This window comes from Labilibacter marinus (assembly GCF_001659685.2).
Lineage (GTDB): Bacteria > Bacteroidota > Bacteroidia > Bacteroidales > Marinilabiliaceae > Saccharicrinis > Saccharicrinis marinus.
Map to the genome: position 1 here is coordinate 57,672 of NZ_LXYE02000016.1, position 57,671 is coordinate 115,342.

The 57,671-nt window shown below is 34.8% G+C and carries 52 protein-coding genes and 1 riboswitch (1 of these 53 only partly in view); of the genes, 37 read left to right on the forward strand and 15 right to left on the reverse strand.

Annotation, left to right across the window (positions count from 1 at the left end; translation table 11 throughout):
* The 7 genes from A8L32_RS07000 to dnaN form a co-directional block, all read left to right on the forward strand.
* Nucleotides 1–53, forward strand: partial view of a hypothetical protein gene (locus A8L32_RS07000; RefSeq protein WP_066629470.1) — the end only. Its footprint begins 244 nt before the window's first position; only the last 53 of its 297 coding nucleotides appear in the window; the start codon falls outside the window, past its left edge; its stop codon occupies nt 51–53.
* A gap of 11 nt (nt 54–64) precedes the next feature.
* Nucleotides 65–1,195, forward strand: coding sequence for a lipid-A-disaccharide synthase (lpxB, locus tag A8L32_RS07005; protein WP_066629472.1), 1,131 nt, complete (start codon nt 65–67; stop codon nt 1,193–1,195).
* A 72-nt stretch (nt 1,196–1,267) separates the two neighbouring features.
* Nucleotides 1,268–1,999, forward strand: coding sequence for a gliding motility-associated ABC transporter permease subunit GldF (gene gldF, locus A8L32_RS07010; RefSeq protein WP_066629475.1), 732 nt, complete (start codon nt 1,268–1,270; stop codon nt 1,997–1,999).
* A 93-nt stretch (nt 2,000–2,092) separates the two neighbouring features.
* Nucleotides 2,093–3,790: a gliding motility-associated ABC transporter substrate-binding protein GldG gene (gene gldG / locus A8L32_RS07015; RefSeq protein ID WP_066629478.1), complete on the forward strand. Its 1,698-nt coding sequence runs from the start codon at nt 2,093–2,095 to the stop codon at nt 3,788–3,790.
* A gap of 60 nt (nt 3,791–3,850) precedes the next feature.
* On the forward strand, nt 3,851–4,276 hold the full coding sequence (locus A8L32_RS07020; protein WP_066629481.1) for a hypothetical protein: 426 nt from the start codon (nt 3,851–3,853) through the stop codon (nt 4,274–4,276).
* Nucleotides 4,277–4,334: 58 nt separating this feature from the next.
* Nucleotides 4,335–5,270, forward strand: coding sequence for a hypothetical protein (locus tag A8L32_RS07025; protein WP_066629484.1), 936 nt, complete (start codon nt 4,335–4,337; stop codon nt 5,268–5,270).
* Between the two features lie 251 nt (nt 5,271–5,521).
* Nucleotides 5,522–6,649 (forward strand): DNA polymerase III subunit beta, encoded by a 1,128-nt coding sequence (dnaN, locus tag A8L32_RS07030; RefSeq protein WP_066629487.1) that lies wholly within the window; start codon nt 5,522–5,524, stop codon nt 6,647–6,649.
* A 71-nt stretch (nt 6,650–6,720) separates the two neighbouring features.
* Here dnaN and A8L32_RS07035 read toward each other — a convergent pair whose 3' ends face one another.
* Nucleotides 6,721–7,305, reverse strand: a complete 585-nt coding sequence (locus tag A8L32_RS07035; RefSeq protein WP_066629490.1) for a hypothetical protein — start codon at nt 7,303–7,305, stop codon at nt 6,721–6,723.
* A 249-nt stretch (nt 7,306–7,554) separates the two neighbouring features.
* On the opposite strand from A8L32_RS07035, the gene mnmA reads away from it, so the two are divergent.
* Nucleotides 7,555–8,754, forward strand: a complete 1,200-nt coding sequence (mnmA, locus tag A8L32_RS07040; protein WP_066629493.1) for a tRNA 2-thiouridine(34) synthase MnmA — start codon at nt 7,555–7,557, stop codon at nt 8,752–8,754.
* A gap of 193 nt (nt 8,755–8,947) precedes the next feature.
* On the opposite strand, the gene A8L32_RS07045 is transcribed toward mnmA, so the two are convergent.
* Nucleotides 8,948–9,451, reverse strand: a complete 504-nt coding sequence (locus tag A8L32_RS07045) for a SixA phosphatase family protein (RefSeq protein WP_066629496.1) — start codon at nt 9,449–9,451, stop codon at nt 8,948–8,950.
* Between the two features lie 133 nt (nt 9,452–9,584).
* Between A8L32_RS07045 and A8L32_RS07050 the strand changes: the two genes are divergently transcribed.
* The 8 genes from A8L32_RS07050 (at nt 9,585) to A8L32_RS07075 (ending at nt 16,905) form a co-directional block, all read left to right on the forward strand.
* Nucleotides 9,585–10,097, forward strand: coding sequence for a metallophosphoesterase family protein (locus tag A8L32_RS07050; RefSeq protein ID WP_066629498.1), 513 nt, complete (start codon nt 9,585–9,587; stop codon nt 10,095–10,097).
* Nucleotides 10,098–10,108: 11 nt separating this feature from the next.
* A complete protein-coding gene (locus tag A8L32_RS07055; RefSeq protein ID WP_066629500.1) occupies nt 10,109–10,906 on the forward strand; it encodes a hypothetical protein in 798 nt (265 codons plus the stop codon).
* A gap of 84 nt (nt 10,907–10,990) precedes the next feature.
* Nucleotides 10,991–11,647, forward strand: a complete 657-nt coding sequence (locus A8L32_RS07060; protein ID WP_075590236.1) for a hypothetical protein — start codon at nt 10,991–10,993, stop codon at nt 11,645–11,647.
* Nucleotides 11,631–11,798, forward strand: coding sequence for a hypothetical protein (locus tag A8L32_RS23505; protein WP_158027208.1), 168 nt, complete (start codon nt 11,631–11,633; stop codon nt 11,796–11,798). Before A8L32_RS07060 ends, A8L32_RS23505 begins: the two co-directional genes overlap by 17 nt.
* 729 nt (nt 11,799–12,527) lie before the next feature.
* The gene (locus A8L32_RS07065; RefSeq protein WP_198931736.1) at nt 12,528–13,637 is read left to right on the forward strand and encodes a sulfatase-like hydrolase/transferase; all 1,110 of its coding nucleotides are present in this window, start codon (nt 12,528–12,530) and stop codon (nt 13,635–13,637) included.
* A 53-nt stretch (nt 13,638–13,690) separates the two neighbouring features.
* The gene (locus A8L32_RS23620; protein ID WP_198931737.1) at nt 13,691–14,155 is read left to right on the forward strand and encodes an alkaline phosphatase family protein; all 465 of its coding nucleotides are present in this window, start codon (nt 13,691–13,693) and stop codon (nt 14,153–14,155) included.
* 529 nt (nt 14,156–14,684) lie between these two features.
* On the forward strand, nt 14,685–15,572 hold the full coding sequence (locus A8L32_RS07070; protein ID WP_066629504.1) for a patatin-like phospholipase family protein: 888 nt from the start codon (nt 14,685–14,687) through the stop codon (nt 15,570–15,572).
* Nucleotides 15,573–15,729: 157 nt separating this feature from the next.
* On the forward strand, nt 15,730–16,905 hold the full coding sequence (locus tag A8L32_RS07075; protein ID WP_066629505.1) for an aldo/keto reductase: 1,176 nt from the start codon (nt 15,730–15,732) through the stop codon (nt 16,903–16,905).
* 265 nt (nt 16,906–17,170) lie between these two features.
* Here A8L32_RS07075 and sfsA read toward each other — a convergent pair whose 3' ends face one another.
* The gene (gene sfsA / locus A8L32_RS07080) at nt 17,171–17,863 is read right to left on the reverse strand and encodes a DNA/RNA nuclease SfsA (protein ID WP_066629506.1); all 693 of its coding nucleotides are present in this window, start codon (nt 17,861–17,863) and stop codon (nt 17,171–17,173) included.
* Nucleotides 17,864–17,997: 134 nt separating this feature from the next.
* On the opposite strand from sfsA, the gene A8L32_RS07085 reads away from it, so the two are divergent.
* Nucleotides 17,998–18,243: a YkgJ family cysteine cluster protein gene (locus A8L32_RS07085; RefSeq protein ID WP_066629507.1), complete on the forward strand. Its 246-nt coding sequence runs from the start codon at nt 17,998–18,000 to the stop codon at nt 18,241–18,243.
* Nucleotides 18,244–18,255: 12 nt separating this feature from the next.
* Nucleotides 18,256–18,987, forward strand: coding sequence for a lysophospholipid acyltransferase family protein (locus tag A8L32_RS07090; RefSeq protein ID WP_066629509.1), 732 nt, complete (start codon nt 18,256–18,258; stop codon nt 18,985–18,987).
* Between the two features lie 222 nt (nt 18,988–19,209).
* On the opposite strand, the gene A8L32_RS23710 is transcribed toward A8L32_RS07090, so the two are convergent.
* Nucleotides 19,210–20,898, reverse strand: a complete 1,689-nt coding sequence (locus A8L32_RS23710) for a pseudouridine synthase (protein WP_066629511.1) — start codon at nt 20,896–20,898, stop codon at nt 19,210–19,212.
* 185 nt (nt 20,899–21,083) lie between these two features.
* Here A8L32_RS23710 and A8L32_RS07100 point away from each other — a divergent pair, with 185 nt between their 5' ends.
* On the forward strand, nt 21,084–21,302 hold the full coding sequence (locus A8L32_RS07100) for a putative signal transducing protein (protein ID WP_071797455.1): 219 nt from the start codon (nt 21,084–21,086) through the stop codon (nt 21,300–21,302).
* 5 nt (nt 21,303–21,307) lie between these two features.
* Entirely contained in the window at nt 21,308–21,691 is a 384-nt protein-coding gene (locus tag A8L32_RS07105; RefSeq protein WP_066629515.1) for a DUF423 domain-containing protein, read from the forward strand.
* Here the strand turns inward: A8L32_RS07105 and A8L32_RS07110 are convergent.
* From A8L32_RS07110 to A8L32_RS07125, 4 genes are all read right to left on the reverse strand, one after another.
* On the reverse strand, nt 21,659–22,636 hold the full coding sequence (locus A8L32_RS07110) for a glycosyltransferase family 2 protein (protein WP_066629519.1): 978 nt from the start codon (nt 22,634–22,636) through the stop codon (nt 21,659–21,661). The genes A8L32_RS07105 and A8L32_RS07110 overlap by 33 nt on opposite strands.
* A 15-nt stretch (nt 22,637–22,651) precedes the next feature.
* A complete protein-coding gene (locus tag A8L32_RS07115) occupies nt 22,652–24,139 on the reverse strand; it encodes a hypothetical protein (RefSeq protein ID WP_066629522.1) in 1,488 nt (495 codons plus the stop codon).
* A 155-nt stretch (nt 24,140–24,294) separates the two neighbouring features.
* Complete coding sequence (locus A8L32_RS07120; RefSeq protein WP_066629525.1) at nt 24,295–26,196, reverse strand: M56 family metallopeptidase; 1,902 nt, start codon at nt 26,194–26,196, stop codon at nt 24,295–24,297.
* Between the two features lie 33 nt (nt 26,197–26,229).
* Complete coding sequence (locus A8L32_RS07125; RefSeq protein WP_066629527.1) at nt 26,230–26,610, reverse strand: BlaI/MecI/CopY family transcriptional regulator; 381 nt, start codon at nt 26,608–26,610, stop codon at nt 26,230–26,232.
* 419 nt (nt 26,611–27,029) lie between these two features.
* On the opposite strand from A8L32_RS07125, the gene A8L32_RS07130 reads away from it, so the two are divergent.
* Nucleotides 27,030–28,700: an alpha-amylase family glycosyl hydrolase gene (locus tag A8L32_RS07130; protein WP_198931738.1), complete on the forward strand. Its 1,671-nt coding sequence runs from the start codon at nt 27,030–27,032 to the stop codon at nt 28,698–28,700.
* A 71-nt stretch (nt 28,701–28,771) separates the two neighbouring features.
* Here A8L32_RS07130 and A8L32_RS07135 read toward each other — a convergent pair whose 3' ends face one another.
* Nucleotides 28,772–29,350 (reverse strand): outer membrane beta-barrel protein, encoded by a 579-nt coding sequence (locus tag A8L32_RS07135; RefSeq protein WP_066629531.1) that lies wholly within the window; start codon nt 29,348–29,350, stop codon nt 28,772–28,774.
* 425 nt (nt 29,351–29,775) lie between these two features.
* Between A8L32_RS07135 and A8L32_RS07140 the strand changes: the two genes are divergently transcribed.
* The 3 genes from A8L32_RS07140 (at nt 29,776) to A8L32_RS07150 (ending at nt 32,989) form a co-directional block, all read left to right on the forward strand.
* On the forward strand, nt 29,776–31,326 hold the full coding sequence (locus A8L32_RS07140; RefSeq protein ID WP_075590237.1) for a PD40 domain-containing protein: 1,551 nt from the start codon (nt 29,776–29,778) through the stop codon (nt 31,324–31,326).
* A gap of 281 nt (nt 31,327–31,607) precedes the next feature.
* Nucleotides 31,608–32,375, forward strand: coding sequence for a 3'-5' exonuclease (locus A8L32_RS07145; RefSeq protein ID WP_066629536.1), 768 nt, complete (start codon nt 31,608–31,610; stop codon nt 32,373–32,375).
* Entirely contained in the window at nt 32,375–32,989 is a 615-nt protein-coding gene (locus A8L32_RS07150) for a fumarylacetoacetate hydrolase family protein (RefSeq protein WP_066629543.1), read from the forward strand. Before A8L32_RS07145 ends, A8L32_RS07150 begins: the two co-directional genes overlap by 1 nt.
* Nucleotides 32,990–33,085: 96 nt before the next feature.
* Here A8L32_RS07150 and A8L32_RS07155 read toward each other — a convergent pair whose 3' ends face one another.
* The 3 genes from A8L32_RS07155 to A8L32_RS07165 form a co-directional block, all read right to left on the reverse strand.
* Nucleotides 33,086–33,295, reverse strand: coding sequence for a hypothetical protein (locus tag A8L32_RS07155; RefSeq protein WP_066629552.1), 210 nt, complete (start codon nt 33,293–33,295; stop codon nt 33,086–33,088).
* 151 nt (nt 33,296–33,446) lie between these two features.
* Nucleotides 33,447–34,856 carry an NfeD family protein gene (locus A8L32_RS07160; RefSeq protein WP_066629554.1) on the reverse strand — a complete coding sequence of 470 codons (1,410 nt, stop codon included), beginning with the start codon at nt 34,854–34,856 and terminating at the stop codon, nt 33,447–33,449.
* A 73-nt stretch (nt 34,857–34,929) separates the two neighbouring features.
* Entirely contained in the window at nt 34,930–35,718 is a 789-nt protein-coding gene (locus A8L32_RS07165) for an EI24 domain-containing protein (protein ID WP_066629556.1), read from the reverse strand.
* Nucleotides 35,719–35,894: 176 nt separating this feature from the next.
* Here A8L32_RS07165 and purB point away from each other — a divergent pair, with 176 nt between their 5' ends.
* The 11 genes from purB to A8L32_RS07220 all read left to right on the forward strand — a co-directional run bounded on the left by purB (nt 35,895) and on the right by A8L32_RS07220 (nt 52,364).
* Nucleotides 35,895–37,241, forward strand: coding sequence for an adenylosuccinate lyase (gene purB / locus A8L32_RS07170; protein WP_066629559.1), 1,347 nt, complete (start codon nt 35,895–35,897; stop codon nt 37,239–37,241).
* A 78-nt stretch (nt 37,242–37,319) separates the two neighbouring features.
* On the forward strand, nt 37,320–39,140 hold the full coding sequence (locus A8L32_RS07175; RefSeq protein ID WP_066629562.1) for an ABC transporter ATP-binding protein: 1,821 nt from the start codon (nt 37,320–37,322) through the stop codon (nt 39,138–39,140).
* A gap of 132 nt (nt 39,141–39,272) precedes the next feature.
* Nucleotides 39,273–39,472: riboswitch (cobalamin riboswitch) on the forward strand.
* A 65-nt stretch (nt 39,473–39,537) separates the two neighbouring features.
* A complete protein-coding gene (locus tag A8L32_RS07180) occupies nt 39,538–41,817 on the forward strand; it encodes a TonB-dependent receptor (RefSeq protein WP_066629569.1) in 2,280 nt (759 codons plus the stop codon).
* A 416-nt stretch (nt 41,818–42,233) separates the two neighbouring features.
* The gene (locus tag A8L32_RS07185) at nt 42,234–43,169 is read left to right on the forward strand and encodes a sirohydrochlorin cobaltochelatase (RefSeq protein WP_083631219.1); all 936 of its coding nucleotides are present in this window, start codon (nt 42,234–42,236) and stop codon (nt 43,167–43,169) included.
* Between the two features lie 348 nt (nt 43,170–43,517).
* Nucleotides 43,518–44,768, forward strand: a complete 1,251-nt coding sequence (locus A8L32_RS07190) for a hypothetical protein (RefSeq protein ID WP_066629572.1) — start codon at nt 43,518–43,520, stop codon at nt 44,766–44,768.
* Between the two features lie 76 nt (nt 44,769–44,844).
* Nucleotides 44,845–47,175: a TonB-dependent receptor gene (locus A8L32_RS07195; RefSeq protein WP_066629575.1), complete on the forward strand. Its 2,331-nt coding sequence runs from the start codon at nt 44,845–44,847 to the stop codon at nt 47,173–47,175.
* Between the two features lie 2 nt (nt 47,176–47,177).
* Nucleotides 47,178–48,068: a DUF4249 family protein gene (locus A8L32_RS07200; protein WP_066629578.1), complete on the forward strand. Its 891-nt coding sequence runs from the start codon at nt 47,178–47,180 to the stop codon at nt 48,066–48,068.
* A 286-nt stretch (nt 48,069–48,354) separates the two neighbouring features.
* Nucleotides 48,355–49,503, forward strand: a complete 1,149-nt coding sequence (locus tag A8L32_RS07205; RefSeq protein ID WP_066629580.1) for a WD40 repeat domain-containing protein — start codon at nt 48,355–48,357, stop codon at nt 49,501–49,503.
* A 1,068-nt stretch (nt 49,504–50,571) separates the two neighbouring features.
* On the forward strand, nt 50,572–51,231 hold the full coding sequence (locus A8L32_RS07210; protein ID WP_066629583.1) for a hypothetical protein: 660 nt from the start codon (nt 50,572–50,574) through the stop codon (nt 51,229–51,231).
* A 21-nt stretch (nt 51,232–51,252) separates the two neighbouring features.
* A complete protein-coding gene (locus A8L32_RS07215; RefSeq protein WP_066629585.1) occupies nt 51,253–51,777 on the forward strand; it encodes a GNAT family N-acetyltransferase in 525 nt (174 codons plus the stop codon).
* A 26-nt stretch (nt 51,778–51,803) separates the two neighbouring features.
* Nucleotides 51,804–52,364, forward strand: coding sequence for a hypothetical protein (locus tag A8L32_RS07220; protein ID WP_066629587.1), 561 nt, complete (start codon nt 51,804–51,806; stop codon nt 52,362–52,364).
* A gap of 35 nt (nt 52,365–52,399) precedes the next feature.
* Here the strand turns inward: A8L32_RS07220 and A8L32_RS07225 are convergent, their stop codons facing one another.
* Nucleotides 52,400–53,446 (reverse strand): TRM11 family SAM-dependent methyltransferase, encoded by a 1,047-nt coding sequence (locus A8L32_RS07225; protein WP_066629590.1) that lies wholly within the window; start codon nt 53,444–53,446, stop codon nt 52,400–52,402.
* Nucleotides 53,447–53,645: 199 nt separating this feature from the next.
* Nucleotides 53,646–55,259 (reverse strand): ABC-F family ATP-binding cassette domain-containing protein, encoded by a 1,614-nt coding sequence (locus A8L32_RS07230; protein ID WP_066629593.1) that lies wholly within the window; start codon nt 55,257–55,259, stop codon nt 53,646–53,648.
* 226 nt (nt 55,260–55,485) lie between these two features.
* Here A8L32_RS07230 and A8L32_RS07235 point away from each other — a divergent pair, with 226 nt between their 5' ends.
* Together A8L32_RS07235 and A8L32_RS07240 are read left to right on the forward strand one after the other, a co-directional pair.
* Nucleotides 55,486–56,274, forward strand: coding sequence for an META domain-containing protein (locus tag A8L32_RS07235; RefSeq protein WP_158027209.1), 789 nt, complete (start codon nt 55,486–55,488; stop codon nt 56,272–56,274).
* 121 nt (nt 56,275–56,395) lie between these two features.
* On the forward strand, nt 56,396–57,244 hold the full coding sequence (locus tag A8L32_RS07240; protein WP_066629599.1) for an HAD-IIA family hydrolase: 849 nt from the start codon (nt 56,396–56,398) through the stop codon (nt 57,242–57,244).
* Here A8L32_RS07240 and A8L32_RS07245 read toward each other — a convergent pair.
* Nucleotides 57,241–57,615: a hypothetical protein gene (locus A8L32_RS07245; protein WP_066629602.1), complete on the reverse strand. Its 375-nt coding sequence runs from the start codon at nt 57,613–57,615 to the stop codon at nt 57,241–57,243. The genes A8L32_RS07240 and A8L32_RS07245 overlap by 4 nt on opposite strands.
* Between the last annotated feature and the right edge of the window lie 56 nt (nt 57,616–57,671).

Sequence of the window (57,671 nt, forward strand, 5' to 3'; positions counted from 1 at the left end):
CTGCAACACTGCTTTACGCCATTGTGGTTATTATATTACGATTTACTATTTAAAGCATTAAACATTGAAATACTATATTATTGCAGGTGAGCCTTCGGGCGATTTGCATGCATCCAACCTAATGAAATCGCTAAAGGAAGAAGACGCAAACTGCGAATTCAGATTTTGGGGAGGAGATCTAATGAAAGCAGTGGGGGGCGATTTAGTTCGACATTATTCTGAAACGGCTTTTATGGGAATTAAAGAGGTGGTGGCTAACCTAGGCAAAATAAAAGCGAACTTTAAACTGTGCAAAAGCGACTTGTTATATTACAAGCCAGATGTATTAATTTTGGTGGATTATCCAGGTTTTAATTTGCGAATGGCAGAATTTGCTAAAAAGAATGGCATTAAAGTATTCTATTATATTTCGCCTAAAATTTGGGCGTGGAATACGGGTAGAGTTAAAAAAATTAAAGCTTATGTAGATAAGATGTTTACCATCCTGCCTTTTGAAAATAAGTTTTATCAAGAATACGGTGTGTCTATTGATTATGTGGGTAATCCTGTGTTGGATGCCATTGATAACCGAAATAATAAAAACGAAGATATAACTGTTTTTAAAGAAAGAAATAAATTGGATAACAGACCAATTGTTGCTTTGCTAGCCGGGTCTCGTGGTCAGGAGTTAAACTATGTTTTGCCAGAAATGCTAAAGATGGTGGATGAATTTCCGGGTTATCAGTTTATCATTGCTGGAGCTCCTTCATTCACGGAAGCCAGTTATCAACCTTTTGTAGAAGGTAAGGATATTAAGATCATTTTTAATCAGACCTACGAATTACTTCAACAAGCGCAAGGAGCCTTGGTTACCTCAGGAACTGCTACACTTGAAACAGCGTTGTTGGATTGCCCACAGATTGTCTGTTATAAGATGTGGGGAGGCAAGCCTTTTTATCGATTCTTACAAAAGTTTGTTCTTAAAGTAAAGCATATTTCTTTAGTCAATTTAATATTGGGTAAAGAAGGGGTTAAAGAAGTGGTTCAGGATCAATTGTATTTTGATGTTTTAAAAGCAGAATTAAACAACTTACTGACCAATCAGGATTACAGAATAAACATATTTAATAATTATAACGAGTTGCATAAAATCATGGGAGAGCCAGGTACGAGTGCACGTGCAGCTAAATTAATGGTTGAAGCATTATTGAATTAAAAGATAACAACTGCAGTATGCAGTGTGCAGTTAACCTACTGCCTACTGTTTACTGCTTACTGATACTATAGTATGTGGAGTTTATATCGTAAAGAAATTGCATCATTTTTTAGCTCACTAACGGGGTATTTAGTAGTGGGCGTATTTTTGGTTTTAACAGGTTTGTTTTTATGGGTAATACCTGGAGAAATGAACATCCTATTCGGCGGTTATTCGTCTTTGGATTCCTTGTTTTATTTGGCTCCTTGGCTGTATCTATTTTTAGTTCCTGCGGTTACCATGCGCCTATTGGCTGATGAAAAAAAGAGTGGAACTATTGAGTTATTATATACTCGCCCTTTAACCGAAATTCATATAGTTTTGGCTAAATACTTAGCCGGACTTACTTTGGTGGTCATCAGTTTACTGCCGACTTTAATTTATTTCTATTCGATAGTTCAATTGGGAAATCCTGTGGGAAATATCGATTTTGGAGGTACATGGGGTTCATTTATTGGCTTGTTTTTTTTAGCAGGTATTTACGTGGCTATTGGCGTATTTTGTTCATCGCTTACCGATAATCAAATTGTATCCTTTGTTTTAGCAGTAGTACTGAGTTTTATATTCTACTATGGCTTTGAAGCTTTATCACAGGTTATGTCAGGTAGTGGTGCCCAGTCTGTTATTGTTTATTTGGGTATAGATGAGCATTATCAATCCATGAGTAGAGGTGTAATAGATTCAAGAGATTTACTATACTTCCTGAGTGTTATTACGCTGTTTATATATTTAACTCGTACCGTGTTAAGTAGCAGGAAGTGGTAAGTAAGAGTTAAAAGTCTAAAGTTGAAAGTTTGTGCGAGGAGTAAAGCGCATATTTTTAATAACTAAGCTTTAATATCTAATAACTAAAAGAAAATGTCTCGAAATATAAAATCAAAAAATATATGGCAATTACTCATTTTATTGGTGGGTATTGTAGTGGTAAATATGCTAGCGGGTTCGTGGTTTTTTCGTTTAGATTTAACCAGTGAAAAACGTTATTCCTTATCGGATAATACCAAAGAGCTTTTAAGCGATTTACAAAATCCAATCTACGTAAAGGTTTATTTAGATGGAGAATTAAATGTAGGATTTTCAAAGCTATCAAAAGCTTCGTTAGAACTACTCAATGAGTTTAGGGTATACGGAGGTAGAAACATTGAATTTAGTTTTATTGACCCAAGCGAAGGAACTAAAAAGGAGAAACAAGCTAAATTAAAAGAGTTAAGCGATTTTGGTTTGAGTCCAACGCCAATCTTTGAATCTTCTGAAGATGGACGGAATACAACTTCATATGTTTATCCATACGCGGTTCTTCATTTTGATGGCAATAGCTTACCTATTAATCTACTCGAAAATATCAAAGGTTTTTCTGGGGCTGAAAACTTAAATAAGTCGATTGAAAGTTTAGAATTTAAATTTACAGATGCTTTTCGTAAGGCTATTATGCAGGACAAACCAAAGATTGCTTTTATCGAAGGGCATGGGGAGTTGGACGATTATGATGTCATGGATATTACGGAGCACCTTTCGCAATATTATCAGGTGGATAGAGGGGTAATTGGTAATGATCCCGCTATTCTGGATCCTTATAAGGCCATCATTATTGCTAAGCCACAAGCAAAATTTTCAGAAAGTGATAAGTTTGTTATTGACCAATATATGATGAATGGTGGAAGCGTAATGTGGTTGGTAGATGCAGTAAATGTAACTCTGGATAGCTTGCGTAAATCGCGAGAAACAGTTGGTTTAATGACCGATTTAAATATCGAGGATCAATTGTTTAAATATGGGGTGCGTATCAATCCTGTTTTAATACAAGATATTCAAGCTGCTATGATTCCGGTTACCGTTTCAGCTGGAAATGGACAGCCGAAAATAGTGCCTGCACCATGGTTGTACAGTCCTTTGTTAATACCTCAGCCTAACCATCCTATTTCGCGAAATATGAATGTGGTGCAAGGGGAATTTGTGAGCTCTATTGATACCGTTAATAGTCAGTTAAATGTTCAGCGTACCGTTCTTTTACGAACTTCTAGATATGCTAAAGCAAACCAAGTCCCTGTATTTGTTTCATTAGGTTTTGTCAATGAAAAACCAGATCGCAATACTTTTACGCAATCGTTTATGCCAGTTTCTCTAATTCAGGAAGGGGTATTTAGCTCTGTTTTTGAGAATAGAATGGTGCCGGAAAATATCTCGCCAAAGCCCACTGAAATTAAAACAGAAAGTGTGCCTACAAAAATGATTGTGGTTGCTGATGGGGATTTGATAAAAAACAAGGTTCGATTTAAAAATACCAATCCTAAAATATTGCCATTGGGTTACGATGAACTAACCAAGCAGAATTTTGGCAATAAGGATTTTATCTTAAATGCAGTTAACTATTTATGTGATGATGATGGCTGGATGGATTTAAGAGCTAGGAGTTACACATTGCGACTGCTTGATAAAAACAAAGTAGCTGATGAGTCATTCTTTTGGAAGATGATTAATATGATTATTCCATTATTGTTGGTTCTTATTTTGGGTGTGGCAGTTTCCTTTTATAGAAAATATAGGTATACGAAGTAAAAAGAAAATATTGTTCTTTTAAATCGAGATAAATTAATCATTAACAAATAAGACTAAACTATGGAGAAAAGTAAGAAAGGGTTGGGTAAAAACATTGGGATAATTTTGGGTGTTATAATTGCTGTGGCAGTTCAACAACTTGTATTTAAAACTCCCTCATTTGATAAAGCAATGATGAAAGCGGCAAGTGAATTAAATGAGACTTGCCCGGTAATGGTAGATAAGGAGACAAGATTAGATAATGCAGTTACTTTACCAGAAAAGGTTTTTCAGTATAACTATACTATAGTAAATATGCATAAGGATTCTGTTGATTTAGGAGTGTTCGAAGAGTATATGCAAGGGGTAATTCTAAATAACGTAAAAACTAATCCAGACCTAGAAGAGTTTAGGAAAAATAAGGTTACAATGGCTTATCAATATAGTGACAAGCATGGTAGTTATATTACTAAAATTGTAATTGCAGCAGAGGATTATCTAGAGTAGTTTAAACTAAATATAGTCATAGACTTACAGGAGTTGATGTTTATAATATAACTTCCATATGAACACTAAAAAGTACCTAATCATATTATTAGCCATTATTGGGGCTGGGGCAATTTATTATTTTACACAATCTAAAAGTACCATTGAAGATGAGTTTGATATTGCCCTTGAGGATGTTGAGCTAGTAGATGAAATAAGTATTATTAAGGAAGGTGGAGAAGTAGAGTTAAGGCGAATCGATAGGCAATGGACTTTAAAGGATTTTAATCAAGTTTCTCAAGCAAGAGTTCAAAACCTACTTTCTTTTTTAGAAACACTAGCTGTGAGTAGCCCAATTACTGGACCTAAAGGTCAAGAGGGAATAAGTGAAGCAATAGGAGAAGGTATTCATATATCATGTAGTTCCGAAGGTAAAGAAATGTTTGAGCTTTTCCTGATACAAAACCCTAAAGGTTTAAAGGGTAACTTTGCTTATAAGCCGAATCATAAATACCTGGTACAGTTAGTTGGTTCAGTTGACTTAAGTGAAATGATTTCAGGCGAGTCATCTTTTTGGCAAAGCAAGTCTATATTCTCGGTTCAGGCCAGTATTATTAAAAAGATTGAGCTTGATTGGCAAGATGAAATGAAGAACTTTACAATTTCGTCTAACACAAAAGGTGGTTTTTATTTTTATCGAGATAAATCGAATGAAACAGCCAATGCCGATGAAAATAAGCTAAAGTATTATAGCTACGAGTTTGCCAATGTTCATATGGACATTAAAAATGAAAAATATAAGCAACTTGCGGGAAAACTGTTGTGTAGTGTTGAATTAATGGATACCAATGCCAGAAAATCAGGAGCTTCCTTTTATCAATTGCTAAACAATAATAACGAAGTGGATAAAAACCATTTGGTAGTTCATATTCTCAATACAGAAGTATGGGGCAAAGTATCATATGTAAAGATGAGCCCAATATTAAAACAAGCCGATTTTTTCCTATCTAAATAATCTGTTATAGTTTAAAACATAGTGAAATAGCTGCTCTTTTTTACTGAATATTTATCTCCTCGAACGCTTATTTTTAATATATTTGAAGAGTGTTCATAAAAGCTAATAAGTACTTTGGCTTAATTTTGGTTAAATCAAAGAATTAGTTTATTATTACGTTCACTAAATAAATTAAAAAGTAAGTTTTTAAACTGTTCATTGCTAGGAGGTAAAAGGCGTAGTAAAGAACACTTAAAGTTAAATTATTCAATATGAAATTTGTAGTTTCAAGTTCTGAGCTTCTTTATCACTTACAGGCGGTAAGTCGTGTTGTTAGTAATAAAAGTACTATTCCAATTTTGGAGAATATTTTATTTGAGTTAGGCGAAGGGAAATTAACCATTACAGCATCAGATTTAGAATCAACCATGGTTACGTCTATGGCTCTTGATAATATTGAGGGTGATGGAACCATTGCTTTGCCAGCTAAAATTTTACTTGAAACGTTAAAGAAATTTCCAGAGCAACCTATCACTTTTGATATTGCAATGGATACCAAAAAAGTGGATATCATTACCGATAAAGGTAAGTTTAGCGTAATAGGTTTAGATGGAGATGAGTTTCCTGAAATCCCATCGATTGATGCCGATAAAGCTTCTCGTCTACAAGTGCCAGCTTCGTTAGCTCTTTCAGGAATTAATAAAACATTATTTGCTACGGCAGATGACGAGCTTCGTCCGGTAATGAATGGTATTTTAATTGAAATGTCGCCTGAGAACTTGACTTTTGTGGCTAGTGATTCTCATAAGTTAGTACGTTACCAACGTACCGATGCTACTACTGAGTTTACGTCGTCGTTTATCTTACCTAAAAAACCAGCTTCGTTTTTAAAGAATGTGTTGGTAAAAGAAGATGGTGATATCTCTATTGAGTTTGACGATAAAAATGCTTTCTTCCAAATGGAAAACCACCAGTTGGTTTGTCGTTTAGTGGAAGGAAATTACCCAAGTTATAACGCTGTTATTCCTCAGGATAATCCAAATAAAATTATTATTAACCGTCAAGAGGTGGTTAACTCATTAGGTAGAGTTTCATTATTCTCTAACCAAGCTAGTAACTTGGTAAAGTTATCTATTGATGGTGACGATTTAATGGTATCGGCTCAAGATATTGATTTCTCTATTTCAGCGTACGAAAAGCTAAGTTGTCAGTATGATGGAGAGCCAATTGAAATTGGTTTTAAGTCGGCTTTCTTAGCTGAATTATTGGATAATATTTCTTCGGAAGATGTAGTAATGGAGTTAGCTGATCCAGCGAGAGCAGGTATCTTCTTGCCAGTTGATAACGAAGGTCCAGAAGATGAATTGATGTTATTAATGCCGATGATGATTAATGCATAATCTGCATAAAAGATATATTAAAAAAGGGAGCTTGTACGGCTCCCTTTTTTGTTTTGTAATATTTTTCAGAACTACTTTTTCTTCTTCTTTTCCTTTTTAGGTTCTTCCACGTAATTCAAATCCTCAATCGTATATTCCAATTCTTCCTTATAATAAGCTAGGTTAGCCTGTGCTTCTTTTAACGAACTTTTATAACCTCCTGCATAACCTTTTCCCTTATCTAAATTTCGTTTACCCGTACTTAATATCTTATCGTTTGCTTTAGTTTTGTTAGAAAGTACCTTAGCATTTGCCTTGTATTTTGTGTCAATTTGCTTTAGTTCTGCTTTAGCTTCCGCAGCTTCGTCTCTATCCTTTGATTTAGATATTTTTACAAAAGGTTTACGATCCGTAGCATGTTGTTTGTCAAGAGTCTTGGTTTCAGCTTTAAGTTGTTTGGCCAACGTTTTTGCCTCGTTTAATTGCTCTGTACCTATTTGTATTAGCGAATCGGCATAATCAACTTTTACTTGAGCTTTATCAACCTTGACTTTAGCTAATTCAATACTACGTTCAAATTTCTTAACAGTGGCAGAATCTCTGGCTGTCCAGGTGTTTTGAGCAGATGATAATAAAGAGAAAGTAATTGCAATTACTGTAAGTATGGTTGTTTTCATGATTCTTAAAAATTACCTTGATGAATAAAATAGAGAACTGCAAGTAGTACGTGTTCAGGTGTATAAAAGTTTAAGAATTGGGAATAATAAATAAGTAGAAAAATGTAAAAGCTCATTATCCGTAGTAAACAGTGGCATTCATATGTGTCTTCTTAATCAGATGAAGGACTAAAAACAAACGAGCCATTATTATATGACAGAATTAATATATCTTTGTGCGCTAAATTTTTGTAAGGAAAAGGAATAAAAATGCAAAAGAAAAAAGTTGTCATAGGTTTATCTGGTGGAGTTGATTCAAGTGTTGCGGCTTATGTTTTAAAAGAACAGGGGTATGAAGTGATAGGTCTGTTCATGAAAAACTGGCACGACACAACTGGGGTATTGGATTCGGACTGTCCTTGGTTAGAGGATAGGTTTGATGCAATGGCTGTGGCAAAAAAGTTAGATATACCTTTTCATTTTGTAGATTTAAGTGAGCAATATCGAGCGCGCGTGGTAGATTATATGTTTGCCGAATACGAGAAAGGACGTACGCCAAATCCTGATGTGCTTTGTAATCGCGAAATTAAATTCGACGTTTTCTTGGATAAATGTTTTAAGTTGGGGGCGGACTATGTAGCTACCGGTCATTACTGTCGTAAGGAAACAATTATGAAGGATGGTAAAGAATACCATCGTTTGCTTGCGGGAAGCGATAATAATAAAGATCAGAGTTATTTCCTTTGCCAGCTTTCGCAGGAACAGCTTTCAAAAGCATTGTTCCCGGTGGGTGATATTGTTAAGCCAGAGGTTCGAAGAATAGCCAATGAGCTTAATTTAGTGACGGCACATAAAAAGGATTCACAAGGTATATGCTTTGTAGGTAAGGTTGATTTGCCTGTGTTCTTGCAACAAAAATTGGAGTCTAAAAAAGGTAAGGTATTTTTGATAGATAAGGATTGTGAGCTTTATCAAAGAGATTGGAAGCAAGCTTTTGATATTCCAACGGATGAGGTGTTGGAGGAATTATCTCAGCCATATATGTTTCATCCTAAATTCGGAAAAAAGGTAGGAGAGCATGGAGGTGCACATTTTTATACCGTGGGCCAGCGTAAGGGATTGAATATTGGAGGGTTTCCAGAACCTTTGTTCATTATTGGTACCAACATCAATTACAATCAGATTTATGTTGGTATGGGTAAACAAAACCCAGGTTTATTCCGTCAAGTAATAAAAGTGAATGCGGATGAATTGCATTGGGTTCGTCCTGATTTAGCCATGGAAGTTGGCGAAAGTCGTAGATTAAGTATTCGTATTCGTTATCGCCAACCACTGCAAAATGGCGTTATTCATCGCCGTAAAGAAGGAATGTACGTGGTGTTCGACGAACCTCAAAGGGGAGTTGCAGCAGGACAGTTTGCTTCGTGGTACGTAGAGGATGAATTGATTGGATCAGGAGTGATTAATTAGCTATAAAGGTAATATGGTTAAAAGGTTCAGAGGTTTAATGGTGTAAAGGTAAGTTTTGAGTAATTGAGTATTTTAAGATAGTCAACTACTCAAATTATCAATTAATCAGATACTCAAAATTACACCGTTTAACCTTGGTGCCCTTAAACCTTACACCTTACAGCATTGTACCTTTACATCTTATACCCTTATTCTAATCCTTAAACATTTTCGGGTAAATATATAACTCTACTTTTCCACTTCTGGCCTCAATTTCTTTCCAGGTATCCGCAGCAAAATTAATTACGGTAGTGCAGCTAGTAGGGAAGTGCCAAAGTTCTTCGGTAATTAGGTTAACCGTTAGGCTGGCAATATCGGGGTTATGACCAAACACAATAATAGTATCATAATCTTCTCCAACACTGGCTAAATAACTGAGCATTTGTGTGGTAGTATAACCGTCGTATATAAACTGTTCCTTTAGTATTTTATCTTCAGGGTATTCTAGGTATTCAGCAAATAGCTTGGTGGTTTGCTGAGCGCGTTTGGCTTTGCTTGTAATAAACAATTCCGGACGAATACCTTTGTTTTTTAACTGTTCCGCAATAATCTCAGAATCTTTATAACCACGCGGAAGAAGTTTCCTATCGAAATCAGATTTATCGAAATCGTATAACTGTTCTGTTTTGGCGTGACGGGCTAATATTAGTTTTTTCATTATAAGTAAAGTATAAAGTAGTAAGTATAACGATAAATGATGTTTAGCCTGATTTAATAGGCTGTTTTTATCAACTCTCTTTTATATGTTGTCTAAAAATAGTCTATTTTCGGGCAAAATAAAACTTTACAATATGACACGCATTGGTCTTTTATCTGATACTCACTCTTTTTTCGACCCTAAATTTGAAAGCTTATTTGCTGATTGTGACGAGATATGGCATGCTGGCGATATTGGCGATTTAAAGGTGTTAGATGCCATGCGAGATTTAAAACCTACGCGGGCAGTCTTTGGGAATATAGATGATGCCCTGATTAGAGCCGACTTAAAGGAACATTTGCGCTTTGAATGCGATGGGGTAGATGTTTGGATGACTCACATTGGTGGATATCCGGGTAAATACGCACCACAGGTAAAAGCAGAGATATTTAAAAATCCGCCTCAGCTTTTTATAACAGGCCATTCGCATATACTTAAGGTTATTTACGATGATAAGATAAATTGCCTTCATATGAATCCAGGGGCAGCTGGAAGGTCTGGATTTCATGCTGTAAGAACTGCATTAAGGTTTACCTTGGATAAAGGAGAAATTAAGAACTTAGAAGTGATTGAGTTGGATGATAAACGCTTTGGCGGCCAAAAGTAAAGATTAAACTAATGAAAATACTTAAGGTAATGGGATATGCTTTTTCGGTTTTACTATTAACCATACTCACTCAAGTTGGTGGAGTGGTTTTTATTGTATCAAGTTTGGTTGCTGCAAGGTTAAAATTCAGATTTCGAAAATTGGTTTCGTTTGTTGTTTTATATGTTGTAGCTACTTTTATCATAGTACCTATGTTGGCTTCTGTTATGGGGAGGGAACCAATTGGTAGTTTTACTAATGTAAAACCTGGTTCGTACCTTACAATACTTTTAAACAGAAACTATGTAACGCCAAAGCTTAATCAAACACTTAAAAATATTTCAGATGAACTGGCTCAAACGTCTCCGTCCATCAAGCTACAATATCTAGATGCATGTTTTCCGTTTATCAATAAGTTTCCCTTGCTACCTCACTTAAGTCATAACGATGGTAAAAAGATAGACTTTTGTTTGGTATATGAAGATGAGGATGGGGAGGTTAAAAATAGGATGAAATCTATTTCTGGCTATGGTGTATTTGAGAAGCCTGAGCCAAATGAGTTTAATCAAACGGCGTTTTGTAAAAAGAAGGGTTATTGGCAGTACGACTTTCCTAAATATCTAACATTAGGCGCAATTAACACAAATCTGCAATTCTCACCCAATGGAAACCGTATGGTATTAGATATAATCATACGGAATAAAGCTGTGCAAAAGGTATTTGTAGAAAGGCATCTATTATCCCGTATAAATCTATCGCATCCTAAGTTAAGATTTCAAGGATGTGGGGCGGTTAGGCATGATGATCATATTCATATGCAGATTTACTAGTAATGATGATGATGTAGTAACATAAATTTGTTTATAGGTTAGCAATATGTATTTTTGTGCTTTTAATAGAATAAAAGCCATAAAATGAAGAAATTAATCTTACTAAGCCTATTATTAATATTTCTAAGTGAAATTTATTGCCAGAGTTTTCAAATACATAAAGGTTATACAGGAAGAAGGCACAGAGGGTTCTATTTATCAATGGGACTGGGAGCAAGTAATACTAACATAAAAGCAACGTCAGAGGCTTTTGGTACCACAACATTTAAAGGAATGGGGAGTATATTTGATTTAAAAGTTGGAGGTGCTGTTGTTGATAATGTAATATTACATGCTACTTTTATAGGGCAAGGGTTAGTAGGACCCCAAATCAATAATGAGGAGTTCGGTATTGACTATATTAAATCTGATAATAAGTATAGCATAAGTCAGGGAATGATTGGTGTAGGAATAACGTATTATACTCCAATAAATATATTACTATCTGCTTCTGCTGGCATTGGTGGTTTTACCGTAATTGATGAAACAGATGATATTGATTTTACAACTAAAAATGGACCTTGTCTTCAATTAAAAGCTGGTAAAGAATGGTGGGTTTCACGAAAATGGTTATTAGGTGTAGCTGCCTATTATTATACTTGCGGAGTGGTGAATGACATGGGAGATTATGGCAATGAAGACGTAAGGTCTAATAATTTAGGATTAGTTTTTAATATTACTTATAATGGTAGGAAAAGGTAATGTTGCTCAAATTCATACACTATCGTTAATAGTACGTACTTTAGCTACCGTTAATTATAGGCTGGAGGTACGTAATGAAATATGGAAAAGTAAAACCATAAGAGTGGTATTAACAAGCACTGTTTTTACTGCTATATCGGTAATGTATTGATTAAGAGTCTTTTGGAAAATAGATTAGCGCATATGCCGCAAGTTTTCAACTTGTAACTATTAAAGTTATTACGCATGTTATGTAAGTAAAATAACCCAAAGCCAAATAAGTTGAGAACAGAAAACCTTAAAGGATATAGTATTTGCGAATTAAATCAACAAAAGAGCTTGTTTAAAACAGCCTTATTTGCTTTTTCAATAGTTTATTTTTTATTAGTTGGAATAGTGATTTACAACTGTATAAGCCATGAGATATCTCCAATGATTGCAGTGCCTGTAGCATTAGGTTATACCTTTGTATATATAATACAAAACTTAAATAGATTAAATACAGAGTTAAGGTCAAGGCACTTATAAAGTGCCTTTCAATAGTATCTATTATTAGGACTTTTACAGCAATTTCAAGTCTACAACTTGCAAATTGCTATGAAACCTAGAAAACTCCAGTTTGTCCTCTAAAAGTGGAAATTGTACTTAATATATATAGTGCCTTAAAGTTTGAAAGCGACCATATGCTTAATGAACAGAGGTACGAGAAATAAGCAAAACATATATAGCTCTCTATTCTTATTCATAGGCTTGTGCCTAAAAGTCGTTTAACTTTTGTATCATTCATATCATTTGTCGTCTTGGGGTATTGCTTTGTCTTTGAGGGATATTCAATAACTGTAATTCAGCCCATATTTGTATTAACAAAATAAAGGATGTTGAATCATTAAAACAAGCAGTTATGAAAAATATGAATTTAATTTTAGCATTGGTTATTGCCTTTGCTGTACAAGTAGCAACAAGTGCCCAAGAGATTATTCACGATGCCGAACAAGTTCTTTTACAAGAACAATATGGAGAGCAATGGGCAGAGCAGGACAAGGAAATCGATAAGCAGTTAAAAGCGCTGGAGAAAAAGCATGGTAAAAAGCCAAATATCATTCACATTATGTGGGATGATAATAGTTTTGGCGAAGTGGGTATTAAGGAATTTAATTATATCAGGGGATTTAAAACACCTCACTTAAACCAAATGGCTGATGAAGGAATGACTTTCACTCGTATGTATTCCGAACCATCTTGTACACCAACACGAGCTGCTTGTTTAACAGGTCGTTTAGCAGTACGAAGCGGTATGCACACGGTATCTTTTCCACCTGAGGGTGCTGGGTTGCCAGAAGAGGAAGTTACCATTGCAGAAGTGTTATCTGAAGTAGGATATAGTACCTGTTTTATAGGCAAAGGTCACCAAGGTGATATTGAAGAAGCTTATTTGCATAATCAGGGTTTTGATGAAGCCAGGTTTTCTATGTATAATCAGTTTCCTCCTATTTTTTGGAATGAGGATGGAGAAGCAGCTAATTTTACTATTGGGTATAATGAAGAGCGATGGGAAAAAGATTATTTAGTAGATCATTACTGGAGACCGAAAGGCTACATTATGGAGATACAAGGTAAAAAGGGTGAGAAAGCAAGAGAAACACTAGCTCCATCATTAGATAATTATCGTCAAATCAATAAGGAGCACCAAGATGATGCCTTATCTTATATTCGCAGAAAAGCGGATGATGATAACCCATTTTATTTAGCTTATTGGCCTAATGTGTACGATTTAAATAAGCGAGGGCAAACTATGACCACTAGCAATGCTACTCCATTTGCACAAAACATAGAACTGTTGGATCAATATATAGGGCAAATTGTTGAAGAATTACGGGAATTAGGAATTTCAGAGAATACATTGATTGTTGCTATGGCTGATAATGGTCCAATGACAGAGGTGCCAAGTGCGATGTACCAGGTGGTATTTAATGGAGGTAAAGGTGATTATCGTGAAGGAGGTATTAAGTAGCAGCCTTTGCTCAATGGGATGGTGTTATTGAGCCAGGAACAATTGTAGGAGATATGTTTGCGTGTCATGATTTGTATACCACATTTGCTAAGTTAGGTGGAGGTATGGATTTAATTCCTCGAGATAGAATTATTGATGGACTTAATCAAACAGCGGTATTTTTATACGGTGATGGGCAGTCGAGAAGAGACTATTACCACGTATATACTGGTCCTTATCATGCGGCAACCATTAAACAACAATATAAGCGAGTTTGGATTGGAGGTAGACCAGGTTTAGTTAAGAATGACTTTTATGACTTATATCAAGATCCAAGAGAAATGAGAGGTATGATGGCTCAGTTTTTATGGGCGTGGGGACCGTTTGATATGATGAAGAAACGTCATGATAAAATGATTGAATTATACCCTCACACACCAACACGACACGGTGTTCCGTTCGAAGGAATTGAAAACTTAAGACCAGAGAGTATACAATTTCAGAATACAGTTAAAAGAACCTTTGAGTTAGAGAAATAACTATAAAGACAGTCAAAAAGAGGATGCTTAAGGGTATCCTCTTTTCTTTTTATCTCAATTGTATTTTATTAGATGAAAATAATCAATATGAATTGATTTTAGTAACAAAACAGTAGGACGCGGAGGGGTTTGTGTTGATAATAATCTCGATCAAATAGAAAAGTGGATGTGTTTAATTGTTAAGTTAAGGTATATGCAAGTACATGAGAATTCAATAAAATGACAGATAAGGAGAAAAAGTATCTAAGTTATCACATAGAATGATTTGGAATTCTGAGTTGGTTAAAGAGGCTGCGAAAGAAGTGTGCTATGAAATTTTAAGAAGCATAGATAGCTTTGTGTTACTGATGGATTTGGAGTTGCAGCTGAGATTTTAAATTGAAATTTGCGTAAAACAAATACAGAGTTAAAGTCAAGGCACCTATAAAGTGCCTTCTAAAATAATTTAAAGTATTTCGTAAGTTTACATTGTTGGATATAAATACTTAAGGTAAAACCACTAAATTGAGCCTATATTATTTAATACGTTATGGAACAAAAGACCTTAAACAGTAACAAAACAGTTTCCCTTGTATTAGGAAGTGGAGGAGCCAGAGGGCTTGCACATATTGGTGTTATCAAATGGTTAGAAGAAAACAACTACCGGATAAAATCCATTTCGGGATGTTCCATAGGTTCTTTAATTGGTGGTGTTTATGCTGCTGGTAAATTAAATCAGCTAGAAAAATGGATGCGCGCCATTACTAAATTAGATATTGTAACGCTATTAGACTTTTCATGGGGTAATAGTGGAGGAGTTTTTAAAGGTGATAAGATAATAAAGACCTTAGTTGATCTTTTAGAAGATATTCAAATAGAAGATTTACCTATCCCGTACACTGCTGTAGCGGCAGATATAGTGACCGAAAAAGAAGTATGGATAAATTCAGGTTCCTTGTTTAACGCCATTAGGGCATCGGTCTCTCTTCCTTTGTTTTTTACTCCTATACCATATAAAGACAGTGTGTTAATTGATGGAGGAGTCTTGAACCCTGTGCCCATAGCGCCTGTTTTTCATGATGATACCGATTTAACTATTGCAGTTAACTTAGGTGGTGCACTCATTAAAGAACCTGAAGAATCAAAAACAAGCCAGGAACTTACCGAAGGGCTGAATTTGCAAGAGAGTATCCGTAAGTTTATGCAGAACTTTGATAAAAAGAGTAAGGATGAAACCATTAAAAAGTGGGGCATGTACGATGTGGCTGATAAAGCATTTGATACCATGCAAAGCACTATTGCTCGTTTAAAAATTGCAGCCTACCCACCCGATATAGAAATTGAAATAGCGCGTAATGCATGTGGTACACTGGAGTTTGATAGAGCCGAAGAGCTTATTCAATTGGGTTATGATAAAGCCAGTCAGATGTTAAAGTAGTTGTTTTTAATATAACTTGAGTCTTAGAACCCTTTGTGGCTTTAAGCTTGCACCTTTTCACTCTTATTTTTAACATCCTATTAACACCATAGCACCGAACCATATGTTATGCAAAGTGTTATATTGCTGGTTCTATATTCATCTTAAAAATCAAGCAATGAGCAAGCATAATAACTCTCGTAGAGCATTTTTTCAGAAATCGGCGGCAGCCACTTTAGGTTTATCGTTGGCTCCTTCCTTATTGGGTTGTGATAACACCAAAGCAGCCACAGCTCCTGTAGTAGCAACACCTGAATGGAGGAATAAACAATCGGATATGCAATATCGCATGCTCGGAAAATCAGGATTAATGGTTTCTGAAATTGTGTTGGGTACATTCCCGTTTAACGACCCAAAGGATATTCCGATTATGGAAGCTGCTGTAGAAAGAGGAATAAACTATCTTGATACAGCTTCTGCTTATTCGCAAGGCGAGGTAGAGAAGGTTGTAGGACAATATATTAGTCAACCAGGTGTGCGCGAAAAGGTGTTTGTATCTACTAAGTTGAGTGGCTATTATGGCTATATCGGAAAAGTAGCGAATGATATATTTAAGGGACTTCCTCAGGATAAAAAGAATGCCTTGCAAAAGAAAGCGCAGGATATGATTGCAGAACGCTGTGTGAAGCGACCAGGCTATCATATGAACTTTTTCAATGGTCAGGAAAACCAGTTTGATAAAACCTACTTGCGTTATGTAATAATGCAAGAATATGGATATACCAAAGAGCATAAAACAAAAATGAAGGAACATGCTCGTAAGTTGTTAAACGAAGGCTTACAAAGATTGCAGACTGATTATGTAGATGTATTGCACTGTCCGCATGGAGTTGCCATGCCCGAGATGTTGGAGGATGAAGTACTGAGAGAAATACTTGCCGAGTTTAAAGAAAAAGGATTGGTTAAAAATGCAGCCGTATCTTTTCATAATGATGTAACTGCTAATCTTCAAAAAGCAGTAGAGGTGGGCTATTACGATTTAGCTATGTTTGCCTATAATATTGCCAATCATGCTGCTTTAGATAGTACTGTTTATAAAGCTAAAGAAGCAGGTTTGGGTTTAATAGCCATGAAAGTAGGACGTTTATTTGTGATGCAAGATCAGCCTACTTGGCGATTGGATAAACTCAATACTACCATTCCAGATGAAGACCTATCTAAGTTTGCTAAAGCTTATATGTGGGCACTTCAAAATCCAAATTTATCGTGCTGTGTATCTCAAATGGAAACAGTAGATAAAATTGAAGATAACCTTGCGGTGATTGGTAGAAAGTACGATGTGAAAAGTGTATAATAGAGGAGGGGCTTTTTTATTAGGGTGTGAATACTAAGAAAATAGGGGATAAGTAAAATGTACCCTAAAATGAGTGTTTATATAATCCTATAGCTTTAAATGCTTGCTAGCTTGTGCTTTCAATCAAAATGTATAGATATGAAAGAGTCTAGCAGGCCAGTTCAAACTAAGCCTTTTTTACTGTGTTAATGGCTTACCAGGAATTGCGGCTATAATTGTTCTATTTTTTCATTACACCTAAGCTATTTTCGGAGTTGATTATGATTTACATTTGAAGATCTAATTTATTACTTAATTCAATTCCAGTTGGGCTTACTTTAGCCATGTAGGCGAACACCTCTACGCCATTATCCATAGCTTTTTTTAGCGCTAAGGCATAGGCCGGGTCAATTTCTTTAGCTGGGCCAAAGTAAGAAATATCTTGTCGTTGAATAACATAAAACATAACCGCTCTCAGACCTGACTTTTTAACTTCAATCAGTGTTTTAAGATGTTTCTGGCCGCGGGTAGTAATTGCATCTGGGAACAGGGCGGCATCTCCCACCTTCATTGTCACATTTTTTACTTCAATAAAACACTGCTCTTGCTCGTTTTCAGCATAAACATCAAACCTACTATCCTCAAACTTTACCTCTCTCTTTACATGTTTGTATTTATCTAATCCAGGAATTATTCCATCTCTAATGGCTTCAAAAACTATTTGGTTAGGCAAACCAGTATTTACGCCTACCCAAGAGTCATTTATCTGAATCATCTCCCAGGTAAACTTTGTTTTTCGCTTAGGGTCTTTAGCTCTAGATAGGTATACCGGAGCTCCTTCCTCAATGCAGGTTTTCATGCTTCCTGAATTAGTACAGTGGGCAACCACCACCGAACCATCTTCCAGTTCTATGTCGCTCAAAAAGCGCTTGTATCGTTTTACTAATTTACCAGGAACTAAGGGTGTTTCAAACTGCATATATAGTATTGTTTAAGCTGTAAAAATAGTATTGTTTAGTTAAAGAATAGAACATTGCTTTTGTTTAAAATCTTTGTATAGCAATATGTCATTTTGGAGTTTTTACGCGAATAATTTATTTTTGCAAATAAAAAATGGAATGTAGAGTAGGATGTGCGGCATGTTGTATTGCACCTTCCATATCATCGGCAATGCCTAAAATGCCCCAAGGAAAACCAGCAGGCATTCCTTGTGCTCACCTTACGGAAGATTATAAATGTGAGCTGTTTGGTAAGACAGAACGACCAGCCGTTTGTGGAGGTTTTAAGGCAGAACTAGATTTTTGTGGGAACAGCAGACAGGAAGCCATTAAAATACTATCAGATTTAGAGAACGCATAAAATTATTGCAGTATGAAGCCTATTGGAAACTTCATTTATCAACTATATAAGTGGATTATTTTTATTCCTGTTTTTGCAGTGGCGAGTATAATCTTTTCCATTGGAGCTGCTTTATTGGCGATATTGATTTCTCCAAAAGCAGGAAGTTTAAGTGGAGTGATGTGGGCAAAAACGGTTGCTTTATTTACTCCTATGCAAGTAAAAGTATATGGTCGAGAGCATATTGATAAAAAACAGTCCTACGTTATTATAGCTAATCACCAAAGTGCTTTCGATATCTTTGCTCTATATGGTTTTTTAGGCATTGACTTTCGATGGATCATGAAAAAAGAGCTAAGGCATGCCTTTGGAATTGGTCCAGCTAGTGCATTAGTAGGGCATATATTTATTGACCGCTCATCGCCTAAAGCGGCATATGAATCGATTAAAGAGGCCAAAGAAAAATTAGTAAAAGGTACATCAGTTGTTATTTTTCCTGAAGGAACTAGAACTGAAAGTAATACTCTAAAACGGTTTAAAACAGGTGCTTTTAAAATGGCCGAAGAACTTGAATTACCTATTCTTCCAGTTACTATAAAGGATACGTACAAGGTTTATAGTGGAGGTAAATTTAATGTTCGCCCTGGTAGGGTTAATATAACTATTAGTCCAAGTATTGATACTTCAAAATATAAAGGTGATGTTCGCGCTTTAATGGAGGTTTCTAAAGAGGCCTTAATTCAACCAATTAAAGAGTATAATTAAGTTTTGTTGATTTTTATTGTTGCAAGAATAAATAATTGCAAGATTGTTCTGTTAATCAGTTTACTAAATTTTCACTATTAAGACTGATTATCATGAAAAAACAACAAAAATCGTTAAGATGTTTACTTATTGTATGTTTGGTATTAGCTCCAACTAATAAATAAAATATACAAAATCGGGTAATATAGTTTATCCGGTTTTTTTTCATCGTTTTGCGAAGGCTTAAAAACTAGCTTCTACTTTTACTTTAATTCTTTTATCTGTGATAGGATGAGTGAACTCAAGAAACTCAGCATGAAGATGCAAGCGATTAGCTTTTACGCCATACAAATCGTCACCTAGAATAGCTGTGTTAAGTCCTTTAGGATGCGCAGCATGAACTCTTAATTGATGTGTCCTTCCGGTGATAGGGTAAAACTGAATACGTGTTTTACCATCCTTATGCTCCACAACTTTATACTTAGTTTTTGCAGGCTTACCATATTCGTAACATACCAATTGTCGTGGCCTATCTTCTAAATCAACGCGTAAAGGTAGGTCAATAATACCTTCGTTTTCTTTAATGATTCCATCCAATACAGCTACGTACCTTTTTTGCACAGTACGTTCTAAAAACTGCTGTTGAAGGTTTTTATGTACGTCTTTGGTTTTGGCGGCTAACAACAAACCAGAAGTAGACATATCCAAGCGATGCACCAGTATTGGGCCTGTAGCTTCAGGATACTTTTGTTGTAAACGATATAGAACAGAATCTTCTGTTTCTTTGCCAGGTACAGATAGGAATTCTGCAGGCTTATTAATGACCACCAAGTAATCATCTTCAAAAATCACCTCAAGTTCATTTTGTATGCTTGGCGATTGAATAGGGTTTTCATCCATTTCAATACCTTTTAGCATATGCCCTAAAATGGGTTGGCACTTTCCTTTACAGGATGGGTAAAAGTTTTTATGCTTTCTTATTTCGGATTTAGGTGATTGACCCCACCAAAACTCGGCCATGGCTATAGGAGTCATTCCTTGTTGAAAAGCGAACTGAAATAGCTTGGGAGCTGCACAATCACCTGCTCCTGCTGGAACTCCTTGGGGTGAATTGGCAAATATTTCGCTCACACCTTTGCTTTCGCCATGGATGTTTAAAAACTGATATTGGTCGAATAGTTTTTGCTGTAATGCAGCAGAGCGAGTTTTACGTTCTTCTTTGAGCCTTTCTATTTTATTGGTAAAGATATCTAGCTCTAGTTTGTTATTATGTAGTCGGTCAACCCAACTCTTTTTTAACTGTTTGTAATCGTATTGATGCTTTAGGCTTTCTTGCTTTAATTCCTCAATAAATGCTTCAAGTTCCTGAGCATTCATTTTGTTTTGAGCTGAATTTCTACGAATTTTTCGGGCATCTTTTTCCTTTTTCATCCACTGTCTAAATTCCTTGAGCTCCGTTTCACTATTTTGTACTTCCTCTTTATTTTTAGATAAACAGTTTAGATAGTCTTCAGCATTTGATAGGGTTTCTATTTGATGATTAATAGCACTGATTTTATCCTCTTCAATCTTAAAAAAACCATCCTTGTTTAATAAATCGTAAATGGGAGGAACAAAACCAGGAAGTAAATTCGATTCCGCCATTTTACCACTAAAGGCCGAAATATATCCAAGTTCGTTGTTATTATTTTTGACCACCAATACACCAAACATTTTTCCAATGTTTGTTCCCTCTACATATTCATCGATACCAAAATTGTGTTCCCAATCTGTTTGAGAAAGAAGATGTTGTTGGAGTTGTTCTGCTGCCGCAATGCATAAGGGGTGTGGCTCGTAATAAAAAGGATATGTAAACCTTTTAGGTAGTTCGATTGTACTTATATCGATGTTAAAACAAGTGAAACAATTTTTTATGGAATATGCTTGTGACATGCAGGAATGATAGATAAATATTGGGACAAAAGTACAAAGTATTCGTTCATATTAAAACGGCATATCTGCTTTTTGTTTTTTTGCTAAAAAATAGATATATTATTAAATAAATATTAGAATAAAAGACAATGTCATAGCATTGATATTAAGCATATATCATAGTATTCACTTAAAACAAATGTATTATGAAAAGGATAATTTACGGACATCTGGTAGAAATAGAGATGTATAGAGATATGTTAGAAAAGGAAAATATTACTTGTATGATTAAAAATGAATTCGAAGAAGCTTCACATGCTGGTTTTGGTTCAGGACTTCCAGGTAATGTTGACTTATTTGTAGATGAGGAAAATATTGAAAAGGCAAGTTTTATTATTAACGCGCATAAGGAAAGCCAGAAGTAATTAAAATGAAGAAGTTAGTATTATTGTTTGGTGCTTCGTATGGATTGCTATCTGTTATATTTGGAGCCTTTGGAGCGCATGCCTTAAAAAAAGTTTTACCCGAAACAGCATTGCAAAGTTTTGAAACAGGCGTAAGGTATCAAATGTACCATGGTATACTATTATTGCTAATAGGTTTTTTCTTTGCTTTTGAAACAAAGCTCGAAAATTATATGGCATGGTCATTTATTGTAGGAACCATATTATTTTCGTTTAGCATATACTTGTTAGCCTTAAATAACCAATGGGGTTATCAGCTCCGTTTTCTTGGTCCGATAACCCCATTAGGTGGTTTATTTTTAATAATAGGCTGGCTATTATTGCTTGTTCTTGTCTTCAGAAGATTTTAAGGAATCAAATAAGGTTTTCTCAACAAAATACTTTGGCCTGTCTTTACTTTCGGTATAAATCTTACCAATATATTCGCCGATAACTCCAAGTGCTAACAGAATAACAGAACCCAAGAACCATACAGAGATGATTACTGATGTCCAACCTGCAACGCGCACCCCATAAAAATATGAGCCTAGTGCATAAAACATGGCTAATATGGATAATATTAATGTTATTATTCCTAACCAAAATACAATGCGTAAAGGTTTAATACTGAATGAAGTTATCCCGTTTATGGCCAAAGAGATAAGTTTACTAATCGGATATTTAGATTCTCCAGCAAAGCGTTCTGCACGAGGGTATTCTACAATGGATGAGTTGTAACCAATTTGGGGAATAATTCCTCTGATGTATAAGTTACTTTCTTTATATTCTTGAAAATGGTTTAATACTTTGTTGCTCATTAATCGAAAATCTGCATGGTTATATACAGAGTCCACTCCTAGTGAGCGCATAAAATTATAAAAGCCATATGAAGCGTGCTTAGTAAAGAAGGTATCAACATCTCTTGAGCTACGAGCACCATATACGATCTCGTCTCCATTATCATAGCGATCAACCATTTGTTGTATCACTTCAATATCATCTTGTAAGTCCGCATCAATCGAAACAGCTGCATCACAATTGTCTGTTACATGCTTAAGGCCAGCTAATAGTGCAAATTGGTGCCCTACATTACGCGAAAGTTTTAAACCCTTAACGTAAGTGTTGCTTTGGTGCAACTCCTCAATCATAGGCCAAGTGTTATCCTTACTTCCATCATTGATATATAAAATATAGCTATCGCTACCAACCTTGTTGGCTTTAATCATTCTATCTAGTAAATCAGATAGTCTTTTGGTAGTTTCAGGAAGTACCTCTTGCTCGTTATAGCAAGGGACAACAATTGCTAAGGTATTCATATAAATATTTGATTATTAATTTATCTTATACAGAAAATACTCTGGGTTGGAATGCTTTAATGTTAAGTAATCTTGGTTTAGTTTTTCTTTACTAATTAAATAATGAATAGGATACTCAGATTTTATATCGATTAGAGTATTTACATTTTCTCTAAATTCATTTAATAACTCCATGCGAATATACCATTCGTATATTTTTTCGCCACCACCAGGCACCATTTTAAAATTAACAAATGTTTCTCGCTCTGTTCTTCTTAAAAGACTTAAAGGCATCTTACAATGCTCAATAAGGATATCTGATTGTTTGGTATTCTTTTTTATATAATCAACTAACTCGATGTAATTAGGATTGGGTTCTCTTAAGAATCCTCTTTTTATATTACCTGTAGTTCTTCCGATTAGTGAAGGGATAAATAGTAAGAAAAATGCAAAGTATGTTGCTTTACGCGCAAATTTAGGGTGATATCTTTTTATCCACCAAAATAAATAAATGTAGAACATTAAAGCTCCAACAGTATTTATTCGGAATAAATAATATTTTAGAAAAGAACCAGATGTGTTGATTACGGATGTGAATAGAGCTATCCAAATCATGGTAAATAACACTAAGTTCATTATGTATAGTTTATTTGTATATAGCCCTTTATTTTTTCTCATGACTGAGATAATAAAAATCATCATTACAATCATTTGAATAATGGAAGGCCATACTACTTTTAAAGCATCAGGACGAGAAAGGGGAGCTGTATGATGAGGATTTCTATAAAACGTATAAACCCAATCAATATTTACTCCATTGATTAAACTGCCACTTTCAAAAATATGTTGCGATAGGTAATAAACAAACGGAGATACGATTACCACGTACATTATGCCTAGTTTAATAGGAAGTATAAACTTCTTTTCGTAAGCTAGAATATAAGTTAATGCAAATGCGGTATACCATCCACCTACTAATATATGAAAATAGCTTGCTAAACTAGCTAATGCAATGCTTTGCCAATATTTGCCTTTAACTAATAAATGCAAGGAAAAAAGAACAAAAATGTAAGCAAAAGATTTTGGTTCAAAATTCTCGAATATATATTCTCCACCTATCCATGATTGACTAATGAGGAAAATCTCTAATAAAATAAGAAAACTAATGTTTGAAAATTTAAACAGCTTAAATAGTTTGGTAAGAGGATAAGCAGATATCAAAAAGATGATTAATCGTCCGTAAAATGCTACATTTTCAAAGGACATATATTTTAGCATAAAGCCAGCAATGTACTGGTATAACACTCTAGTTCCTGGCCACTCCTTAACAACAAATGAATGTGAAAGCCAAGAAGGATCTGCAAAATGTTTGGCCAGAGGAAAATATATTTCTTCGTTACTGGTTAGGGTAAATCCAAGGTAATGCGCTGAAATTATCAGTACCGTTAAAAAATAAGGATTTACACTATTAATATAGGTGAAAATATTTTCTACTCTTGCTGCAAAACTGTTTGTTGGCTTCATTATTTTGTCACGTAAATTATGCGAAGCCAAAAGTAGAAAAATATTGCGTAGATACCTTATTCATACTTATTATAACTTTTTACCAAAAAACGCCAATAGATTTTTGCAAGTAATAATCTATTGGCGTTTTTAATAATTGTGTATTTTTTAAGCTTTTAATCTTGTTCTATCTCTTTTAATTCTTTTTTGAGTTCTTTCTTCATTTTTTCCATTTCCTTTTTCAGCTGTTCCATTTCTTTTTTGAGTTCTTCTTGCTCACGAAGCATCTGTTTTTTCTCGCGCTCCATTTCTTTTCTATCTCTTTTTATTTCATCCTTGTCAATTTCTAATTCTGCGGCTTCCAGTTCTGCTGATACAAGGGAATCGATATTCATATTTTCTATTTGCTCGTGGGCAATTTCTATGGCGATATTAGCTGCTTCCATCGAAGTTTCTACAATCGCTTCTATATCTAAATTTTTAAGCACATCAGCAGCAATCTCTAAACCCGCTTCAGCAGCTTCCAAAGATAGCTCCGTAATTTCACCTACCTCTTCTAAATCTTTTAATTCGTGCTTGCTTTCTTTCATCGCTTCACGAATTTCTTTTCTAGCTTCTTTCAATTCCTGACGAACCTCTTTTTGAATAGAATCATGATTGATTTCTTCTAAGGCTAAATCAATATCAATGCGAGCCTCATTTAAAGCTTCGTCAACAATCACATCAAAATTGATATCCTTTAATGCAGCATTCACTTCCGAAATAATTTCGGCAGAAAGCTGTAGATCCTTCTCTGATAAAGCAATTTCGATGGCTTGCTCAATTTCTTCAGAAAGCTCGTCGTTTTCTTTAGCTATTTCAATATTTTTCTCTACCTCAATAAGCATACTGTCCTTTTTTGCCTTTACTACAGCTGGTGCAACTGGCTTTTCAGGAGAAATACTTGCTGCAGGCGGACTTGGAAAAGCAGGAGTCTCAACACTTGTTTTGCTTTCTTTATTAGGGATTAAGTTGTTGCTGAATTGACTTCCTACAGAAAATGATACAAGGAAGATACTACTAATGATAATGCAGGCTGCAATTAGCCCTTCGGATGTATTTGTTTTCATGGCTCTTTCTTTTTGAATTCGTTTAATTCTTTCTAACAGGCTTCCCTTTTTCTTTGAGAAAGCCATTGAAAGGTTTTCTTGTTGATAACTAAAAATGTGGGCATGCGTTAATGCTTTGGCATAGTTTATTTGGTCGCCAGTAACATTTATAGCAATATCATCACATGCATGTTCGCGTTCGGTTCGTATATGGTTTGAAATACTCCAAACTGCAGGATGGTAAAAGAATAAAATCTCGATAACCGACTGTATAATATTAAATAAGTAATCGTTACGTACTATATGCGCTAGCTCGTGAGCTATGATGGCTTCAATTTCTTTATCGCTTAAGCCTGTAAAAGCTTTAACAGGAAATAAAATAATCGGTTTTACAAAGCCTAATGTAAGCGGTGTTGAAGTGTGGGGAGATTGATAAGCATTTACGTTTTTTTTGATATTTAGAGTATGTGCATACTCCTTTAATTTGGTCATCCATTTTTCTTCAAAAGGTAAAAGTTGCAGGGTTCTAAGGCGTCTGTTATAGGCTAGTCCTCCTAAGAGTCTTACTGTAAAGAGCCCAATGCCAATTAACCAAATAGATAGAAATAAAGGGAAGCTACGTTGAAACCAAGCCCGCACTTTTATAAATCGGATGTTGTAACTGCTGCTAATTGCGGTTGTTTCTTGGCCAGATATATCTTGTTTTGCCGCTTTAAAATAGTTAGGATTATTTAAAAGTTCTGTCCTAAGTGCTTGTTTATCGATGGCGTAGTTGTATGCACTTACAAATGTAGAAACGGACCAGCCAAGTAATATTACTAAGGCAGTAAAAGATATAAAATACCGCACTTGAGCGCTGTATTTGTTTAAAATAGCTAATAACATAAGTAGGCCAATTAATACAACAAATCCTTGCCAAATGGCATGTATAATGGTCCAGCCTAGCGCTTCTGTAATAGCTGGAGAAAAAATACTCTGAATAGAATTCATGATGAAGGAGTTATAGTTAATACTCGTGGTTAGTTATGGTTGTTTATTCTCCATTTGTTCGATAATCTGTTTTATCTCATTCAGCTCTTCTTTCGAAGTTGTTTTATTACCTAATAGCTGCATAACTAGCGAGCTAGCCGAGCCGGCAAAGGCTGAATCAATAAATCTATCTAACAACCTACCTCGTGTTTCCTCTTTAGCGTAATTACTAAAGTATAGATGACTCTTACCATTAGGCTCTCTTCTTAAAAGACCTTTGGTGTTCATCTTCTGCATTATTTTCAAAGTAGTAGTATATCCTACGTCCTTTGTTTTACAAATATGCTCATGTATCTCTTTTACAGTCAAAGGTTCCTTTTTCCATAAAATATTAAGTATATCGAGCTCAGCAGCTGTTGGTGCTATCTTTTCCATCCTACTTCTTTTTTTTATTACGACTCTTGTCGTACAAATATATACGACTCTTGTCGTAATAGCAAATTTTTATTCAGAATTATAGTGAAGTAAATACGGTTTTGATTTCTTTCTGTTTATAAGAAGACGCCTGATATAGTATTTGAGATGAGTGAAGAAAACGTTATTGAAACCCTCAATCTGATAATTAAGATACTTAACTCTTGTTTAGAATAAATACTATTCAAGTAAAATAAGTCAATCAGAATGACCTGTTTTTGTTAGAGAAATAATTTTTTTTCAAAAAAAATGGCTTTAACCGCAAACGGTTGCAAACAGGAGGAGTGCTTATAAGTTAGTGTAGGGCAGTGGTGTAGGGCTTTTGAGAGCGTTGGTATATTATTAACTTTGGTTCATAAAATCAAAAAAAATATATCAAAATGATGACAAGAAATCTACTGATTGCAATTGTTTTAATATTAGCTGCTAGTTGTGCTCCTAAAAAAACGGAGAAGTCTCAGGTAATTCCCGAAGCTCCTTTTGCTTGGGAAAATGCGAATGTTTATTTTCTTCTTACCGACCGCTTTAATAATGGAGATGTGAATAATGACATCAACTTTGAAAGAACCAAAGAAACAGGTTTGTTAAGAGGTTTTATGGGTGGCGACTTTAAAGGAATTATAGAAAAAATTGAGGAAGGCTATTTTACCGATTTAGGTGTAAATGCATTATGGTTTTCACCCATTGCAGAACAAATTCATGGAAGCGTGGATGAAGGAACCGGGAGTACTTATGGTTACCATGGTTACTGGGCTTGCGACTGGACCAGTATTGAACCCAATTGGGGAACGGAAGAAGAGTTTGCTAACCTAGTGGAAGCAGCCCATAGCAAAGGCATTAGAGTGGTAATGGATGTGGTGATTAATCATACAGGTCCTGTAACAGAAAAAGACCCTGTTTATGATGCTGATTGGGTACGTACTACGCCACAATGTACTTACGATAATTATGAATCTACAGTTACTTGTACGCTGGTAGAAAACCTACCAGATGTAAAAACAGAAAGCGATAAAGAGGTAGACTTACCACAAGTGTTGATTGAAAAGTGGACCAAGGAAGGGCGTTTAGAGCAAGAGATGGAAGAGCTGAATGCTTTTTTTGCACAATCTGGCTACCCACGTGCTCCGCGTTATTATATCATGAAATGGTTAACCGATTTTGTGCGTAAGTACGGTATTGATGGTTATAGAATTGATACCGCTAAACATACTGAAGAATCTATTTGGGGCGACCTATATAAAGAGGCCGTTAAAGCATTTGCCGAATGGAAAACTGCTAATCCTGATAAAGTATTAGATGATAATGAGTTTTACTCGGTGGGAGAGGTGTACAATTATGGTATTTCAACAGGAAGAATGTTTGATAATGGAGGAGTTCAGGTAGATTATTATAGCCACGGCATGGATGCGTTAATTAATTTTGAGTTAAAGTATGATGCCGATAAGTCCTACGATTCAATATTTACTAAGTATTCTAATTTATTAAATAATGAATTAAAAGGTAAGTCTGTATTAAACTACTTAACCTCGCACGATGATGGTCAGCCATACGACCAAAATAGAGAAAAAGCAATTAGAGCAGCTAATGTATTATTGCTTTGTCCTGGTGCCTCTCAAATTTATTATGGAGACGAAACCAACCGAAACCTAGTCGTTGAAGGAACCGTTGGAGACGCTACCTTACGTTCATTTATGAACTGGGAGAGTATTAGAACGAATGATGTAGTTAATGGCATTGGTGCAGATGATTTATTGTTGCACTATAAAAAGTTAGGTCAGTTTAGAGCTAAGAATCCTTCTGTAGGAGCTGGTGTACATGCACAAATTACAGCTCAGCCATATGTGTTTAAAAGAGAATGGACCAAAGGTGATTATATCAACAAAGTAGTGGTTGGTTTAGATTTACCTAAAGGCAAGAGAGAGATCTCAGTAGCAGGCGTATTTGAAAATGGAACTGTGTTAACAGATGCCTACTCGGGGCAAACTGTTGAAGTAAAAAACAATAAAGTAGTTATTGAATCAGAATTTGATATTGTTCTATTGTCTTTATAGGATTGTATAAATGCAGAGCGGGCACTCGTTAATTCGAATGCCCGCTCTTTGTTTTTGTATAATCTTAGTGGTTAGTTTTTACCACCACCAATTTCAAATCCTAATTTAATAGATAAATAGTTTTTGTTATCAAGTTCTGAAATACCAGTGTCTATTCCTGTAATGACATTGTACTCTAAGGCAGCTCTAAAGTGTCCCATTAAAAGACCTACACGTGGAGCAAAACCAAATTTAGAACCAAAATCATAAGCAAATGGATCTTCTCCTGCTGCCGCCGATACAACATCAGTTTCTACAGAACCTAAAGAGTAAATACCGATTCCTAGTCCAGCGAAAGGACGAACTTTGTTTTCACTAAAATAATAATCTCCAGTTAACTGATAGCTACCAACTGCTGAAATACTAACGTTATCATAATCACTTGAAGCTCCCATGATAGCCCATTCCATTTTTAAACCCACTGCAATATTGTTTGTTACATTGTACTTAGGTTCTAAATAAAAACCAGCACCAGCGCTTACAGCTTCTCCACCAGGGATAGCATAAAGAGCACCAACGTCTACTTTGAATGGTTTGTAATCAGTACTCTGAGCAAAAGATGTTGCAACTGTAGCTAAAGCTACTACTAAGATTAATAAAATCTTCTTCATAATTTTTAATAGTTAAATTTAAAATGCGTGTAATTTTTGTTTCGAGAGGTGATACGCCTTGCCTAAGTATAGGTTACAAAAAGAATAATCGTGTTGCATTATTTAACATCGTTTTTTCAATTGTAAAATGATTCTATTGTATAGTATAACTATTTTAAATTCAGCTATAAAAACACTTATTAAAAGATGTTAAAAATGTACCAAAAAAATATTAACTTTTTTTGAATATATTTTTTAAATAGTTGAAATTATAGTAAAAGAATAACCAAAGTTTAATCTATCAATTAAGGATGCTGATAATAGATGTTAGCTTGTAAGACATACAGACTTTATCTTTTGAACGAAAAAGTTTAAACTCAGTACTTGACTAAAAACTTTCTAGTTTGTTTAAAGTGTTATATTTTAGATGCCAAATGTTTATATTCATGCTTAGATATGTTATTGTAATCTGTTTAACTCTTATTTGTAGTGTTCATTCGTTGAATGCGCAAAGCAAAAAAAAGAATGGCGATTTCTATTATAAAATAAAAACGTACGATAGAGCTATTCGTGAGTTTAAGCGAGAGCTCAAAAAGAAACCAGGAGATATCAAAATCCTACACAAAATAGTAAACAGCTATTTGAGTTCTAACTTAGATAAATCTAAAGCTTTTCCATATGCAAGCCAGTTGTTGCAACGAGATTCCACGGCTATAAACATGCTAAACTATGGTAAGGTGTTGTTTTATTCACACGATTATAATTATGCCTTAGAACTTTTAGATAAGGTGAAAAAAAATGCTGGTGAGGAAAGTGAAGAGATTGATGAGGCTAATAAATATATTAATTGGATTATTAATGCCCAAGCTTATGAAGCTAAACCTGTAGATGTATCCTTCGTTAACCTAGGTAAAAAAATAAATACCTCAAAAAATGAATTAAACCCTATGATTTCGGGAGATGATAAATTGTTGGTTTACTCAAATAATAAAAGATATCACTCGCATATAGCCATTTACTATTATAATATTAACGTATCGCATAACGAGAATTTGAAGTGGTTAAAACCTAAAACAATTGGTAGTACTATTAATTCAGGGTATGATGAGATAGTATCTGGTCTTACCCAAGATGGCTCTCGATTATTTGTTTATCACAACAGAGATTGGGTAGAACAAATTGGATTTTCAGATTATTCGGGCAATTATAAATTCTCGCGATTAGAGCCTTTTGATAAAGGATGGAATAAAAAGAAAGGAACTTTTGGTGTTTGGCAATCGTCCTCTCAGGATACTTTATTGTTTGTTGGAGAAACGGAAAGAGGAGATACTGACATATTTTATATGTTAAGACTTCCTAATGGTGAGTATGGAGAAGCCAGATCAATAGTAGGAGGTGTAAATTCTGAGGCTGAGGAGAATTTTCCAGTTCTTTCTTCTGATGGGAACAGGCTCTATTTTTCATCTAATAATAGTGCTTCTATGGGAGGCTTTGATTTATTTTATTCCGATTGGAATGCAGAAAAGCAAGAGTGGGGCAACCCAGTAAACCTAGGCTATCCTATTAATGATGTATATGATAATTATACCATTGCACATAATAAGAGTAGTAGATATGCGTATGTAGCAGCTATTAGACCAGAAGGTTATGGGGAGCGTGATATTTACAAAGTAATTTATAATGAAGAAGCTCCCTCTGATATAATACTTAAGTGCGATACACGTTTACAAACAGATAGCGGTAAAATAATACCTCCCTTTCGTTTGAGGGCAGAATTATCAGATTCTGTTTCTGGTTCGTTGATGGGTGAGTATACCACATCGTTGGATTCTTCGAAGTTTGTGTTAGTTGTTGAGCCTGGTAATTATGAAGTAAAGTTCTATCAAGAAGAAACCATGCTATTCTCTACCTATATTTCTATTCCTGAATTATGGTTTGGAAACACACCTTATCGTCGAACATTTATAATCCCTTCTCCTATAAAAGAAGAAGACTAATACCATTTTTCTTTTGAGTTAGCTTATGATTTTTTAGAGGGATAGTATTTAATCAAGGCCAAAAGCTGATGCATAGCTATAGCTACGCTAAAGCTTTTTAACGATGAGGAAATGCTAAAGAATCAAATTATAAAGCTCATTCGAAGGTAATATTGGTATATAAGGTTGCAAACATCTACATTTAATTTATTTTTGTGCTGATTAAAAGATATCGTTTTCAATCTAAAGCAGATAAATTAATAAGGTACTGCGGTTGAAATTCAATTTTACACGTATTTATAATGAAGCTTAATTTAAAGAACCCTATAGTATTTTTTGATTTAGAAACCACAGGAATTAATGTTTCTGCCGATAGAATAGTTGAAATTGGTGCTATAAAAATTAATTTGGATGGATCGGAAGAGACCTATAAGGCAGTGGTTAATCCAGAAATGCATATTCCTAAAAAAACATCCGAGATACATGGGTTTTATGATGAAGATGTAAAGGACTGTCCTACTTTTAAAGAAATAGCCAAAAAAGTCGCTAAGTTTATTGAAGGGTGCGATTTAGCAGGTTATAACTCCAACAAATTTGATATTCCTTTATTGGCAGAGGAATTTTTAAGAGTGGGTGTAGATATTGATATGAAAAAGCGAAAGTTTGTTGATGTACAAACCATCTTTCATAAAAAGGAGAAAAGAACCTTAGAGGCTGCCTATAAATTTTACTGTGATAAAGATTTAACGGATGCACATAGTGCAGAAGCCGATACTCGTGCTACCTATGAGGTATTAATGGGACAGTTGGATAGATATGAGGATTTAAAAAATGATATTGATTATTTAGCAGAGTTCTCCTCATATAACAAACATGCCGATTTTGCGGGTAGGTTAGTATATGATGCTGATGGGGATGAGTGTATTAACTTTGGTAAGCATAAAGGAAAAAAAGTAAAGGATATTTTAAATTCTGATCCTGGATATTATGGATGGATTATGCAAGGCGATTTTCCATTATATACAAAAAAGGTATTTACAAACATCAAGTTAAGAAGCTTTAATAAGTAATGAAGATTATTTGTATTGGACGTAATTATGCAGACCATGCTAAGGAGTTAGGTAATCAAGTACCTAGCGAACCTGTTATATTCTTAAAACCAGATACGGCACTTCTGCGCAATAACGACCCGTTTTTTGTGCCCGATTTTGCAGAGGAGTTTCATTACGAAACTGAGTTGGTGGTGAAGATTAATCGCTTGGGTAAAAATATTTCTAAGCAGTTTGCTCCTCGTTATTACGAAGAAGTAGGAATGGGGATGGATTTTACGGCACGCGATTTACAAAGCAAACTTAAGGCAAAAGGTTTACCGTGGGAGCGAGCCAAAGCTTTTGACCATTCTGCTGGTATCTCTAAAAGCTTTATCTCAAAACAAAGCTTTAAGGATATTCAAAACCTAAACTTTAAGTTGTTGGTTAATGGCGAAGAGCGTCAGATAGGGTATACAGGTGATATGTTATTTAAAGTGGATGAAATTATCGCTTATGTATCTAAGTTTTTTACTTTAAAAATTGGCGATTTAATATATACTGGAACGCCTGCTGGTGTAGGACGAGTAAATATTGGAGAGCGATTTGAGGTATTCTTAGAGAACCAGAAAATGATGGATTTTTTAATCAAGTAGAAAGTAAAAAAAAACGCTTATAAATATTAAATGCCAGTTGATTACTCAGCTGGCATTTTTAGTTTAACAAATTTTTCACAATACTAACGTTTACGATTAATATAAATCCTCTTCGTCAAAATAGTAATCATCATCCATTCCATGAAAACCATCTCCTAATACTTCTCCAAAATCATCAGCCAAATCGTCTTGAATTACTTTTGGTTTCTTTCTTGACATTGGATTTGGACGATTTCCTTTCATTTCTTCAAACCCTTCGTATGAAGAAACATTTGGTTTCCCCGTTTCAACTTTTTTCGATTTCATAACAAAGTCCTCCTATGCTTTATTGATGCTTTAATTTTACAATCTCAAATTACATGTTTTATATTAATTAATACTTGAAATGTCATTAAAAAGTTGTGATTTTTAGATGATTTTTATCAACACATTTAAACTTTATTTTAGCTGATGGTTTTTATCCATGTTTTACCACATATAACTGGCCAGAAGCATATCTAATTACCTTGACTTGATCACCTTTGTCTATCATTCCTATTTCTGCTACGGCATCGTATATTTCATCCTTTAAAACCACCTTTCCTGATGGACGTAATGTTGTTTCTGCTGTTCCTATCTCCCCAATAAAACTCATTGGTGCTGCATCAACACTAATGTAGCCTAATTCAGTGTCTTGAGTAGTTTGTAATGCTACTTTTGCCAATGGTCCTGTGGTAAATAATTTTTGGCTGAGCGGTATGGCTATTATAAAGGATAAAAATGTTCCTGCCGAGACGATGATTAAAGATAGGAATAATTCTTTAGTAGGTACGTTTGAAAAATCAAAAACTACATTATCTACCAAACCTAAGGTTAAGCCTGTAAAAACCAATATAATTCCAGATACGCCAGCAATTCCAAATCCAGGTATCACAAATATCTCCAGTGCAATTAGCACTATTCCTAAAACAAAGATGATGATTTCCCAGTTTGCGGCTAAACCATCAATATACAGCGGAGCAAAATATAATATAGCTGCAATGGCTGAGGCAAGTAAAGGAAAGCCTATTCCAGGTGATTGAAGCTCAAAATACAAACCTCCAATTATAACTAATATCAATATTCCATGAAAAACAGGATTGGTTAAAAAGCCTTTTATTCCGCTGTAAAATGAAGGTTTAAACTCCACTATTTGGTATTCCTTATAACCTAATTTTTCAATTACCTCTTTCACATTTTCTGCCTGACCTTCACAAAAACCATGTTCTATCGCTTCAAGTGTAGTAAAGGTTAATATTTTACCTGTGTCGATGATGCCAGCAATGTAAATGCTTTCATCTACCATGGCTTCTGCAATATGAGGGTCTCTTCGCCAGATATAGGTAGTGTCTTGTCCGTTTACAATGGTATCTTTCCCATGTGCTTCGGCGGTGGCTCTTATTGTAGATCGCATATAGCTTTGGTATTTGTCGGGCATCTTTTCACCAGACTGATTCACCACCGTGGCAGCACCAATATTGGCTCCCGCGCGCATATAAATACTATCGCAGGCTACAGAGATCAATGCTCCTGCAGATGCTGCATTATTATCTATAAATACATGAACGGGTATTTTGCTATTTAATATCTTGGTGCGAATAGAATCGGCAAAAACAACCTGACCTCCATAGGTATTTAAATGCAGTAAAACCATGTCGGCTTGCATTTTATTGGCCTCCTTAAACGCATTTTGTGTATGAACCCAAGAAGTACTTCCTATTTCTCTATTAATACTATATTTATAAACAATAGCTTGATTAAATGTACTATCTATTTCAATACTATCGTTTTGAGCTAATGCCGCTGTAGTAATTAAAAGAAGAGTTATAATGTAGGTCAGTCTGTTCATTATTATTATGTATTTATTTATACCACTAAAAGTACTTATTTTATAGAGAAGAGAGATGAGTATTTATAATTATTTACTGATTCAGTTCGTTATCAACAAAAGCTTGGGTGGTTGAAATGGTGGCTGCCGTTACACTAATGATAGAAACGAAACTAGAAATTAACACCCCGACAAATGGAATAAGAAGTACCAGTGAAAAAATGGTTCCATTCCCAATAGATAAGCCCTTATTGGTTTTCACGAAAGCAATACTTTCTTTAATGTCCATTTTTTTACGTTCTAAGGAGTAATCGATAAACGAAAAACCATAGAAGTATGCAGAAATAAAAAACAGGGCTATGCTGGTAAAGAAACCAATTACAGGAATAAAACTCAGCATAAATAAAATGACAGTAAGAAATAGCTCAATACCTAAATTTCGGAGTGCTAAACGAACTCCACGCCATATATCTTTTAAAAGCTGCTTGAGGTTGAATGGATATTCGTTTCCTGTTAATATGCTTTCTACTTTTTCTGATAAGAATGCAAAAACAGGAGACATCAGTATAAGAACTATATAGCCACCAATGTAGGCGAAGAGCAGAAAAAAGAGCAATCGAACCACCACATACATCACAATTTCTATTACAGAACTTAAGAATCCTGACCCCCAAAACTCCCAACTGTCCACATTCATCCAATCGGTAACATATACATACCATTGTGTACTTAGGGCAATTGTGGATGAATAACCCAGAGCAAATAATATAATATTAAGCAATAATGGAAATAGAAAGTACCATGTTAAGCGATTCTTTCTTAAAAATTTAAATGCTTTTGAATAACTCTTTATACCTAATGAAAATCCTTTTCTAAATGTCATGGTTGGTTCTTTTTGTCATTACAAAAATATTAAAGAAATTAAGTCAGCAAGCGTTAATCTGTAAGTATTCTATGTAGGATAGTCATTTTTTTTAATCAACACCTACATGTATTTGATAGATTCTTAATTTGATTATTCAAATTTTGTTAATTTTGCACTTTAAAATTTAAAAATTGATGATGGATATACAGTTATTAACAGCAATTTCGCCTGTTGACGGAAGGTACAGAAGCAAAGTGGATGGATTGGCACTATATTTTTCGGAATATGCCTTAATTAGATATCGTGTTTTGGTTGAGATAGAATATTTTATCACTTTATGTGAGCAACCATTACCTCAATTGGCCGATTTTGATAAAGGTTTATATGAGGATCTAAGAAAAATTTACAAGGAATTTCAATTAGAAGATGCTGAACGTATCAAAGAAATTGAAAGTGTAACTAACCATGATGTCAAAGCTGTTGAGTATTTCATTAAAGAAAAATTTGACGTTCTTAAATTAGAAAAATATAAAGAGTTTATCCACTTTGGGTTAACCTCTCAAGATATCAATAATACAGCTATCCCTTATTCTTTAAAGGATGCAGTTAATGATTATTACTACCCATTATTAGAAGAATTAATTGACCAGTTAAGTAATTTAGCTGAGGACTGGAAAGATATTTCTATGTTGGCTAAAACACATGGTCAGCCAGCTTCACCTACTCGTTTAGGTAAAGAGATGATGGTGTTTGTAGAGCGATTAAAAACACAATTGTCTTTATTAAAAGGAATCCCTTGCTCGGCTAAATTTGGTGGTGCTACCGGAAACTTTAATGCACACAAAGTAGCCTATCCTGAAATTAACTGGGTTGACTTTGGAAATAACTTTGTGAACAATGTATTGAAATTAGATAGAGAGCAGTATACTACTCAAATATCTAATTACGATAATATGGGTGCTATTTTTGATAACTTGAAACGCATCAATACCATTATGTTGGATCTTTCCAGAGATTTCTGGACCTACATTATGATGGAATACTTCAAGCAAAAAATTAAAAAAGGAGAAGTCGGTTCAAGTGCTATGCCGCATAAAGTTAATCCTATCGATTTTGAAAACGCAGAGGGTAACTTAGGTATTGCAAATTCAATTTACGAGCACCTGTCGGCTAAATTGCCTGTTTCTAGATTACAACGCGATTTAACAGATTCAACTGTATTAAGAAATATTGGTGTACCATTAGCTCATACGGTAATTGCTATTAAATCCTTGCAAAAAGGATTGGGTAAAATGTTATTGAATAAGGATGCTATCGAGAAAGATTTAGAGAGTAACTGGGCAGTTGTGGCTGAGGCTATTCAAACTATTCTTCGTCGTGAGGCTTATCCAAACCCTTACGAAGCGCTAAAAGCATTAACCAGAACCAATGAAGGAATTAATGCTAAAACTATTGCCGAATTCATCTCAACATTAGATGTGTCTGAGGAGATTAAAGACGAACTTCGTTCTATCTCTCCGCAATCTTATACTGGAGTTTAAACGTTTCAGAACAATATTTTTTGAAGTCAGCTCGCTTAAGATTACTTTAGCAGCTGACTTTTTTATTTAATATCAAGAATGAAAGAATTCATTAAAGTATTAAAACGCTTTATCCCACCATATAGGCGTAATTTAACATTGGGAATTACTTTTAATATACTGTGCTCTATCTTTGGAGGTGTGGCCATGGTATTAATGATTCCAGTATTAGATATACTGTTTGAGTCGGCCAATGAGGTTACTGAGATGATGGCCTGGGAATTTAGTCAGGATGCGATAAAAAACAACTTATATTATTACGTAACAGTAGTGAAATATGAATACGGTGTTATGGTTGTAATGCCCTTTGTGGGAGCCTTAATGTTGATAGCTACTCTGTTTAAAGTTGGGTTTGCTTATTTAGGATCGCACCAAATGATTGCTATCAGAAATGGTGTTGTAAAAGATATAAGAACACAAATATTTGCCAAGTTAATGGCACTACCATTAGCTTTTTATTCCGATGAACGAAAAGGAGATGTGATGTCTCGTGCAACGGGCGATGTTGTTGAGGTGGAGGTTTCTATTATGTCTTCCATCGATATGATGTTTAAAAATCCTATTCAGATAATTGTTTCTGTTGGGTTTATGCTTGCCATAAGTGTAAAGCTTACTCTTTTTGTTTTTGTGATGTTACCTATAGCGGGATGGATTATTGGTAAAACAGGAAAATCCCTTAAGCAAAAATCCAGACTTACCCAAAGCAAGATGGGTGATTTGTTGGGTATTATAGAGGAGTCTTTAGGTGGATTAAGAATCATCAAGGCGTTTAATGCTGAAAACAGAATGAGAACGCGTTTTGATGGCGAAACCGAATCTTATAGGCAGCATATGAATAGGTTGCAACGTAGGTATGTATTGGCGCATCCCTTAAGTGAGTTTTTAGGAACGGTTGTAATGGTTGTATTGGTGTGGTTTGGCGCTTTTTTAATTTCAGAACCAGATGCTACTTTAAAAGGAACCGTATTTTTAGCCTACATTGGTATTTTCTATCAAATTATTCAGCCAGCAAAAAGCTTCTCAACAGCCTTTTTTAATATTCAAAAAGGATTAGCTGCCATGGAACGTATTGATAAAATACTATTGGCCGATAATAAAATACTAGAGCAAGATGGTGCTAAACATGTTTCTTCATTTAATAAACACATCGAGTATAAAAATGTATCCTTTGCTTATAATGAGCATAAGGTATTAAAAGATGTATCACTTGAAATAGAGAAAGGCAAGATGGTGGCTTTGGTAGGGCAATCGGGTTCGGGTAAAACTACCTTTGTAGATTTATTGCCTCGTTTCCACGATATTCAGGAAGGAAGTATTGCTATTGATGGCACTGATATTCGTGATATGAAAGTGCATGACCTGCGTGGATTGATGGGTAATGTAAATCAGGAAGCTATACTTTTTAATGATACCTTTTTTAATAATATTGCTTTTGGTGTTGAGGATGCTACCATAGAGCAGGTGGAGCAAGCTGCTAAAGTAGCCAATGCACACGATTTTATTTCCGCTACGGATGATGGTTATCAATCTATGGTGGGCGATAGAGGAGGTAAACTTTCGGGTGGGCAAAGACAACGCATCAGTATTGCCCGAGCTGTTCTTAAGAATCCTGATATTCTTATTTTAGATGAGGCCACTTCTGCCTTAGATACAGAGTCGGAAAAATTGGTTCAGGAAGCTTTGGAAAACTTAATGAGTTCAAGAACTTCAGTTGTTATTGCGCATAGACTTTCAACCGTTCGTAATGCCGATTTAATTTGTGTGTTTAGCGAAGGTGAAATTGTAGAGAAAGGTAGTCACGATGAATTAGTTAAAAAAGGTGGAACCTACAGTAAATTGCACGAACTACAGGTGAGATAATTATTTAAAATCATAATATTATTTAAAGCTGTCGAATTTATTCGGTGGCTTTTTTTGTGGTTTAAACACTGGTACTAACATCTTATTTTAGTAGGAAATCGAAAATTATGTTCGATTATCAAAAAACTTTACATACTTTTGACAGCGTTTTGTGATTAACAAGGTATCCAATCTTGTTAATAAAGGGAATTCGGTTAAAGTCCGAAACTGTACCCGCAGCTGTAAGCTCAACATGATGTTTAATACTACAAAAGCCACTATCATTTTTAATGATGGGAAGGCATATTAAACAAAGAGCAAGTCAGAAGACCTACAAAACAAAGCTAGTACAATAATAAATTTCGGGTGAAGATTTTTATTGTAAACGATATTATTCAACAGTATTTAGATTTTTTTGATGACGCGAGTATTCGTTATTGCTTTTATGCAATTGTGTTTGTGTGCTAATGTTATATTGGCTCAGCAAGTTGTTTTAAATGGTCAGGTTACCGATAATAATACAACTAAGGCTATTGTGTTTGCACATGTTTTTTTGGAAGGAACAGATTGCGCTTCGTATACACAAAAGGATGGTAAGTTTAAATGCGATTTGCTAAAAGAAGGAACATACAATCTATGCGTAACTTGTATTGGTTATCATCCCATTAAACAGCAAGTAGAGCTAAAATGGGGGACAAATACTTACGATATTGCTTTAACTCCTTCTGTAGAAAATCTTTCTCCCATTGTAATAACAGGAACAGGTACTAGGTATCGTATTGAGAATGTTCCGGTTCAAACAGAGATTATTTCAAGCAAAAGCATTGAAGAAATGTCGGGTAGAAATGTAGAGGAGATCATAGCTAGCTTGTCTTCTTCATTCGACTACTCCAGCAGCTCTATGGGCTCCTATATTAAAATTAATGGTTTGGGTAAAGACTATGTTTTGGTGTTGGTAAATGGCAAACGCCTTACGGGAGGAATTGGAGGAAATGTAGATTTAAGTCGCATAAATTCCGAAGATATTGAGCAAATTGAAATAGTGAAAGGAGCTTCCTCTACCTTGTATGGTTCCGATGCTATTTCGGGTGTTATCAATATCATCACTAAAAAGCCAAAGCAAAAGATTACGGTAACTAACAACACGCGTTATGGAGCTTATCAGGATTGGAAACAGCTAAATACTTTTAGTTACAATAAAGGAGATTGGTCCAGTAAAACGTCTTTTTCGTGGAAGCAAAATGATGGGTACCAACTCAATGATATGATGTATAATCATAAATGGGAGAGCAATAAGGATTTACCTTATCTGATTCGTACCTATGATATGCCGGTTAACAAAAAGAAATCTTACACGCTTATTCAAACGTTGGGTTATGATGTAAACAAAAAACTAAGCCTAAATAGTGAGTTTTCTATTTACGAAAAAACACTGTTCTTCCCTTTTTTAGGACGAATGCACAACCTGTATTATAATAATCTAGGAGCTTCTGTTGGTGGAAAATACAAATTGAAGGAAAAAGACTTTATTGATTTTAGTATGGATTACGGTAATTACAAATATTACAATGAATATCCATACAAATATAACGAGCGCTATATTACTCCAGATGGACTCGTTAGGGAGACTTATTATCCTGGCGATAGGTTTAAAAATTCAGAACAAAAAAACTTGGTTGTATTGGGCAAGGGCGTATTTCATATAAATGATAAAAATACCCTAAGTGCAGGGCTTGAATATTTAGGCGATTTTCTGGAAGCTAAATATCGTTTGGTTCAGGATGAGGCTGAATCGCACACTGCTTCTTTGTTTGTACAAGATGAATATGAGCTGAATAAGAAAGTAACTTTAGTTGGTGGTGTTCGTGTCATCTACCATAATCAGTTCGGGGTAATTGCCACTCCTAAGATTTCGGCCATGTACAAAACAGGTAAATTTACCCATAGAGCCACCTATGCAAATGGTTTTAAAAGTCCCACATTAAAGGAGTTGTATTATTATTACGAAAGCCAGCGAATGGGCATGCGTCGTTTATATCTGGGTAATGATGATTTAAAACCACAACAGTCGCATTATTATAATATCTCAACCGAGTATAAATACAAAAAAATTAGGACTAACCTAAGCTTGTATGTCAACCGATTAAAAAATAAGATTGATTATAAAATCATTGAAACCAAGCCAGAGCATATTAGGCAAGGTATTGAAGAAACGAAATTCCGATATAATATTTCTGATGCGCAGAGTACCGGATTTGATTGGTCTATTAATGTTGGGTTAGCCAATGGTTTTTCTTTGGCAGGAGGATATAGTTATGTGGATGCTCGCAATATAACAGAAGATATACGTTTAAATGGTATTTCGGAGCACAGTGCTACGCTAAAAGCGAGTTGGATAAAGAATTGGAATACCTACGGACTAAACATGAATCTTTCGGCCAATTATAAATCGGATAAGTTTTATTTAGAAGAAGACTTGGAACGTTATTACGCTGCTCCATATCAGCTATGGAAGTTAACCACCAGTCATACTTTTAAAAAGTTTAAGGACTGCAATATGGTATTTATAGCAGGGGTGGATAATATTTTAGATTATGTGGATGATGCACCTTATGGTTCACATTATGGAACCTTGAATCCTGGGCGAAGCTTATTTGTTGGGCTCAATATAAAATTTACAAAGGGAGATAAAAAATAGATTAATTAATCAATAGGGGTCTAGGTTGCTAGATCATTAACAACAGTACAAATAAATGTTATTTACTGTACATCTTGTTTAGTATCGACATCAGTCATTGATCCAAAAAACAGGATTGAAATGACGATTAAGAATTGTTTTTTGTTTGAACACTTTGAGGAACGAGAAGGTGTGAGTTTAAAACAATTTCAGTCATGAAACCTAGTTTTTTGAGTGAAATGGGTGCAGTCGACGGTCTTTGGGCTTACTTTTTTGACTGTAGAAAAAAGTAAGAGCCTTCACGGCTCGAGTGAAAAGAGAATGTGGACAATGTTGATTTCAGATAATAGATATTGCATTGATTAACAATCTATTTAAAACAAAATATTATTAAAATAACAGACAAATATTGACAATCAAACTAAAATTTTAAAAAGATGAACTTAATTAAAAAAGCATTTTGCGTTTGCGGTGCAGCCGCACTAATGTTCACATCGTGTGAAAAGGACGATACTACTAAACCAATTACATTAGGAGATAAAGAAGGTATTTTATTAGTTACTTTTGGTTCTACTTATGAAGCTCCTCAAGCTACTTTTAATAATATGGATAAGGCCGCCAAAACCAAGTATGCTGGCGAAGAAATCCGTTGGGGATATACTTCTACAGATATCCTAAATAAGCTACGTAAAGGTTTAGGCGAAAACGGAATTCAAAAGGATAATGATACCCCTGAGGAAGCCATGACTCAAATGGTAAAAGATGGATATGCTAAATTTAATGTTCAATCCTTACATGTTATTCCGGGCGAAGAGTATGATGAGTTACTAGAGGCCAATGAAAAGGTTGAAAAAGAGTTTCCTGGAGTTGAGATTGTAGTAGGCAAACCTTTATTGGATAGCGATGAAGATATTAAAGTGGTGGCTAAAATATTAGCCAATAAGTTTAATGATTTAGTAACTATGGGGCCAGTATTATTTATGGGGCACGGAACACCTCATGCCGCTGATGATAGGTACCTTAAGTTAGATGCAGAGCTAAAGAAGTTAAATGCTAACTTTTTTGTTGGTACGGTTGAAGGTATTGGTTTTGATGCGGGCACAACTTCAATTGGTGCCATTGTTACAAAACTACAAGCTCTTACTCCACAACCAACAAGCGTTACTATTACTCCTTTAATGTCTATTGCAGGAGACCATGCCAATAACGATATGAATGGTAATACTGGCGAAATCGATGTTAATGAGCAATCGTGGAGAGAACGATTAGTGGGAGCCGGTTACACTGTAAATAGTGTAATGAAAGGTTTAGGCGATTACGACGAAATCAACCAAATTTGGTTAAATCATTTAGAAGCAGTTAAAATCAAATAAAATACATCCATAAACTAAAGCGGTTGAGCTTTATAGACAAACACTAATTAGATATTGCTATATTTTTATTTCGAGATGTTATCCTCTTCTGGCTTTGGCCAGGAGGGGATTATTAACAGTTTTCTTGTTGTTTACCCACAGTTCTTCTGTAATGTAAAAGATATTTCTAAGATTGGCAGCGCTAAAGCTTATCGTCTTTTTTATTAATAACTATCGTAATATTAGATAGAAGAGAAAAAAGTTTTTTTTAATGAAACAAGTATACGTTATGCCCGTAACAGTAGCAGTAATTTATAAAATTTATTCTGGCATTAGTTAGAATAATAAACCTTACAAAATAATAAACTAATGAAAAAACTAAGATTCCTACCAGCCTTATTTTTGGCAACTGTATGTACATTTACAGCATGTAAAGACGATGAGAAAAAAGAAAATGTCTATAGTGATTTAACCATTGAAGAGAATAAAAAAGAAATTGAAAATGAAGCTGTATCCTTGGTAAGTACCATGGGTGAGGTTACTGATTTACAAATTTATGATGTAATATCAAAACTATCTTCAAATATGGAAAATTCTTCTTTTATGGAAGAAGAAGGTGTAGTAGCTGGTATTAATATCGTTATAAACGAAATTGAGTCTGTAAAGTCAGCTCCGAAAACGACTTTGCAATTGAAGTCTGTAGCCATGGAAGATGAAGATTCCCCATCTACTTTATTTGCAGAAAATTCAGGTATTTATACTTGGAATGGTGAAGACTGGGATAAGGAAGAGTCTGCAACAGAATTAACATTTAAATTTAATGTTGAAGAGCAACCAGCAGTTGTAAGTATTAGTAAGTTTGAGTTTATAGCAACTTCTTCTCAAGTTGAAGATATAACTAACCTAGAGCTTCCTACTAATATTAAAATGAATGTTACTTTAACTGGAGTTGAATTATGTAGCTTTAGTTTAGAAGGTAAGTATAGTAGTGATGACATGCCAGAATCATTGGTTGAGAAAATTACTTTAGAAGGGTTTACGCATGAATCTTCGTTAAAAATTAATCAAGGATCTTCTATTAAGTCAGATATGTCATTTGATTATAATGGTACTATGATTTATGCTAATGGAGTTGAAGTAAATGGCGATATTACAGTTGAGGATATTGAGGGTACTGGTGATCCTATGGAAGGGGTGGATATTCTTGAAAATGCGAATGTATACTTTCAGTTGGGTAATATTAAAGCAGATGCATCAGCAGATTTTGTTGGCATGCTTAATGATATGGAAAAAGCAGGCAAGTCAATGGATGAAGAAATGACTGAAGATGCTCTTAATGCTATCATGATTGATATCTATAACAACAACATCAAAGCTTTTATTAGATATGCTGATAGTAAAGAGGTAATTGCAAAGAGTGAGTTTTATCTTAAGACTATCGTTGATGATTTCTATGGAGATACATATACTTCAATGGATATCAAGATGGTATTTGAAGATGGAACAAGTATTGATGATAGTTTCTTTGGCGAAGGTTTTGCTGACTTTATTACTGAGGCGAATGACATGATTAAGGAGTTAAATGAGAATTACGACTTAGAATTAGATCTTATCGAGTAAGTTTTAAAATGATTATAATTGCAAGAGTTGAAGAATAATAGTTTCTTCAACTCTTTTTTTTGTTATTAAAGTTCCCATGCTAAGTAGAATATTCATATTTACCATTCTTTTAATATCGCTTGCTCCGGCATGGTCGCAAACAAAAACATGGTGCGTTTCGGGTAAAGTCGTAGATAGTGAAAGTGGCGAAGGAATAGCTTTTGTGCATGTAGCAACTTCCGACCTGTTACAAGGAACAACATCAAATGAGCATGGTGCTTTTGAGTTATGCCTGCCTACTAGTGATAGTGTTACTATAAACTTTTTTCATACTGCTTTTCAAACACTAAAAATTAATTTAACACCATCTGAAACCAGTTTTGTTGAGGTAAAACTGGAAACAAAAAAGTACCTAACAGAAGAAGTCACCGTAAAAGGCCGCGGCCAATCTATGGTTAAAACTATTGTGCCTGGAAAAATTGAGCTTAAACAACAAGATATATTATTAACTCCTTCTGTACTTGGGACACCTGATCTGGTGCGTACCCTGCAGTTAATGCCAGGTATCCAATCTGTAAATGAAGGTAATTCTGGTATTTATGTAAGGGGTGGTTCTCCGGGGCATAATTATATTGTGTTCGATGATATTGAATTGATGAATCCTTCGCACTTAATGGGGATTTACTCTGTATTTAATCCTTTATTGGTTGATAAAGTGGAGTTTTATAAAGGGAATGCTCCTGTTCATCAATCCGAACGTTTGGCTTCCTCTATTATTGTAACGTCAAAAAAACAAAAAGGTCAAGGCTATAACTGGTCTGGAAATTTGGGTAATATTTCATCTAATATTACTTATCAAGGATTATCTAAAAATAAAAAATGGTACGTTAACATAGGTTTTAGAAGAAGCTACTTAGAGTTAATTCAGGCATTGGCAGAACCTATTATTCAAGAAGAAGAAAATTACTTTAAGCGAAATAAGTTTAACTTCTTCGATTTTAATGGTAGGGTTCAATACCGTAGTGGTGGATCTACCGTTGCTTTATCGTGGTATAAAGGAAAAGATATTTTTCAATTTAATAATTCCGGAAATGCTATTCAATTAAATAACGATTGGGGAAATGAAGGAATGGCTATTTCATGGAATTATATGTTTGATGAAAATTTATCCATGAAAAATAGCATCTCATATACTGGTTATAGTTCATCATTAAATGTTGATTTTATCGATCAGAATTTAACATTCAAAACGGACTATAATCACCTTCAGTTTAAAACCGATTGGTTGTATCAGTATAACAGACATTTATTTAGATGGGGAGCATATGTTAAAAATAGAACTATTTCGCCGCAAGATTTAGATATTTCCTTAAATATTAGTTCAGGAACTTCTTATAATGCCTATGAGCATTTGTCTATCAAAGTACCATTTAGTGATCGTTATACCTTTTCTGAAAAATTTGATATGTATTTTGGAGCTGCTTTAGAGTATTATCATTTACTAAATGTAAAAAAGGAAAACCTGGCTAAGTCAGCTACGCTTACCGATGACAATGAGTATGATATATTGATGAATGGCGTTTTAATGGCTAATTATAATGTAAGTAAAACGCAATCTGTAAAAGCTTCGTATAGCTATATTTCGCAGAATATTCACCTAACATCAATAGCGTCTATTCCTTTGCCCTCGGATGTATGGATGCCAGCTACAAAAAAAGTACCCTCCGAACAAGGACATCAATTTACCCTAGGATATTTTAAAGAAGTAAGTAAATGGGGTTTGGAGTACGGCATTGAAGGATATGGAAAGTTTTCTAATAATGCTTTGATGTTGCGGGTTAATGTAGAGGGAGAAGAAGTGAATGATTTTGAGGATAATTTTTTTAATGGCAACAATAAAGCCTTTGGTTCTGAGTTTTCATTAAAAAAGAGTACCAATAAGCTAGATGCTAATGTTTCTTATACTTTAGGATGGGTAAAACAAAGGTTTGATGAAATTAACCAAGGGGCATGGCACGATGCTAAATACGATAGGCGACATGATTTAAATATAATGTGTAGTTATCATCTTAATTCGAGGATTGAACTAGGCGGTGTATTTGTGTATGCAACAGGAAATAAAGCTACGCTTCCTAAAGGTAGATATTGGATGATGGGCGATATTGCTAACGATTATGATGGAATTAATAACTATCGTATGCCTGTATATCATCGCTTAGATTTATCTGTGAGTTATAAGTTAAAATCTAAGTTATTTCACGAGTCTGTTTTAAATTTTTCATTAATAAATGCATTAAATAGGAGCAACCCATATTTTGTTTATTATAGTATTGAAGATGGAGAAGGAAGGTACGAATTAGATATTACTGCCCGTCAGGTTTCGTTGTTCCCAATACTACCTTCATTAAGTTGGAGATATAAATTTTAGTTATGCGTATTATAATATTTGCTTTATTACTATTGCTGACTGTAAGTTGTTCTAAAAATATTGAGATAGAGCAGCCCTACTACGAACCCAAAATTGTGGTTGATGGATGGATAGCTGAGGGTGGTTTTGCAAATATATATTTAACCAAAAGCTCTCCGTTTTTAACTAATTACGATTCTGCCTCTATACGAGCTACCTTTGTTAATTATGCCAAGTTAACAGTATCCAATAGTAAGGGGCAATCAGAAATATTAACTCTATTCCGAAAAGAGCAGTTCTTTCCTCCCTTTGTATATAAAACAACGCAACTAAGAGGCGAGGTTGGAGAAACATATCACCTAAAAATAGAGGTGGAAGGAAAAGTAATTACCAGTACTACCACCATTCCTGACTTGCCTAATGTTACTAATATTGTAACAGAAGAGGTATCTGATACTACCATGAATATTGAAGTAGAAGTGCAGGATGAGGCATCAATAAATAATTATTACTATTCAGAGATAAAAGTACAAAGTTGGGATTCTATTTTTCATCCTTCATCTTTGCCTTTAACGCGCGATACTGAGTTTAACGGAAAAGAAGGTTTAATTAGGATATACCGCAGTAGCCAACCCGATCCTTTAAATATTTATAACATCGAGAGCCATCGAAATTTACCCTTGTATGAGTTTTCTCAAAAGGATACAGCTTTTTTAAAGTTTTCATGTGTTGATGCATCCTCCTTTCATGTATTAAACGATATTTATTTAGATGGAGTAAATAGTTCAAACCCATTTGCCTTTGTAAATAAAAAAACTGGAACTAATATTTCTGGAGGAATAGGACGTTGGACCGGATTAGCAACAAAGTATTTTGTGATTTCGAAAGAAGATGTGGTGTGGTCAAATAGGTAGTTGAGTGGCTATAATTTCATTTTACAGCTTGCTTATTTTTAATTAAAAGCCTTAAGTCTAAACATAACGCCCATCAGCTCTCCTCCTTTTAAAGGAGGAGTACCGCGAAGTATGAGTGGGGAGGTGGTTTAAATACCTTTTTTATTATTTGTCTCCAATAATTACCAACCTCAACATATCCTATGCGTTAATATTATATATTCAGTTCTGTTTTTTATAACCATATTCTTCTTTTTAAGTATAAATGGTGTAATTAAACAGAACATCATAAAACAACACCACACATATGAAAAATCTATTTACTTTTTTCGCCATACTATTAGTTGCAACGGGAAGTTACGCACAGGAAGATGAATACTTAGTTAAAGTAGTTAGAGAGAGTGATTACCGTACCAACTGTTTAGATTTAAATAAAGACAATACGCAATTGTTGATTGGAGGAGAAAATAAAACCGTAGAGATACTGGATTTAAATACCCATAAAACGGTATTTCAGACCGAGGCACATTATCAACCGCTTATTGATGTTAAGTATTCCGAAGTAGAAAATACTTTTTACACCATTGGCGATAGAAGTATTAAATACTGGCAGGTAGGGGCGGAGAAACCTACAAAAATATATACTGGAACCAATACTAATATTACCTCTTGGGTGTGTTCTCCTCGCGAAGACTGTTTTGTGGCTAGCTCATATGCTAAAAAGTATAGGTATTGGGATGCAACAGAGTTAAAGGCCATTAAAACGGTGGATACAGGCCATAAAAAGAGTATTATATCTATTGCCATGAGTAGCGATAAAAAATATGTGGCTACGGGAGCTTTAGATACTTCTATAGAGATATGGGAGAACGAAACGGCCATTAAAAAACATCTTTTATTGGCACATTCACGACCTGTATCTTGTCTTCAGTTTGTAAGTGGAAACCAGTATCTTATTTCTGCTTCGCACGACGGAAATGGTCGATTGTGGGATGTGCAAAAAGGAGAGTCTGTAAAGCTTTATTTGGGGCACACCAAGCCCATAAGCGCTATAGCCGTTAGTCCTTGCGGAAAGTACCTGTTGATGGCTTCCTTCGATAATACCATCAGCTTGTTTAATATTGCTACTGGCGACCGTTTGCATAACTATAAGCATCACGAATTTCCTGTTTTAGATGTGGTTTGGAAAAATAATGGCGATGGTTTTTATGCCTGCGATAAAGAAGGTGTAATTACAGAGTGGTCGGTTACCAAACAAGTGTTTGTTGATTATTACTATGCTAAAGAGATGGATGCCGAAATGGTGGAAAGTAAGTTATTTGTTCCCCGTAAAAAAGGTGAAAGTAAAGATAGCTATAAATCACGTTTAGCTAGAGCTAATAAGTTTAAAAACAAGCTTACCGAAAAGTATTATTTACAATATCAGGAGTTGGAGAAGGATCAAGTGATTAAATAAAGTGCAACGATTGAAAGCTGTAAAGATAAAAAGCTTATTTGAGCGATAAGATAATAGAGAATGATAAGGCCAATGGTCTTTTTGTAATAGCCCAGTGTACAACGCTGGGTTTTGTGTATAATCCCATATTATAGGTCAGAAGGAGTAAAAGCTATATTGTACTCTACTCAATAATCCTTTTAGAAAATACCTTCTTAATGCCTAGAAAGTGAACCGTTGGTTTAGTATTTAATCCCTTTGCCTAGAGCTTAAATCAGTCTACAATATCATTGTTCTATCCACTACAAGAGCTAAAACCTACAACAGTACATAAAAAGTAGCCTTGAACTTCTTTGCTTGCGTTTCTTGCCTCAAGGCAAAAAATAAACTTGGGTTTGGGCGAAGCACCAATTTGTTTAGTCTAATATAGTTCTAAGGTTAACCTGCCTTATTACAGGTTGTTGCTGATATGATTAGGAATAGTAGTGTGCTAATACCTTTCTTCATAACTCTAAAAATCACCATTATGCTTACTATACTTAGTAGGGGAACTCAGGCCATTAATTTATAATATCTTGGTATATCTTTGTGTAGAATAGTTAACAGCGTGTTTCCTTCTATTACTCGGTAAAAATAGATCCCAAACAGGTAATAACTTCAAACAAAGGCGTAATTATTCATCCCAATTCCGTAAAAATACGTCTCAACAAGGTAATTATTCATCCCAATATGGTAAAAATTTTCCCCAAGGGCGTCAGCATAACTCCCAAAGGCGTTATTATCATTCCCAATAAAGTAAAGAGAATAACCCAAGTAGGAAGATATACCATACAAATAGGTAGAGCAAGCTCCCAAGTGTAAAGTGAGACAGCGCAAGTAGTTTTAGATAAAATTTTAGCTTTTGTAAAAATCCATTAATCTGACTCAAAATTTCTAAAAAGGTCTGTTAATAATTAATTAGATATTGATAAATAGTTTTTATACGTTTATACACCATATGTTATGACAAATGTATTGGGCTAATTAGAATGTAAAAGCAGTATGTTTTTAATGTAGCGAAGTATTTTACAATATAGGGTTGAATAAAATATGAGTGAATTTAAAGTAACAGGAGGAGCAAGGATAGGAAGAGCAAACGCTACTGCCCCTTTTGCCAGTTTAATAGTAAATAAGGATAGCTTGGAGTTAAATGCTTCTATTATCGGAAATTTAATATTTCAAGCTTCAGATATCACTTCCATTGAAGCCTATTCAGTTATACCAATGTTAGGGCAAGGGCTTAAGATTAATCATAAGGTAGAAAGCTACAACGAGAAAGTGATATTTTGGTCATCAACAAGCCCAGCTGTGCTTATGCAGCATATAAAAGCTACGGGTTTTTCAAGTAATACAGATTGTATTAATGAGGAGCTATGTAAGTCCATATTATTAAAGCAAAAAGGAGGGAGTTTCCCACTAAAAAAATGGGTAGCTAAATGGGCTATTATTATATGGAATGTGTTACTGCTATCAGATATTATTCCATTTATCATACATAGAGAGGGATTTCCCATTGGTAAAGGTGCAATCGTTGCACTCGGTTTATTCTTTACAACAGCCTTATTGGGTTTGGTATCCTCTGGTTTTAGACAGATACTATTAAAAGAAGGGCGAGAACTTAAGGATATAGATAGATTCTTATATTTTTTATTGTTTATTAGCGGATTTATGTTCGTTTCATTTAGTATTGTGTTTTCTACTATTGGATAGTTATTATTGTAATTTAAAAAGATGCAATTAGCAACAGAAAGATTAATTATAAGACCCATACTTTTAGATGATGCTGCAGCGGTATTTAAGTATAGGTGCGATAAAGAAACCAATCAATACCAAGGCTGGATTCCAGAAACGGTAGATGATGTAGTTACTTTTATAGGAAAAGTAGCCAAGCAATTTAATGTGCCCGAAACTTGGTTTCAAATGGTTATCGTTGAGCGGGAGTCTAAAAATATTATTGGTGATATAGGCATTCATTTTTTGGATGATGACCAAGTTGAAATAGGATGTACTTTGGATGTAAACAAACAAGCTAAGGGTTATGCCACTGAAGCCTTACGTGCTGCATTTAATCACTTATTTAAGGAGTTAGGCAAGCATAGAATCACTGCTTCTATAGATCCTGCAAATACAAAATCTATTGCTTTGGTACAACGATTAGGCTTTAGAAAAGAAGCTCATTTTGTGGAGAGTTTATGGATGAATGGAGTATGGGTAGATGATGTTGTTTTTGCCATATTAAAAAGAGAATGGGCTTAATAGTTGTACTATTTAAATAAAATAAAATGAGAATTGTATTGGCTGTTTTATTGTTGGTCGGCTTGAGTTCTTGCCAAACAAAGAAAGGTATTGACCCTTCTAAACATCCTATTATTACGCGAGTGAGCGAACTGGCCGAGTACTTCAATCTAAACATAGATTGTTCTGAGCAACTTGAAGAAACATCCATAACTAAATTTTTTGATGGCTCTAAATCCATAGACTATTCTTATGAATTATTGGATTCGGAAGAGTATCTACCCTTGGTTTACTCTATAACCATTGATATAGAAAGAACCATCAAAGATGCCAAAGAGACATATACAATAGGAAAAGGGGCATTGGCTATAGGAGGAAAAATATCGGGGCAAGGAGCCATTGAAATTGATAGTTTGAATTTGCAGGGAGATGATACATATTATGCCTTGCGTACCTATGGTGATGAACCAAACGGACACTTTTACATGCTAAGAAAGGGCCGAAGAGTGTACACCCTAATTATTTCGGGAGTATATACTTCGGACCATAGTTTATTAACGGAGCTTATTTTACCTAAGGTAGAAAAGTTGGAAACAGTAGAGTTGTAATTCCCTTTTCCTGTCTCCCTTGTTCCTATCTCCCTTTAATTCTTCTTAGCCACAATAATATCCCGTTTAATGGAGCGATCTACCATATGCTCAAACTCATTAAAAGGTGCCTCAGATAGTACTTCTAAACCATGGGTTTTAAAAGTATCTGATAACCTGTTTCTGCCAACGATAAAGGAGTTCCATGCCATTACAATAACGCCTCCTTTTTTTAGCACTTTGCTCCATTCAGGTAAACATTCGTCCAATAAGTCGGAAGGATTGCGGGTTTTAGAAGCCGACTTTTTATCCTTCACATTACCGTGAGCAATACCATAAGGCAAATCACCTACTATAAGGTTAAACATTGGCTTTTTAAAATACTTAAAGGCATGGGTAGAATTGCCATTAACAATGCCCAGGGTTTTAACCAAGTCTGGGTTTTTAAAATCCTCTTTGTTGTTGGCAAATTCAAACTTATCCATCATTATAGCCTCGTGTTTGTTAGGGCCATAAATTTGGTTTTTACTCGCTTGGTGTTTGATGCGTTCCGTTTGTAAGTACTTTTTAAAGAAAATCAAAGTTTCATGTACCGACTTGGATTCTAATTCAATACCATATGCATCAAAGCCATAAACTCCAGCTTCAAAAAGAGTGGTGCCTTTACCTGCCACCGGATCCAACATTTTTATGGAATCGGAGTAGTTAAAATCACTAGCAAGTAAAGCCACGTTAATCATCATCTTAGTAAAAAGCTCATTGGTTTTGCCTGGATACTTTAGGAGTGAACTTATCTTATTATCCAGATATTGGTGTTCATGTTGAGCTATTGGAACCAAACATTCATGTCCGTCTTTTTCATCCAATATAAACAAGGCAAAAACAAAGGATAATCGCGAAAGGATTTGAATATCATCATCATTTAAGATGCTCTCTGTTTCAAGTGATAGATATCGGATGTTTTTGATTTCTGCAATGTCGATATTGATGCAGTCTACCGATAGTTTTTTGCTTGCTAGTTTTAATTCGGCTAAAGCTAGCTTGTCAGCCACGTTGTAGTAAACCCTGTTGTGGCCAGGGTGTTGTAATATTAAGTATTTCATTGTCTGATATAAAAATCTATCAACAGATAAACAAATTCCTATTTATTTCGGGGAGTTCAGAAATCCCCTGCGCGAAAAAAAGAAAGGCCATTGATTTACCTGCGTAAAGCCAATGGCCATTAGTATCGTGATTCAGGTGCGTGCTACTGCTGTATTACACTACCTTTAGTATTGTGATAACCTATATTTCAGGTAAGCACTATTGGTACATTCCGTCTCGTTGCTTCATCAAAGCCTCATCCGAAATATAATCATCATAATCCATTTGTTTGTCCATCATACCCGTAGGTGTAAGTTCGATAATTCTATTACTTACTGTTTGAATAAACTCATGGTCATGACTAGAGAAAAGAACAATACCTTTAAACTGTTCTAGCTTTTCGTTAAATGCCTGAATCGATTCCAAATCCAAGTGATTGGTTGGTGTATCTAAAATCATGGTGTTGGCATTTTTAAGCATCATACGAGCAATCATACAACGCATTTTTTCACCCCCAGAAAGTACTTTACTTTTCTTGAAAATCTCTTCTCCAGAAAAAAGCATCTTACCTAAATACCCTCTAATAAACATTTCTGTTGTATCAGAAGAATACTGGGCTAGCCAATCTGAGATATTTAAATCATTGTTAAAAAACTCAGCGTTCTCAACCGGAAGATAAGCTGTTGTGATGGTTTGTCCCCAGCGGTATTCTCCAGTGTCAGGTTCTTTAATACCATTTAAAATATCAAATAAAGCACTCATGGCACGTGGGTCTTTCGATAAGAAAACAATCTTATCATCTTTCTCCACATTAAATGAGATATCTTTAAATATGGTTTTTCCTTCGATAGAGGCGCTTAGGTTACGAACTTCTAATATGGTGTTGCCAGGATCTCTTTCAGGCGTAAAAATAATAGCTGGATACTTACGTGTAGAAGGTTGAATTTCGTCTACGTTTAATTTCTCCAACATTTTTTTACGACTAGTAGTTTGCTTACTCTTTGATGCGTTGGCACTAAAGCGAGCAATAAAATCCTGTAATTCTTTCTTTTTCTCTTCTGATTTTTTGTTTTGCTGTTGTTGCTGACGAAGTGCTAATTGACTCGACTCATACCAGAAACTATAGTTACCAGAAACTAACTGAACTTTACCAAAATCAATATCAACAGTGTGCGTACAGATAGCATCTAAGAAGTGACGGTCATGGGATACGACCAATACCGTGTTCTCGAAATTAGATAAATAGTGTTCCAACCAGCTTACAGAATCTAAATCTAAATCATTGGTCGGTTCATCCAGTAGTAGGTTTTCTGGTTTACCAAAAAGGGCACGAGCCAACAATATTTTTACTTTTTGTTTACCGCTTAAGGTGCTCATTTGGCTGGAGTGAATATCTTCACTAATACCCAAACCACTTAACAAGCTAGCTGCATCACTTTCTGCATTCCAGCCATCCATTTCTGCAAATTTCTCCTCCAGCTCCGATGCTTTTATTCCATCCTCATCCGAAAAATCAGGTTTTGCGTACAAAGCATTTTTTTCGTGCATTACGTCCCATAAGGTAGTATGCCCCATCATTACAGTATCTATCACAGTTTGTTCGTCAAACTCATGGTGATCCTGCTTTAATACAGATAAGCGCTCATCTGGACCAAACACAACCGTTCCACCTGTCGAGTCTAATTCTCCACTTAATATTCTTAATAAAGTAGATTTTCCGGCACCATTGGCTCCAATAATACCATAGCAGTTACCTGCAGTAAACTTTAAATTCACATCCTGAAAAAGTACTCTTTTTCCAAACTGAATTCTTAAATTAGATACTGTAATCATTTATATTTTATTTTTCTTTTGTTCTGATTGTGACAAAAATGCGCGCAAAAATACACATTATAATTGAGCTAGTAAGGGTGTTGTTAAAGATTAATTGTTAAGGAATGTTTAATGCTATAAAAATACTTAGCGTATTGAGTAAATTTGCCACTTGGCATTAAAATTGACTGTTGTTAATCGAATATTTCTTAAATTAGTATTAACATTCGTTTAAAACTATATGGGTATGATAAGAAACTATATAATAGCGCTTATTTTTATTGGCGTATCGGCTTGTGGAAGTGTAAAGAATACAGATAGTGTTACTGAGGGAAATACATTACCAGATCCTACAACCATGCATTACGAAATGCAGAAAAGAGGCATTGATTTTTATGCCAAGGATGCGGATAATAAATGGCAGCTCGAAATTGATTATCAGAAGACGGTTAAATTTTCGGCTGATGATTTAAAAAAAGATTTTTCGGTAAATATTTTAACACTCGGTAATGGGTTAAAGGGTTCTGAGGCTACTCATGTGGTACGAAATAGAGATGCCCAATTAACTATAACCATCACAACGAGCGAAACACCTTTTGATGTGAATGGCGGAGGTGCTTACGAAGTTAGTTTGGTTTATCACGATTTTAGAACTAGCCAAGAAACAGAATATAATGGAAAGGGGAAATTTTACGGAGCTATTCAGTTGCACGATATTTGGAAATTAGCAACGATAAATGGAGCAGGTTTTGATACAACTCACCTGCATAAACATCCATACATGGAAATACATTTAGACAATGGACGTGTAATGGGGTTTTTAGGCTGTAATAGTTTTTCTACCAGCGTTTATTTTGGCCGAGATGAAATGACTTTTGGAATGACCATGAGTACCAAAATGGCTTGTCCAAGAATGGATATTGAGGATAAATTTGGAAGCCTAATTAGCAACAACACTTTAAGTTATAGATTGGAGGGCTTAAATCTTTATCTGGAGAATGAAACCGATACCTTGAAGTTTAAAAAGGTAGATTAAGGGAATTTGTTATTAGATTAGTGTAGGATACTATAAAGTAAGATTGCGTAATTAATGTTGAAGTGTTCTTTTAAGTAAAAACTCTTTATACTTTTGCCCTTATACTTGATACTTGTAGCAAATGAATATAGTTAAGTTTAAGGAAGTAGTACAGCAATATAAAGTAGTGTTTTTTGATGCCTATGGCGTGCTAAAAAAACATGATGGGATGATAGAAGGAGTAAAGGAAATGCTTCACTTTTTAAAAGATGAGGGTATTGAATTTTACATTATCACCAATGATGCTTCTCGCTCCACGGAGTTATTGGCCGCTAACTACCACAAAGCAGGTATTGATATTATACAGGCAGATAATCTGGTTTCTTCAGCCGTGATGAGTATGGAGTTTTTAAAAGAAAATATTCAGCCTGGCTCTTCAGTGGCCTACTTAGGGCGCGAGACTTCAGAGTTTTTTATAAAAGGAGCCGATTTAATTCCGGTACGAATAGAAAATGTTGAGCGTAAAGATTATAATACGCTAGGAGCTGTTATGTTGTTTGATGATGGAGGTTACGATTTTCATCCTACCATTAATAAAACTTTAAACGTTATTCGAGGAACGGATGTGCCAGTTGTGGTGGCTAATCCTGATTTAGTTTATCCAGTAAGTGATGGTGAAACTGCCATAGCAATAGGTAGTATTGCTAATATGTTTGAAGCGGTGGCTAACCGTAAGTTCTTTAGATTCGGAAAACCTGATGTGGCTGTTTTTAAGTATGCCTTTGATACAGTTAATGCGAAAAGAAAAGTAGCTAAACGTGATATTTTAATGGTGGGAGATACTTTGGCGACAGATATTCTTGGTGGAAATAATTTTGGTGTTGATACCGCTTTAGTATTATCTGGAAGTACCATTGAAAAGCAAGCAGAGCATATGATTGCTGATTCAGGAATTATACCAACACATATTTGTAATTCGGTGGTGGATTAAGCTAGACCTAACCATATACGCGCAGCATCTTCAGTACTAAAAACTCTAAATTTGTACTTTCCTAAATCAAGATACTTGTCTTGAAACATGGTTGCAATAACGGTGGATTGAGGTAAGTCGACTAAAATAGCTTCTTTAAAATATTTAATATGCCCAATAATATTGCTTAGTTTAGGTAATATTAAATCCAAGTCATTGGGGTGTACATTTATCTTAAATCCTCTACAATCAATTAACACATTTAACTCTTCGTGTTCCGAAATGATACTTTCTATATAATGATAATGCGATATAATGTCGTATATATCTGCTGCACCTAAAAGGTGTGTCTCCAACAAATCTGCTTTTTTATAGTAATTAAATTTCAACATTCTAAAACAATATATGCTCTTATAATAATTATATTAGCCTTTCAAAAACAACAATA

Bases quoted from the DNA above. Each gene is read 5' to 3' on its own strand.
- A8L32_RS07175 (WP_066629562.1), top strand. From the start codon at position 37,320: ATGAAAGAATTCATTAAAGTATTAAAACGCTTTATCCCACCATATAGG.
- dnaN (WP_066629487.1), top strand. From the start codon at position 5,522: ATGAAATTTGTAGTTTCAAGTTCTGAGCTTCTTTATCACTTACAGGCG.
- A8L32_RS07100 (WP_071797455.1), top strand. From the start codon at position 21,084: ATGAAAAGGATAATTTACGGACATCTGGTAGAAATAGAGATGTATAGA.
- A8L32_RS07245 (WP_066629602.1), bottom strand. From the start codon at position 57,615: ATGTTGAAATTTAATTACTATAAAAAAGCAGATTTGTTGGAGACACAC.
- A8L32_RS07125 (WP_066629527.1), bottom strand. From the start codon at position 26,610: ATGGAAAAGATAGCACCAACAGCTGCTGAGCTCGATATACTTAATATT.
- A8L32_RS07150 (WP_066629543.1), top strand. From the start codon at position 32,375: ATGAAGATTATTTGTATTGGACGTAATTATGCAGACCATGCTAAGGAG.
- A8L32_RS07235 (WP_158027209.1), top strand. From the start codon at position 55,486: ATGATAAGAAACTATATAATAGCGCTTATTTTTATTGGCGTATCGGCT.
- A8L32_RS07135 (WP_066629531.1), bottom strand. From the start codon at position 29,350: ATGAAGAAGATTTTATTAATCTTAGTAGTAGCTTTAGCTACAGTTGCA.
- mnmA (WP_066629493.1), top strand. From the start codon at position 7,555: ATGCAAAAGAAAAAAGTTGTCATAGGTTTATCTGGTGGAGTTGATTCA.
- A8L32_RS07140 (WP_075590237.1), top strand. From the start codon at position 29,776: ATGCTTAGATATGTTATTGTAATCTGTTTAACTCTTATTTGTAGTGTT.
- A8L32_RS07165 (WP_066629556.1), bottom strand. From the start codon at position 35,718: ATGACATTTAGAAAAGGATTTTCATTAGGTATAAAGAGTTATTCAAAA.
- A8L32_RS07065 (WP_198931736.1), top strand. From the start codon at position 12,528: ATGAAAAATATGAATTTAATTTTAGCATTGGTTATTGCCTTTGCTGTA.
- A8L32_RS07240 (WP_066629599.1), top strand. From the start codon at position 56,396: ATGAATATAGTTAAGTTTAAGGAAGTAGTACAGCAATATAAAGTAGTG.
- A8L32_RS07220 (WP_066629587.1), top strand. From the start codon at position 51,804: ATGAGAATTGTATTGGCTGTTTTATTGTTGGTCGGCTTGAGTTCTTGC.
- A8L32_RS07155 (WP_066629552.1), bottom strand. From the start codon at position 33,295: ATGAAATCGAAAAAAGTTGAAACGGGGAAACCAAATGTTTCTTCATAC.
- A8L32_RS07145 (WP_066629536.1), top strand. From the start codon at position 31,608: ATGAAGCTTAATTTAAAGAACCCTATAGTATTTTTTGATTTAGAAACC.
- A8L32_RS07180 (WP_066629569.1), top strand. From the start codon at position 39,538: ATGACGCGAGTATTCGTTATTGCTTTTATGCAATTGTGTTTGTGTGCT.
- A8L32_RS07070 (WP_066629504.1), top strand. From the start codon at position 14,685: ATGGAACAAAAGACCTTAAACAGTAACAAAACAGTTTCCCTTGTATTA.
- A8L32_RS07045 (WP_066629496.1), bottom strand. From the start codon at position 9,451: ATGAAAAAACTAATATTAGCCCGTCACGCCAAAACAGAACAGTTATAC.
- A8L32_RS07200 (WP_066629578.1), top strand. From the start codon at position 47,178: ATGCGTATTATAATATTTGCTTTATTACTATTGCTGACTGTAAGTTGT.
- A8L32_RS07090 (WP_066629509.1), top strand. From the start codon at position 18,256: ATGAAGCCTATTGGAAACTTCATTTATCAACTATATAAGTGGATTATT.
- A8L32_RS07190 (WP_066629572.1), top strand. From the start codon at position 43,518: ATGAAAAAACTAAGATTCCTACCAGCCTTATTTTTGGCAACTGTATGT.
- A8L32_RS07230 (WP_066629593.1), bottom strand. From the start codon at position 55,259: ATGATTACAGTATCTAATTTAAGAATTCAGTTTGGAAAAAGAGTACTT.
- A8L32_RS07115 (WP_066629522.1), bottom strand. From the start codon at position 24,139: ATGAAGCCAACAAACAGTTTTGCAGCAAGAGTAGAAAATATTTTCACC.
- A8L32_RS07120 (WP_066629525.1), bottom strand. From the start codon at position 26,196: ATGAATTCTATTCAGAGTATTTTTTCTCCAGCTATTACAGAAGCGCTA.
- A8L32_RS07130 (WP_198931738.1), top strand. From the start codon at position 27,030: ATGATGACAAGAAATCTACTGATTGCAATTGTTTTAATATTAGCTGCT.
- A8L32_RS07205 (WP_066629580.1), top strand. From the start codon at position 48,355: ATGAAAAATCTATTTACTTTTTTCGCCATACTATTAGTTGCAACGGGA.
- A8L32_RS07160 (WP_066629554.1), bottom strand. From the start codon at position 34,856: ATGAACAGACTGACCTACATTATAACTCTTCTTTTAATTACTACAGCG.
- A8L32_RS07050 (WP_066629498.1), top strand. From the start codon at position 9,585: ATGACACGCATTGGTCTTTTATCTGATACTCACTCTTTTTTCGACCCT.
- gldF (WP_066629475.1), top strand. From the start codon at position 1,268: ATGTGGAGTTTATATCGTAAAGAAATTGCATCATTTTTTAGCTCACTA.
- A8L32_RS07085 (WP_066629507.1), top strand. From the start codon at position 17,998: ATGGAATGTAGAGTAGGATGTGCGGCATGTTGTATTGCACCTTCCATA.
- A8L32_RS07185 (WP_083631219.1), top strand. From the start codon at position 42,234: ATGAACTTAATTAAAAAAGCATTTTGCGTTTGCGGTGCAGCCGCACTA.
- A8L32_RS23620 (WP_198931737.1), top strand. From the start codon at position 13,691: ATGTTTGCGTGTCATGATTTGTATACCACATTTGCTAAGTTAGGTGGA.
- A8L32_RS07110 (WP_066629519.1), bottom strand. From the start codon at position 22,636: ATGAATACCTTAGCAATTGTTGTCCCTTGCTATAACGAGCAAGAGGTA.
- A8L32_RS07025 (WP_066629484.1), top strand. From the start codon at position 4,335: ATGAACACTAAAAAGTACCTAATCATATTATTAGCCATTATTGGGGCT.
- A8L32_RS07055 (WP_066629500.1), top strand. From the start codon at position 10,109: ATGAAAATACTTAAGGTAATGGGATATGCTTTTTCGGTTTTACTATTA.
- A8L32_RS07225 (WP_066629590.1), bottom strand. From the start codon at position 53,446: ATGAAATACTTAATATTACAACACCCTGGCCACAACAGGGTTTACTAC.
- A8L32_RS07075 (WP_066629505.1), top strand. From the start codon at position 15,730: ATGAGCAAGCATAATAACTCTCGTAGAGCATTTTTTCAGAAATCGGCG.
- A8L32_RS07105 (WP_066629515.1), top strand. From the start codon at position 21,308: ATGAAGAAGTTAGTATTATTGTTTGGTGCTTCGTATGGATTGCTATCT.
- sfsA (WP_066629506.1), bottom strand. From the start codon at position 17,863: ATGCAGTTTGAAACACCCTTAGTTCCTGGTAAATTAGTAAAACGATAC.
- A8L32_RS07020 (WP_066629481.1), top strand. From the start codon at position 3,851: ATGGAGAAAAGTAAGAAAGGGTTGGGTAAAAACATTGGGATAATTTTG.
- A8L32_RS07210 (WP_066629583.1), top strand. From the start codon at position 50,572: ATGAGTGAATTTAAAGTAACAGGAGGAGCAAGGATAGGAAGAGCAAAC.
- gldG (WP_066629478.1), top strand. From the start codon at position 2,093: ATGTCTCGAAATATAAAATCAAAAAATATATGGCAATTACTCATTTTA.
- A8L32_RS07195 (WP_066629575.1), top strand. From the start codon at position 44,845: ATGCTAAGTAGAATATTCATATTTACCATTCTTTTAATATCGCTTGCT.
- A8L32_RS07035 (WP_066629490.1), bottom strand. From the start codon at position 7,305: ATGAAAACAACCATACTTACAGTAATTGCAATTACTTTCTCTTTATTA.
- A8L32_RS23505 (WP_158027208.1), top strand. From the start codon at position 11,631: ATGGTAGGAAAAGGTAATGTTGCTCAAATTCATACACTATCGTTAATA.
- A8L32_RS23710 (WP_066629511.1), bottom strand. From the start codon at position 20,898: ATGTCACAAGCATATTCCATAAAAAATTGTTTCACTTGTTTTAACATC.
- A8L32_RS07060 (WP_075590236.1), top strand. From the start codon at position 10,991: ATGAAGAAATTAATCTTACTAAGCCTATTATTAATATTTCTAAGTGAA.
- purB (WP_066629559.1), top strand. From the start codon at position 35,895: ATGATGGATATACAGTTATTAACAGCAATTTCGCCTGTTGACGGAAGG.
- A8L32_RS07215 (WP_066629585.1), top strand. From the start codon at position 51,253: ATGCAATTAGCAACAGAAAGATTAATTATAAGACCCATACTTTTAGAT.